This is a genomic window from Streptomyces sp. NPDC017056 (genome assembly GCF_044332485.1).
Classification (GTDB): domain Bacteria; phylum Actinomycetota; class Actinomycetes; order Streptomycetales; family Streptomycetaceae; genus Streptomyces.
Genome location: NZ_JBIRPD010000003.1, coordinates 227267 through 282835, shown reverse-complemented (window position 1 = coordinate 282835; position 55569 = coordinate 227267). Strand labels below are relative to the sequence as shown.

The following is a 55569-nucleotide window of genomic DNA, read 5'->3' as shown; positions in this document are numbered from 1 at the left end:
GTGGCTGCAGACGGGCGTCGTACTGGCTGCGTGCCTGGTGAGCGGCCTCGGCCACCTTGGGTGCCAGTCGTGTGCGGGCCTCGTGCGCGTAGTGCGCGGCGGTGTCCTTGGCCGTACCGGCATACGGAGCCACCACCTCCGCCGCGTGCCGCACGCTGTCCTTGGCCGAACTGGTCGCCGCGCGCACGCTGTCCTTGCGGGTCACGGGATCCTCCTCCTCGGTGGCGTGTCCGGGGGGCTCGGGGGTTGTCCCCCAATGTCTGCTGTGTCGCCTGTCCACCCGATGCAAGATCATGCCTGCACACGCGTCATACGGCATGTGCGAGCAGGCATCCGGGTCATTGAGGACCCTTACGGAGCCTTGTGATGACAATGCCACGCTTTGCCGGGTCGTGCGCCGGTTCGGCGGGTACCGGTCAGGGAAACGGCGGCCGGAACGTGGAGCGGTGTCCGGGTGCGACGCGGGCGTTCGTGCGAGGATCGGGACTCGTCAGTGCAGACTTATGGAAGGTAGATCGTGGCTGAGCAGCTCTACGCCACCCTGAAGACCAATCAGGGCGACATCGAGATTCGGCTCCTGCCGAACCACGCGCCGAAGACGGTGAAGAACTTCGTCGAGCTCGCCAAGGGCGAGCGCGAGTGGACCCACCCGGAGACCGGCCAGAAGTCCACGGAGAAGCTGTACGACGGCACGGTCTTCCACCGGGTGATCAGCGGCTTCATGATCCAGGGCGGCGACCCGCTGGGCAACGGTACCGGCGGCCCCGGGTACGAGTTCGCGGACGAGTTCCACCCCGACCTGTCGTTCAACAAGCCGTACCTGCTGGCCATGGCCAACGCCGGCCCGGGCACCAACGGCTCGCAGTTCTTCGTCACGGTCTCCCCGACCACGTGGCTGACCGGGAAGCACACCATCTTCGGCGAGGTCAGCAACGACGCGAGCAAGAAGGTCGTGGACGCCATCGCGGCGACCCAGACCAACCCGCGCACCGACCGCCCGGTCAACGACATCGTGATCGAGTCGGTCGTCATCGAGAGTCGCTGAGGCACGGACAACCGGCCCCGCGGCCCCGGCGCGCGGGCGAGCGGGAACCATTGCGCCCTGCCCGGTCGTAGATCGGGTGGGGCGCGCACCGTGTTCGCGCGGTGCTGCGCGCACGACGAGGACGAGGGACCGAGGGGACCATGGACCAGGCGCCAGGCAGCCCACAGGAGCCGCGGGACGCGCATACGGGCGATGCCGCGCCGCCCGGCTGCTACCGCCACCCGGACCGCGCCACCGGCATCAGCTGTACGCGCTGCGAGCGGCCCATCTGCCCCGAGTGCATGGTCAGCGCCTCGGTCGGTTTCCAGTGCCCGGAGTGCGTACGCGGCGGCAGCGGTACGGGCCGTACGGCGCAGGCCACCGCCCCCCGCACGGTCGCGGGCGGCTCGCTGACCGCGGACACCCGCCTGGTCACCAAGATCCTGCTCGGCGTCAACGTCGCGGTGTTCGTCGCGGTACTGGCGGTGGGCAGCGGTCTGGTCCAGGACCTGGAGATGATCGGCGGCGCCTTCGTCCCCGAAGAAGCGAAGTTCATCGGCGTCGCCGAGGGCGAGTGGTACCGCCTGCTGACGGCGACGTTCCTGCACCAGGAGCCGATGCACATCATCTTCAACATGCTCTCGCTGTGGTGGCTCGGGCCGCCGCTGGAAGCCGCTCTCGGCAGGGCCCGCTACCTCGCGCTCTACCTGCTCTCGGCGCTCGGCGGCAGCGCGCTGTCGTACCTCCTCGCCGCGCAGAACCAGCCCTCGCTGGGAGCGTCCGGTGCGGTCTTCGGGCTGCTCGGCGCGACGGCCATACTGATGCGCCGCCTGAACTACGACATGCGGCCGGTGCTGATCCTGCTGGCGCTGAACCTCGTCTTCACGTTCGCGTGGCACAACATCGCGTGGCAGGCGCACATCGGCGGCCTGGTCGTGGGCGCCGCGGTGGCGTACGGAATGGTGCACGCGCCGCGTGAACGGCGGGCGCTGGTGCAGGGCGCGACCTGCGCGGTGGCGGCCCTGGCGATCGTCGCGGTGGTGTGGGTGCGGACCGTTCAGCTCCTGGGCTGAGCGGAGCGGAGCGCTTCGCGCACGGCCGTTCGGGGCGAGTTGTCCACAGCGTGTGGCGGATCTTGTGCACCGGGTGGGCAATGCGTGGTAGGGGGTGCGCCGATCAGCATTTTCCCAGGAAGGACCAGGGGTCGGGACACGCGGGGCGGCGGGTCACCGGTCACACCGGCGTCAACGGCCGGGAAGTTATCCACAGATCTTCTTAAGTTTTCCCCGGCTGTGGATAACCGTGTGGATGGCCTTGGGCAGGGCTTGCGCGCCTGCCCGTCAGCCGTCGTACGAACCGGCTACTTCCACTGGGTGGACACGCCGAAGCCCACCGCGATGAAGCCGAAACCGCACACGATGTTCCAGTTGCCCATCGCCTTGACCGGCATGTCGCCCGAGGTCACGTAGAAGAGCACGATCCACACCAGGCCGATCAGGAACAGTGCCAGCATCACCGGGGCGACCCAGCCCCGGCCGGAATTCAGTCGCAGATTGGTCTTCTGCTTCGCCGGCGGCGGCGTGAAGTCGTCCTTCTTGCGGATCCGTGACTTCGGCACGAGGAACTCTCCTGTCGATGCTCTGCGTGACCGCACTGGGTGGCGGGTGATACGGAATGCGGGCCGGGCGGGGAGCGACGGGGAGCAGGTTGTTCCCCCCGGGCGTCCGTTAGCGTAGTGCTTCCGCGGCGTCGTAAGGAGCAAGGGTACGTTGAGCACTTCCGCTGACTCCCCCGGCCACCCGCCGCGTCGCCGCCTGCGTCCGGTGCGCCTGCTGACGCTGGCCGTCTTCGCGCTCGCCGGCCTGATCTTCTGGCTGAGCTTCGACACCGCCCGCGGCACGGACCTGCGCTCCGACGACTCGATGCTGCGCCTGTCCGACCTCATCCAGGAACGCAGCCACAAGAACGGCGCCCACGACGAGCGCAACGCCGCGCTGCGCGACGAGGTGGACGCCCTGGCGCAGGGCGACAGCGGCAACTCCGAGGCCGACGACGCCAAGCTGGCGGCGCTGGAGAAGAACGCCGGCACCAAGCCGGTGTCCGGCAAGGGGCTGACCGTCACCCTCACCGACGCGCCGCCGAACGCCACCGCCAAGATTCCCGGCGTGCCCGAGCCGCAGCCCAACGACCTGGTCATCCACCAGCAGGACCTGCAAGCCGTGGTCAACGCCCTGTGGCAGGGCGGCGCCAAGGGCATCCGCGTCATGGACCAGCGGCTGATCTCGACCAGCGCGGTGCGCTGCGTCGGCAACACCCTCATCCTCCAGGGCCGCGTCTACTCGCCTCCGTACAAGGTCACCGCCGTGGGTGACCGCGACGCGCTCAGCAAGGCGCTGACCGCCTCACCGGCCATCCAGAACTACATGCAGTACGTGAACGCCTACGGCCTCGGCTGGAAAGTCGACCAGCACGAGGCGGTGACTCTGCCCGGTTACTCCGGCACAGTGGATCTCCACTACGCACAGCCTGTGAAGCCGTGACCCGCCGGCCGCCCGCACCGGCGACGGCGGCCGGGGAGGGGGCGGTCCGGGATGACGCTACGGTCCGGTGCGCGGCGGCGGTCCGGCGTCCGGGGGCGGCCCGGTGTCCGGGGGCGCTCCGGTGGGCGGGCGCCGTCCGCCACGACGGCGCGGCTGGTCGTCCGGGCGTTCAGCGAGGTGTGCGTCACCGCCGGCACGTTGATCGTCCTGTTCGTGGTCTACGTCCTGTTCTGGACGGGCGTGCGGGCCGACAGCGCGATGGACGGTGAGATCGGCAGGCTCCAGGACCGGTGGTCCGCGGGGCCGGTCGCGACCGGCACGCCGGGAAGCCCGGAAGGGCGGCCGGGCCGGACCGCGCCGCAGCCGCCGTACGAGAACGGCAAGTCCTTCGCCGTGATGTACATCCCCCGCTTCGGCGCCGGCTGGAGCAAGCCCGTACTGGAGGGCACCGCGGCGGACATCCTGAAAAAGGGCCTGGGGCACTACGACCGGACCGCGCGCCTCGGCGAGACGGGCAACTTCGCGGTCGCCGGGCACCGCCGTACCTACGGCGACCCGTTCAAGGACTTCCCCGACCTGCGGCCGGGCGACGCGGTGGTCCTCACGGACGGCACGACGTGGTTCACGTACCGGATCGACAGCCGGCCCTACAAAACGCTGCCCACCGACGTCGGGGTCATCGACCCCGTACCGCGCAAATCCGGATACAACGGGCCGGGCCGTTACCTCACCCTTACGACCTGCGAGCCAGAGTGGGGCCACAGCCACCGGCTGATCGTCTGGGCCCACCTGGATTCCACCCAACCCGTGGAGCGCGGAAGGCCGTCGGCTTTGACCGGCTGACCCCCCGGCCCCCGGCCTTGCCCTTTAGTCTGGTGGGGCGATCGACATCGATCGACACGGTCACCGTCATCGGCAAGTAGGGGCAGCGACAGCATGTACGGCTGGATCTGGCGGCATCTGCCGGGCAACGCATGGGTGAAGGCGCTGCTTTCGCTCGTGCTCGTGCTGGCGATCGTCTACGTGCTCTTCCAGTACGTCTTCCCGTGGGCGGAGCCGCTGCTCCCCTTCAATGACGTCACCGTCGACCAGGGGATGGGCGCCGTCCGATGACCACACGGATTCTCGTTGTCGACAACTACGACAGCTTCGTCTTCAACCTCGTCCAGTACCTCTACCAACTGGGTGCCGAGTGTGAGGTGCTGCGCAACGACGAGGTCGAGCTGCGGCACGCGCAGGACTGCTTCGACGGCGTGCTGCTCTCGCCCGGCCCCGGCGCTCCCGAGCAGGCCGGCGTCTGCGTCGACATGGTCAGGCACTGCGCCGACACGGGCGTGCCGGTCTTCGGCGTCTGCCTCGGGCTCCAGTCGATGGCGGTCGCGTACGGCGGCGTCGTGGGCCGGGCCCCCGAGCTGCTGCACGGCAAGACCTCCCTGGTCTCCCACGAGGGCGCGGGCGTCTTCAAGGGCCTGCCCACCCCCTTCACCGCCACCCGCTACCACTCCCTGGCCGTGCAGCCCGGCACCGTCCCCGACGAGATGGTGGTCACCGCCTGGACGGGCGACGACGCCGAGACCGGCGTGGCGATGGGCCTGCGGCACCGCGAACTGCCCGTGGAAGGGGTGCAGTTCCACCCCGAGTCGGTCCTGACGGAGTGGGGCCATCGGATGCTCGCCAACTGGCTGGTGGAGTGCGGCGATTCCGGTGCGGTGGAGCGTTCGGCGGGGCTTGCCCCGGTGGTCGGCAAGGTCGGCGCGTGACGTCCCTCCGCCCCGAACGCGAAGGAAGGTCCCACGAGCCGCGGCGCGACACCGACGGTAGGTACGACCGCGAGGCGTTCGAGGCGGCCGTCGGGCAGCTGGACGACCCGCTGACGGACCCCCTCCCGGGCCGTCCGCCGGCGCGGGAACCACGGCCCGAGGCCGACCGGGCCGCACGACCGGCGCCGCGGCGGCCCGCAGCCACCGGCGGCGGGTCGCCCTGGTTCCGCCCCCACCAGGCCCCCCAGCAGACCCCGCAGCAGGCCCCGCACCGCCCGGTCGCCACCGAGCCGATACCGGACCCGGGGCCGGCGCCGGATCCGGTATCAGCGCCGGGCCCCGCCCCGATACCGGCACCCGTCCCGGAGACGGCTCCGCTCCCGGAACCCGCCCAAGAACCGGCGGCGGCCCAGGAGCCGATGACCGCCCAGGGACCGGTGAGCGTCCAGGAACCGGTGGCCGACGACGAGACCATGGCGCTCCGGCAGGCCGAGGAGACCGGCGCCGGCCGCTCCGGAGCGGACGCTGTTTCACGTGAAACCGAGGCGACCGACGCGCCGGCGACGGCATCGGTGGCGACGCCTCCGGCAACCGGCGGCCGCGCCGCACGCCGCAAGGCCGCCCAGGAGGCCGCCAAGCGCGGCAACAGGCGCAAGGGGCGCGGTTCCCGGGCGGACGCCGCCACGGCGTCCTCAGTGGCCGCTGAGGCGCCTTCGGCGCCCATGTCGCGGGTGGAGGCCCGCCGGGCCGAGCGGGCCCGCAAGGAGAGCCCCAGCGTCATCGCGAGCCGCGCGGTGGGCGAGGTGTTCATCACCCTCGGCGTCCTGATGCTGCTCTTCGTCACCTACCAGCTGTGGTGGACGAACGTCCTGGCGCACCAGCAGGCGGGCGGAACGGCCAGCAACCTGGAGCACGAGTGGGACGCGGGCGGCGATGACCGCAAGCCCGACGCCTTCTCGCCGGGACAGGGCTTCGCGATCATGTATATCCCCAAGCTGGACGTGAAGGTCCCGATCGCCGAGGGCATCAGCAAGCCCGCGGTGCTGGACCGCGGCATGGTCGGCCACTACGACAGGAACAGCGTGAAGACCGCGATGCCCTGGGACAAGCAGGGCAACTTCGCGGTGGCCGGGCACCGCAACACCCACGGCGAGCCGTTCCGCTACATCAACAAGCTCAGCAAGGGCGACAAGATCGTCGTCGAGACGGGCAGCACGTACTACACGTACGCGATGGAGAGCATCCTCCCGCAGACCTCGCCGCGGAACATCTCGGTGATCGGCCCGGTCCCGCAGGGCTCCGGCTTCAAGGGCCCCGGCCGCTACCTCACGCTCACGACCTGCACGCCGGAATTCACCAGTACCTACCGGATGATCGTCTGGGGCAAGATGGTCGAGGAGCGGCCGCGGAGCAAGGGCAAGCCGGATGCGCTCGTCAGCTGAGCGAACGTAAGAGGGGTACCGCGGTGACTGCCACCGGACACGACGAGGACACCGGACCGGCGGCGGACGAGCCGGCGACCGTACCGCCACGCCGCCTGCGCGGGCGTGTCGCAGCCGTCGTCAGCGTCATCGGCGAGCTGCTGATCACCGTGGGCCTGCTCCTGGCCCTGTTCGTCGTCTACTCGCTGTGGTGGACGAACGTCCTCGCCGACCGCGAAGCGCACAAGCAGGGGGACACGGTACGCCGCAACTGGGCGCAGCCCCCGAAGGGCCCCGGCGCGCTGGACACCAAGGACGGCATCGGCTTCCTGCACGTCCCGGCGATGAAGAACGGCGAGGTGCTCGTCAAGAAGGGCATCGACTCGGACGTCCTGAACGAGGGCGTCGCCGGCTACTACACCGAGCCGGTCAAGTCGGCCCTGCCGCAGGACAAGGAAGGCAACTTCACGCTCGCCGCGCACCGCGACGGCCACGGCGCGAAGTTCCACAACATCGACAAGCTCAAGAACGGCGACGCGATCGTCTTCGAGTCCAAGGACACCTGGTACGTCTACAAGGTCTACGCGTCACTGGAAGAGACCTCGAAGTACAACGTGGACGTGCTGGACGACATCCCCAAGGAGTCGGGGAAGCGCCAGGCGGGCCGCTACATCACCCTGACGACCTGCACGCCCGTCTACACCTCGACCTACCGCTACGTCGTCTGGGGCGAGCTGGAGCGCACCGAGAAGGTCGACGCCAAGCGCACCCCGCCGAAAGAACTGCGCTGAGGACGGCACCGGCCTGCACCGACCGAGCGAAAGCCCCGGCACCCTTCGAGGGTGCCGGGGCTTTCCCGTACGGCGGCTGCCGGTCAGTGCTTCTTGTGCCAGCCACCCCACCAGCCGCTCGGGCCGCCCCAGCTGTTGCCGTCGTCACCGCTGTCGTCGCCGGTGGGCGCGCCCACCGTGGTGAGCGTCACCGTCGTGGACTTGGGGTCGGACGGGGTGTTCGGCTGCGGGTCCTGGGTGACCACGCGCGCCTGGTCGTCCTGCGAGCTGCCGTTCGCGAACTGGATGTTCGTGAAGCCGGCGTCCTGCAGGGCCTTCTTGGCGTCCTTGACGGCCTGGCCGACGACGCTGGGGACCGGCTTCTGCTCGCCGGCCTTGCCGACGGTCAGCGTGATCGTCGAACCCTTCCTGGCCTGCGAGTTGCCCTCGGGGGACTGCTGGATGACCTTGCCGACCTGGTTCGGGTCTGAGGTCTCCTGCTCGGTCTTGGCGACCTGGAAGCCGAGGTCGGTCAGCTGCTTCTGCGCCGCGGCGAAGTCCTGGCCGGTCACCGGCGGCACCGTCGTCGTGGGCGACTTCTTGGCGACCACCAGCGTGATCTTGGACTTCTTGGTGCCCTCGCTCTGGCCCTTGGGGTCCTGGTCGACGACCGTGCCCTCCGGGCGCTCGGAGACCCGCTCGGTCTTCTGGACGTCCTCGAAGCCCTTGCTCTTCAGCTCGTCCTTCGCCTGGTCGAACGTCAGGCCGCGGACGTCGGGGATGGTGACCTTCTCCGGTCCGGTGCACATCGTCACCGTCACCGTCTCGTCCTTGCCGATGTCCTTGCCGGCGGCCGGGGACTGCTTGGTGATCTGGCCCTTCTCGACGTTCTCGCAGGCCGTGCTGCCGCCCTTGGCGACCTTGAAGCCGCCGTTGACGCCGGCCGCCTTGGCCTGCTCGAAGGTCTTCCCCGTCAGCTCCGGCACCTTGACGTCGTTGCTGGTGTTCTGGCCGTTGAACATCGCCTTGCCGATGAAGATCGCACCGGCCAGGACCAGGATGCCCGCGACGACCAGCATGATCGTCGAGGTGTGCTTCTTCTTCTGGCCGCCGGCACCGCCCCGGCGCCGGTCGGGCCGCTCGTCGTAGCCGTAGCCGCCGTCGTCCGGGTTCATCGGCGGCAGCATCGACGTCTGGCCCGCCGGGTCCTGCGGGCGCAGCATCGTCGTCGGCTGGTCCTGGTCGTAGCCGACCGCGCCGAGGGCCGCGGTCGCCGCGACGGGCTGGCCGTCGAGGGCCGCCTCGATGTCGGCGCGCATCTCGTCCGCCGACTGGTAGCGGTAGTCGGGGTCCTTGACCAGCGCCTTGAGGACGATGGCGTCCATCTCGGGGGTGATCTCGGGGTCGAAGTTGCTCGGCGGCTGCGGCTCTTCGCGTACGTGCTGGTAGGCGACGGCGACGGGCGAGTCGCCGACGAACGGCGGACGTACGGTCAGCAGTTCGTAGAGCAGGCAGCCGGTGGAGTACAGGTCGGAGCGGGCGTCGACCTGCTCGCCCTTGGCCTGCTCGGGCGAGAGGTACTGCGCCGTGCCGATGACCGCGGCGGTCTGCGTCATCGTCATGCCGGCGTCGCCCATCGCGCGGGCGATGCCGAAGTCCATGACCTTGACCTGGCCGGTGCGGGTGAGCATGACGTTGGCCGGCTTGATGTCGCGGTGGACGATGCCGGCCCGGTGCGAGTACTCCAGCGCCTGGAGCACGCCGATCGTCATCTCCAGCGACCGCTCGGGCAGCAGCTTGCGGCCGGAGTGCAGCAGTTCGCGCAGGGTGGAGCCGTCGACGTACTCCATGACGATGTACGGGATGGAGACGCCGTCGACGTAGTCCTCGCCGGTGTCGTACACGGCGACGATCGACGGGTGGTTCAGCGAGGCGGCCGACTGGGCCTCACGGCGGAACCGGGCCTGGAAGGACGGGTCGCGGGCGAGGTCTACCCGCAGCGTCTTCACAGCGACGGTGCGGCCCAGGCGGGTGTCATGGGCGAGGTAGACCTCGGCCATGCCACCGCGGCCGAGCACCGAGCCCAGCTCGTACCGGCCGCCGAGGCGACGCGGCTCTTCCATAAGCTTCTCCAGCCCTCTCCGTCAGTCCCGACCGCACCCGTGTGTGGTCCGGCGGTGTGCTGTTCGGGCATACCGTACCCGGCACGCCATGCGGGGCCCGGTCGCGACCGGCACCTGATATCCGACCGGTATTGGCGTGACCGGGGTCACTTCTTGCCGTCGAGTACCGCCTCCATGACCTTCTTGGCGATGGGGGCGGAGAGCTTGCCGCCTGCGATGTCGTCGCGGAGCGTGTCCGAACTCTCGATCACGACGGCGACGGCCACCGGCGTGCCCTTGGAGGTCTTGGCGTAGGAGATGAACCAGGCGTACGGGTTGTCCTTGTTGTTCTCGCCGTGCTGGGCGGTGCCGGTCTTGCCGCCGACGGTGACGCCGTCGATCTGGGCGTTGGTGCCGGTGCCGTTCTTGACGACACCCTCCATGATCTCCTGGAGCTTCTGGGCGTTCTCCGGCTTGACCGGCTGGCTCATCGCCTCCGGCGTGTGCTGCTGCACGACGTTGAGGTTGGGGGCCACGAGCTTGTCGACCATGTACGGCTTCATCAGCTTGCCGCCGTTGGCGATGGCCGCCGTGACCATGGCCATCTGCAGCGGGGTGGCGCGGTTGGAGGCCTGGCCGATGCCGGCCATCGCGTTCTGCGGCCGGTTGTCGGTCGGGTAGACGCTCTCGGCGGCCCGCACCGGGGTGTCGACCTCGGCGTTGTTGAAGCCGAACTTCTCCGCCTCGGCCTTCATCTTCTTGTTGCCGAGATCGGCGCTGATCTTGCCGAAGACGGTGTTGCAGGACCAGCGCAGCGCTTCCTTGAGGCTGGCGTTCTCGCAGGGGATGTTCCCCTCGTTGTTCAGCGGCTGGTGCGCGGTGTCCGGCAGGTAGTACGGCAGCGGCGACTCGGTCTTGGCGTTGACGTCGGTGTAGAGGCCGTTCTCCAGCGCCGCGGCGGCGGTGACGACCTTGAACGTCGAGCCCGGCGGGTAGGTCTGGCGCAGCGCCCGGTTGAGCATCGGGTCGTCGGGGTTGTTCTGCTTCAGCAGGCTGTTGTACGCCTTGGCGTCCTTGTCGGACATGCCGGCGAAGGTGGAGGGGTCGTACGACGGGGTGCTGGCCAGCGCCAGGATCGCGCCGGTCTCCGGGTTGATCGCGGCGACCGCGCCCTTGTTCTTGCCCAGCCCCTCGAACGCGGCCTGCTGCGCCTTGGCGTTCAGCGTGGTGACGACGTTGCCGCCCTTCTGCTTCTCGCCGGTGAACATGTCGACCGTACGGCTGAAGAAGAGCTTGTCGTCGGTGCCGGACAGGATGCTGTCGTTGAGCTTCTCCAGCTGGTTGGAGCCGAACGCCTGGGACGCGTAACCGGTGACCGGCGCCCACATCGGGCCGTTCTTGTACGTCCGCTTGTACTTGAAGTCGCCGCTGTCGTTGGTGGTCGAGCCGGTGACGGCCTTGCCGTCGACGATGATGTTGCCGCGCGGCTGGCTGTAGCGCTCGATGGCCACGCGCCGGTTGTGCGTGTCGTTCTTCAACTCGTCGGCCTGGACGAACTGCACCCAGTTGACGCGGATGAGCAGGGAGAGAACCAGCAGCCCGCAGAAGATCGCAACGCGGCGCAGAGGCTTGTTCACGGGCGGACCACCTGGGTCATCTCGGCGTCGGTGGAGGGGGCGGGGGCCGGGGCCGGCCGGCGCGCGGTGTCGCTGATGCGCAGCAGCAGCGCGACCAGGGCCCAGTTCGCGATGACGGAGGAGCCGCCCTGGGCGAGGAACGGCATCGTCATACCGGTCAGCGGGATCAGGCCGGTGACGCCGCCGGCGACGACGAAGACCTGGAGGGCGAAGGCGCCGGACAGGCCGACGGCGAGCAGCTTGCCGAACGGGTCGCGGGCGGCCAGCGCCGTACGGATGCCGCGCTCGATGAGCAGGCCGTACAGCAGCAGGATCGCCATCAGGCCGGCGAGGCCGGCTTCCTCGCCGACGGTGGCGAGGATGTAGTCGCTCTTGGGCGCGATGCCGCCGATGAGGCGGGAGTAGCCCTGGCCGAGGCCCGAGCCGAGGATGCCGCCGGAGCCGAAGGAGTACATGGCCTGGGCGGTTTCGGTGACGCCGCCGTTCAGCAGCTCCAGGGGGTTGAGCCAGTTGTGCACACGGGTCTGCACGTGCGACTCGAAGGTGGCCACCGCGACCGCGCCGCCGGCGCTGAGCAGCAGGCCGAAGACGATCCAGCTGGTGCGTTCGGTGGCCACGTACAGCATGACCACGAACAGGCCGAAGAAGAGCAGGGACGTACCGAGGTCGGTCTCGAAGACCAGGATCATCAGGCTGAGCGCCCAGATGACCAGGATCGGGCCGAGGTCGCGGCCGCGCGGCAGGTACAGGCCCATGAAGCGGCGGCTGGCCAGGGCGAGCGCGTCGCGTTTGACCATGAGGTAGCCCGCGAAGAAGATCGCGATGACGATCTTGGCGAACTCACCGGGCTGCAGCGAGCCGACACCGGGGATGGTGATCCAGATGCGGGCGCCGAACTTGGCCGGGAAGAAGATCGGCGCGATCAGCAGGACCAGCGCGACGACCATCGAGATGTAGGTGTAGCGCTGCAGGACGCGGTGGTCCTTGAGGAAGATCAGGACGCCGAGGAACAGGGCGACGCCGATCGTCGACCACATCATCTGCCCGGGAGCCATGGCTCCGCCGAGCTGCTTCGTGGTGATCTGCGGTTCCTGGTCGAGGCGCCAGATGAAGACCAGGCCCAGACCGTTGAGGAGGGTCGCGATGGGCAGCATCAGCGGGTCGGCGTACGGGGCCCACTTGCGTACGACGAGGTGGGTGACGCCGGCCAGCAGGCCGAGACCGAGGGAGTAGCCCAGGACGCCGGCCGGGACCGAGCCCTCCTTGGCCAGGCCCACGTTGATGTACGCGAACACCGGGATGAGCACCGCGAAGACGAGCATGGCCAGCTCGGTGTTGCGGCGGCTCGGGGCACCGATGGTGCCCACGGTGGTCGTGGTGGTGGTACTGCTGCTCATCAGATCTACGGCCCCCTACGCCCTCACTGCTGGGTGCTGCAATTTTTTTCCAGCTTCTGCTGCTCCTCGGAGGGGGGCGTCTGGCTGGGTGTGGGTGTCGGGGTCGCCTGCGGCGTGCCCGCCTGGCTGCCGGGCTTGCCGGCCTTCTTGTTCTTGCGGGCTTCTTCGTCGGCCTTCTTACGGGCCTCCGCATCGCGCTCCGCCGCCTCGCGCTGGTCCTTCGACCGGCAGGCGTTGGCCTGCTTGCCCAGCTCGGTGACCTTGTCGATGGCCTGGTTGCGGCTGTCGACGGCGATGGTCTCCTTGACCTGGTTGCGCTGGTAGGCGGGGAGGTACTTGAGTTCGATCTCGGGGTGGTCCTCGTCGACGTTGTTGAGCTTGATCCAGGCGAGGTCCTGGCTGATGCCCTGGTACAGCGCGACGTGGTCGTCCTTGGCGCCGACGAAGTACTGCGTCTGCGTCCAGCGGTAGCCCGCGTACAGGCCGCCGCCGACGACGGCCAGCGCCAGTACGGTGATCAGCGACCGCTTGATCCACTTGCCGCGGCGGCGCTCCGGCTTGAGGTAGTCCTCGTCCATGAACGCGCCGAACGAGCCCTGCGGGGGGCCCGTGAAGTCGTTGTCGCCGCTGCCCGGCGGGCCGAAGGCGCCGCCCGGCGCGGCCTGTGGCGCGTCCCGGTGGCGGCCCAGTTCGGCGGCGCGGGCGGCCGGGGTCTGCATCGTGCTGGGGTCGCTGAGCTGGCTCTGGTTCTCGGCGACCGCTCCGACGACGACCGGGGTGTCGTTGAGGTGGCCCGCGAGGGTGTCGCCGGCGTCGACGTCCAGGACGTCGGCGACGATGCACGTGATGTTGTCGGGGCCGCCGCCGCGCAGCGCCAGCTGGATCAGTTCCTGCACGGTCTCGTGCGGGCCCTGGTAGCTGGCGAGGGTGTCTTCGAGGGTCTGGTGGCTGACCACGCCGGACAGGCCGTCCGAGCAGATCAGGTAGCGGTCGCCCGCCCGTACCTCGCGGATCGACAGGTCGGGTTCTACGTGGTCGCCGCTGCCCAGCGCGCGCATCAGCAGGGAGCGCTGCGGGTGGGTGGTGGCTTCCTCCTCGGTGATCCGGCCCTCGTCGACGAGCCGCTGCACCCAGGTGTGGTCCTGCGTGATCTGCGTCAGGACGCCGTCGCGCAGCAGGTAGGCGCGGGAGTCGCCGACGTGTACGAGGCCGAGCCGCTGGCCGGTCCACAGCAGGGCGGTCAGGGTGGTGCCCATGCCCTCCAGCTGCGGGTCCTCCTCGACCATGACGCGCAGCTGGTCGTTGGCGCGCTGTACGGCCGTGCCGAGGGAGGTGAGGATGTCGGAGCCGGGGACGTCGTCGTCGAGCTGGACGAGGGTGGAGATCACCTCGGAGGAGGCGACCTCGCCGGCGGCCTGACCGCCCATGCCGTCGGCGATGGCGAGCAGGCGCGGGCCGGCGTAGCCGGAGTCCTCGTTGCCCTCCCGGATCATGCCCTTGTGCGATCCGGCGGCGAAGCGCAGTGACAGACTCATACGCACCTCGCCCGTCGGCTCGGGGTACATCCGCACGGTGCCCACCCTCCGGTCGGGAGCACGCTCGGGTCCGTCGAGTGGACCGCCGCGGCTCGCTCGCTCCGCTCGCTCATTGTCGTACTACTTCCGCAGCTCGATGACGGTCTTGCCGATGCGGATCGGGGCTCCCAGCGGAATCGGTGTCGGGGTCGTCAGTCGGGTCCGGTCGAGATACGTGCCGTTGGTGGACCCGAGATCCTCGACGATCCACTGGCCGTCACGGTCCGGGTAGATCCTGGCATGCCTGCTGGAGGCGTAGTCGTCGTCCAGCACGATCGTGGAGTCGTGCGCGCGTCCCAGGGAGATGGTCTGGCCCTGGAGGGCGACGGTCGTACCCGTCAACGTGCCCTCGGAGACCACCAGCTTTGTGGGGGCACCGCGGCGCTGACGGTTGTTGCCGCGGCCGCTCTCCTGGCGGCGCTGCTGCGGTGGTGCGGCCTGCTGGCGCTGCTGCGAACGCGCCTCCTGGCCGCCGCGGCGGGCGGCGCCGCGCTGCGTGACACGCGTGCCGAACAGATCGCTGCGGATGACCTGGACGGCCACGATGACGAACAGCCACAGTACGGCGAGGAAACCCAACCGCATGACCGTGAGGGTCAGCTCTGACATTGCCCCCGCTTCACCCTTCGGCTTGCCGGTAAACGATGGTGGTACTGCCCACGACGATCCGCGAGCCGTCGCGGAGCGTAGCGCGGGTGGTGTGCTGCCCGTCCACCACGATGCCGTTGGTGGAACCCAGATCCTGGATGGTCGGGGGTGTGCCGACGCGGATTTCGCAGTGCCGCCGGGAGACTCCCGGGTCGTCGATCCGTACGTCGGCGTCGGTGCTGCGGCCCAGGACGAGCGTGGACCGGGAGATCTGGTGGCGGTTGCCGTTGATCTCGATCCAGCGCCTGGTCTGCGTGCTCCGCTCCGCCCCGCCTCGGCTCTGGTACCAGTTGTCGGAAGCCGAGCCTGGCTGCGGCCCGGGGCCGGGCGGGGCCGACCGGGGGGCCGGCTGCGCGGCTCCGGGCGGCGAGGTGGGCATGGGGGGCGGGCCCACATGACCGCCGGGGCCGGACGGGCTGCTCCTGGGCGCGGTGGGCCGCTGGGCCGCGGCGGCTGCGCCCGGGTGTTCCTGGGAAGTGCTGGACGCCAGGGTGCGGCTGCGGACGCGGTACAGGCCGGTGTCGAGGTCGTCGGCCTTCTCCAGGTGCACCTTGATCGGGCCCATGAAGGTGTAGCGCTGCTGCTTGGCGTAGTCGCGGACCATGCCGGAGAGCTCGTCTCCGAGCTGCCCGCTGTACGGGCTGAGCCGCTCGTAGTCGGGGGTGCTCAGTTCGACGATGAAGTCGTTGGGGACGACCGTGCGGTCGCGGTTCCAGATGGTGGCGTTGTTGTCGCACTCGCGCTGGAGGGCGCCGGCGATCTCAACGGGCTGCACCTCGGACTTGAACACCTTGGCGAAGGTGCCGTTGACGAGACCTTCGAGACGCTGCTCGAAGCGCTTCAGTACTCCCACGGGGCACCTCCTTCCTCAGTCTTCGTCAGGTCGGTCTTCGACAGGGTCGTCCTGATACTGCTTACTGATCGTATCCACGCGCCGGGAAAACGGCTGGTTCCCCTTTCCCGCCTTGAGGACGAGTGTCGCCCCTCACAAGGTTGCTCACTCCTGCTTGCTGCTGCGTCACTCCGGTGCCACCGCGTTGATCTGCGGCGTCACCGTGGTGGTCCTGCCGTGCCGCCGGCCGCGTTCACCGGGCCGTGTCACCGCGATGGCTTCGCGATGCGACCGCGCCGGCGTTGCGATGGCACTGCGATCGTAGATGTGCCCCGCTCACAGTGTCCCGCAACCGCCGTGTTCGCCGACCGCCCGGGGCGCAGTCGCGGCGGCCCGGTCCGGTACGTGGCCGGATGTGTGTCCACGGGCTTCGGTGCGGCGGCAGTACGGGGGTGCGGCGGCGGCCGTGCGGCGTCGGGGCGGGCGCGGCCGGACCACCGGGCGCAGCCGACCGGACTGCCGGGGAGGCCGGCGCGGGTCCCCTGTACGAGGTCGTGAGCGGGCTGCGGGGAACGGATGTGATTGCACCCCTGCCAGCGTGCTAATGTTCTGGATGTCGGAAGGCGCTCGCACAAGACCCGGACGGAACAGCCCGGATCACGTGAGAGAATCGAACGACACACCCAATGCGCGGGTGGCGGAATAGGCAGACGCGCTGGATTCAGGTTCCAGTGCCCGAAAGGGCGTGGGGGTTCAACTCCCCCCTCGCGCACAGAGAAGACCCCCGGTCCGGATCTCCGGACCGGGGGTCTTTTGTCGTTCAGGCCGGGATACCTTCGTAGCCCTGCCCGTAAGGGCGGCCCGGCCCGGACGCCGTCGCGCCGGCCCGTACCGCGAAAAGAACGGGAAAAGAACGGTGAGTGCTACGTCACATCGGTGACGGCCGTGCTGAATGCGCGGGTGCGCGCGGTCTCGCGGTCCCGGTGCCAGACGAGGCCGAGGGCGGAGTCCGGCAGGCCGGTGACCGGTACGAAAGCGAGGTCGCGGCGGCCGTGGTAGTCCGCTGTGGGGCGGCACAGGAGCATCGCGCCCCGGCCGGCGGCGGCCAGGGTCAAGCCTTCTTGGAGCGTGCGGACGCCGGGGCCGGGCGGGATGCGACGGCCGCCGGGGGTGTCGGCGGGGGCCTGGGCGTAGCGCCAGTACTCGGGTGCGGGGGCGCTGACGGAGATGAGCGGGCCGTCCGCCAGGTCCTCGGCGTCGACGGTCGCGCGGGATGCGAAGGGGTGGCGTACGGATACCGCGAGCGTCTGCTGCTGCTTGGAGAAGACCGGACCGAGTACGAGACCAGGTTCCTCGACGGGGAGTAGGACGACGGCGGCGTCCACCTCGCCGCGGTGCACCGGCCCGAAAGGGTCCTGGAGCGGGATTTCCACGATGTCCGTGGCGCACCCGGGGTGGCGGCTGTGGAAGGTGTCCACGGCCTTCATGATGCGGTCGTCCGCGGTGCCTTGGAAGCCGATGCGCAGCAGTCCCTCGATGCCGCGGGCGGCGGCTACGGCGGTGTCGACCGTGCCGCGCAGGGCGTCGTAGGCGGGCCTGAGGGCGGCGAGGAAGTCCGTACCGAGAGGGGAGAGGCGTACGCGGCGGCTGGTGCGCTCGACGAGCCGGGCGCCGACGTGGCGCTCCAGGGAGCGGACGAGCTGGCTGACGCGGCTCTGGGACACGTACAGGCGTTCGCCGGTGCGGCCGAAGTGCAGTTCCTCGGCGAGAACGAGGAAGCACTCCAGCTCGCGGATCTCCAGGCCGCCGGTGCGCAGGGACATGGGGCCTTTCCGGGAGCTCGTGGCCCGTGGGGAGCGTGGGCCGTGCGGGGTCGGTAGTGTGTCTCGTACGGCCGGATCGCCATACGAGTGGGCCCTCGTAGGTCGATGAGCCACGCTCATTGAAGGGTGCGGGGTTCGCCGTTGTTCCCGAGGGCGGCCGCGCGTTGGCTGGGATGCATGACGACTATCGAGCAAGCGGCGGGCCGGGGCGGCGAGTTGGTGCGGGGGGCGGGGCGGGGCTGGCCCGCGGTGGTGGCGCTGGCCGCGGCCACGTTCACGGTGGTGACGTCGGAGATGCTGCCGGTGGGGCTGCTGACGCCCATCGGGAGCGCGCTCGGGGTCACGGACGGCACGGCGGGCCTGACGCTCACGGTGACCGGGGTGGTCGCGGCGCTCGCGGCCCCGGCGCTGACGCTGGCGGTGGGCAGGGCGGACCGGCGGGTCGTGCTGTGCGCGCTGATGGCGATGCTGGCGGCGGCCAACCTGCTGGCGGCGTACGCGCCGGTCTTCGGGGTGTTGCTGGCGGCGCGGGTCCTGGTGGGGCTGGGCATGGGCGGGGTGTGGGCGCTCGCGGCGGGGCTCGCGGTGCGGCTGGTGGCGCGGCGGTCGGTGGGTGCGGCGACGTCGCTGATCTTCAGTGGGGTGGCCGTGGCGTCGGTGCTCGGCGTGCCGGCGGGCACGCTGACCGGGGAACTCGGCGGCTGGCGTGCGGCGTTCGTCGTGGTGGGCGTGCTGTCTGCGCTGGTCGCGGTGGCGCTGGCGGTACTGCTGCCGCCGCTGCCCGCCGAGGGGGCGGTGCGGCTGGGCGGGGTGCTGCGGCTGTTCCGTGACGCGCGGGTGCGCACGGGGCTGGTCGTGGTGGCGTTGCTGGTGGCGGGGCATTTCGCCGCGTACACCTATGTCCGGCCGGTCCTGGAGGAGGTGTCCGGGGTCGGGCCCGAGCTGATCAGCACGTTGCTGCTGGTCTACGGAGTCGCCGGGGTGGCGGGCAATTTCCTGGGCGGCGCGGGGGCGGGGCGGTCGCCGCGCGGGACGTTGCTGGTGCTCAGCGGGGTGCTGGCGGGGGCGGTTTCGCTGGTGCCCGTGGTGGGAGCGGGGGTGCCGGGGGCGGCGGCGCTGCTGGTGGTGTGGGGGCTGGCCTACGGAGGGGTGTCGGTCAGTACGCAGTCGTGGCTGATGGTGGTGGCGCCCGAGGCCAGGGAAGCGGCGTCGGCGCTGTTCGTGGGGGTGTTCAACGCGGCGATCGCGCTGGGGGCGTTCGGCGGGGGGCGGGCCGTGGACGGCTGGGGGCTCGTGGGGGTGCTGTGGCTCGGGGGCGCGCTGGCCGCGGGCGCCTTGGTGGCCGTGGGCGCGGGGCGCGGGCCGGGGGCGACGAGCCGGGTACGCGGGCCGGGGGCGACGGGCCGGGTACGCGGGCCGGAGGCGACGGGCCGGGCACGGGATTAGCGACTTTCGTCGCGGCAGGGAGCGACTTACGGCGACTGCGCGGACGGGGCGGGGTTTCCTACGCTCGGCACGTGAACATGACGGGGAAAGCGCAGGTGGCGGGCCGGGGAGCGGCGGTCAGAGCCGCGGGCGGGCGGCTGTGGCGGCGGCTGGCCCGGCCGGAGCAGTGGCCGCCGTACCGCGTCGTCGGCGAGGTGCTGCTGGCGTTGCTGCTGGGACTGGTCGCGCTCGGTTCGGAGAAGCTCTTCGGCAGCAGCGAGGCGCACACGTGGACCGTGACGGTGGCGGTGATGGTGATCTCGCCGCTGCGCCGCGCCCTGCCCGGCACGGTCCTGATCGGCTCGGCCGCGCTGAGCTGGCTGTTCGTGGGCATATCGGCGCTGCTGATCGTGGCGGGCTGGTCGGCCGGGCGACGGATCGCGGGCAGCGCGCGGGCGCTGGTGGTGTTCGCGGTGGCGCTGGTGCTGAGCATGGCGGTGCCCACGGTCCAGGACCTCCCGCTGGTGTCGCCGGAGAAGCTGATGCTGTTGGCGGTGTCGTTCCTGGCGATAGTGGCCATGCCGGGCATAGCGAGCCGCTACTGGTCGCAGCACCGCACCCTGGTGGACACGCTCCACACACAGCGCACGCAGCTGCTGCGAGAGAACGCGATGATCGCCCACCAGACGCGGCTGCGGGAACGGCAGCGCATCGCGCAGGACATGCACGACAGCCTGGGCCACCAGCTGACGCTGATCGCCGTGCACACGGGCGCACTGGAGGTGGACTCCGAGCTGAACGGGCGGCAGCGGGAGGCGGTCGCCGTGCTGCGGGGCGCCTCGGTGGCGGCGATGCGCGAACTGCGAGAGGTGGTCGGCCTGCTGCGCGACGAGACCGAGGACGCGGCCGCCGGGCACACGGTGATCGGATCCGGTGCGGCGCCGGACGCGGGGCAGCGCGGGGTGGCCCAGGTGGACGGGCTGGCCGAGGCTTCGCGCGGCGCGGGGGCGCGAATATCCGTGGTCCGCTCCGGGGAGCCGCTCGCGCTCGCGCCGGCCGTCGACCGGGCCGCGTACCGCATCGTGCAGGAGGGCCTGACCAACGCGCACAAGCACGCGTCGGGGGCACCGGTGACGGTGTCGCTGCACTACGAACCCGACTCGCTGCTGGTCGAGGTCGTCAACGGGCCGGTGCCGCCGGACTCGGCCGGCGGGCCCGAGGTCAGCGGCGGCCAGGGGCTGACGGGGCTGCGGGAGCGGGCCCGGCTGGTCGGCGGCATGGTGCACAGCGGTCCGTTGCCGGACGGCGGGTTCCGGCTCGCCGGGGTGCTGCCGTACGGGCCGGTGACGCCGGCCGCCGCGAAGGCCGGGGCGCCGGAGCCGCCGCTGCCCCCGGCCGGCCCGGCCGCGCCGTACGCGCCCGGTGGGGTCGTGGACCCCTACCGCGGGCGTCCCGCGGTGCGAACCGGCAAGGACGGCCGGCCGGTCGTCGACTGGTCGCAGGTGTACGCACCGCCGGACGCGGGCGCGTTCCGCGGGGAGCACCGGCGGAACGGGTTCGCCGTGGGGTGCGGTCTGGCGGCGGGCGTGGTCGTGGTCATGGGCGTCGTGACCACGTGGGGGGTGGTGGAGCTGTTCAAGGCGGTCCAGGACGGCTCGGTGGCGCCGGGCACCTACGAGGAGGTGGAAGTCGGCAGTGCGGAGGCCGAGGTGCGCGAGCGGCTGCCTCCGGGGTCGTTCATGAACAGCGGTCTGAACGACCAGGGGCCTGCCAAGCCGAAGGGCGCGCGCTGTGAGACGTTCTCGTCCACGGACACGTCTGAGGACTGGGGAGAGGAGCGGGCGTTCCGGTTCTGTTTCAAGGGCGGGAAGCTGGTGGAGAAGCGGACCTTCGTGGGGAAGGTCTGAGGGCGGCCGGACGGACCGGCGCGTGAACGGGGGGATGATGGCGCAGTCCGTGGGAACAACCGACCGAGCCCGTGCGGGAGTCCGAGTGATCAGGGTGATCGTCGCCGACGACGAACCGCTCATCAGGGCCGGCATCCGCATGATCCTCACCTCCGCCGCCGACATCTCGGTGGTGGCCGAGGCGGGGAACGGCAAGGAGGCCGTCGAGGCGGCGCGTGGCCGCGGCGCCGACGTGGTGCTCCTGGACATCCAGATGCCGGTCATGGACGGGCTGACGGCGCTGGCGGAACTGCGCCGGGCGGCACCGTCCGTACCGGCCCTGATCCTGACGACGTTCGGGGAGCGGGAGAACGTCCTGCGTGCGATGGGCGAGGGAAGCGCGGGCTTCCTGCTGAAGGACTCCGCTCCCGACGAACTGATCCGTGCGGTGCGTGCCGCGGCCGACGGTCACGCCTACATGTCGCCGGTGGCGACCCGTCATGTGGCGGATTCCCTGGTGGCACGCGGCAGCGGCCCCGGCGGGGAGAGCGGTGCGGCGCGGCGCGGTGAGGAGGCCAGGCAGCGGCTGTCCGTCCTGACGGCGCGGGAGATGGAAGTGCTGTCGCTGCTCGGCGAGGGGCTCTCGAACGCCGACGCGGGTACGCGGATCCATATGAGCGAGGCGACGGTGAAGACGTACGTCAGCCGGATCCTGGCGAAGCTGGAGTGCGAGAACCGGGTGCAGGCGGCGCTGCTGGCCCGTGACGCGGGCCTGGGGACGTGAGACCGCGGGGCCGACCGTAGCGGGAGGGAGCTGTGGGGACGCCGGACCGGCCGTACGTCCCCAACCCGTCGCGCGGCCGGGTGCCCCGGGGCGGTGCGTCAGGCGGCGAGGCGTTCGGCGAGGGCCTTGGCCTTGGTGGCGGCCTCCTGAAGGGCCTTCTCGCGGGAGGCTTCGTACAGCGGCACCAGCTCCGCCATCGCCGGGTTGCTGGGGGCCATCGTCAGCTCCGGGACGATGAAGTCGACCTCCATGCCGAACATGGTGCCGAGCACGGCCTCCAGGTAGTTCTGGACGTAGTCGAAGCCTTCGCGGGGCGTGCCGGGGGCGTACGAGCCGCCGCGGCTGGTGACGATGGTCACCGGCTTGCCCTTGAGCGAGGACTCCTCCCCGGTGACCCGGCCCATGATGATCACGTGGTCCAGCCAGACCTTCAGCGTGGAGGGGATCGTGAAGTTGTACATGGGGGCGCCTATGACGACGGCGTCCGCGTTCTCCAGCTCCTCGACCAGTTCGATACGCCGCGCGAGGGCGGCCTGCTGCTCGGGGGAGAGGTCGGCGGGGTCGCCGAGGGCGGCGGTGAAGCCCGGGGCGTCCAGGTGCGGCAGGGGGGTGGCGGCGAGGTCGCGGTAGACGACGGTGCCGTCCGGGTGCTGCTCCTCCCATGCCTTGCGGAAGGTGGCGGTCACCGCGCGGGAGGCGGATCCGTCAGCGGCGAACAGGGAGGAGTCGAGGTGCAGAAGAGTGGCCATGATGCGGTCCTTCGTTCGCGGCCGGTGCACGGCCTGGCGAGTACTCCGTACGTTCCTATGTTTACCACAGTAGCTTACTTTTCCGCAGTACCCAACGAGAAGCCAGTACGCTGGTCACATGGCGGAGCGCGGCGAAGAGGTATGCAGGCAGGTGGACACGGGCATGGCCCGGGTCTTCGAGCTGTTCGGCAAGCGCTGGACCGGAATGATCGTGTCCGTCCTCCTCGCCGGGCCCGAGTACTTCGCCGGTCTGCGGCGGGCGATCCCCGGCATCAGCGAGCGCATGCTCTCGGACCGGCTCACGGAACTGTCCGCGGCCGGCCTGGTCGTACGCGAGGTGGACGGGGGTCCGCCGCTGCGCGTCTCGTACCGGCTGACCGAGGCGGGGCGGGCGCTGGATCCCGCGCTCAAGGAGCTGGGGCGGTGGGCGGAGACATACCTCCCCGACGGCGGGAACTGTCCGGAGCGCTTCCGCAAGTGAGGGGCGCGGAGCGCCCGAGGCGTGGTCGGGGCGCTCGCGGCGGTGGTCAGCCGAGCCGTTCCTGGGCCGCGTTGTAGCGCAGCAGGTACGAGGCGAAGCGCTCCAGGTCCTCCGCGTCCCAGTCGGCGAGCCGCTCGTGGAACGCCTGGCGGCGGCTGGCGGTGACGTTGGCCAGCACCTGCGCGCCCTTGGCCGTGGGGTGCAGCACCTGGACGCGGTGGTCGTCCGGGTCGACGCGGCGCTCCACGAAGCCGAGCTTCTCCAGTGCGGAGATCTGCCGGCTGACCGTGGACTTGTCCAGGAGGTAGTGCGCGGCGAGGTCGGTCGCCCGGCATCCCCGCTGGTCGTCGAGGTGCGCCAGCAGCGTGTAGGAGACGAGCGACAGCTCGGGGTGCATGCGGGCGGCGGTGGCGCGTGCCCGGCGGGCGAACGCGGTCATCTCCTGCTGGATGGTCTCGACGGATTCGTCTCTGCGGGGCACGGGAGTTGCCTTTCGTTGAAGTAGTTGTATAGTACAACGTGGAATGTGAGTTGTATAAGCCAACTACCCTGTACGGCTCCCCGACGCTGAGCGACTAGCTTGAGAAGGCACCACCCATGAGTTCGGTCCGACGTCCCGACCACCAACACCGCCCCGATCACCGCGCCGACCTGCGGCATGTCCTTACCCACCTGGTCACCCCGCTGCTGATGTGCATCGGTATGGGGCTGGCCTACCTGGGCGCGTTCGCCAACCCCTCGCCGCACCACCTGCCCGTCGCCGTGGTCGGCTCGGGCTCCGGTGCCCAGGTGCTTGCCCAGTCGATCAACGACAAGTCGGACGGCGCGCTGGACGTACGCACGGTCGGCAGCCGGGCCGAGGCCGTGGACCAGCTCAAGCACCAGGAGATCTTCGGCGCGTACGTCATGGACACGCACGCCTCCGGGAGCGGGGCCGCGCACGCCACCGCGGGTGGCACGGCGAAGGCCGCGCCGGAGCTCGTGGTCGCGACGGCGGGTTCCGACACCACCGCGACCGTGGTGCAGAAGATCTTCACGCCGATCGCGGCACAGCAGGGCGTGCCGCTCAAGGTCACCGACGTCGCCCCGCCGGCCGAGGACGACCCGACGGGCCAGGGCATCTTCTTCCTGATGGTCGCGGTCAGCATCGGCTCCTACGCCTCGGTCGCGGTGATCGGCGGCGCCGGTGGCGTACTGCCGATACGAATGCGGGCGATGCTGGCGGTCGGCACCTCCTTCGTGGTCGGCATTCTCGGCACGCTCTTCGCCGGACCGGTCTTCCACATCGTCGACCACGGCCTGTGGGGGCTGTGGGGCATGGCCTGGCTGTACTCGGCGGGCATTTTGCTCATCGGCACCGGGCTGCACACGTTCCTCAAGCGCTGGACCACGCTGGGCGTGATGGCGCTGTTCGTGATGCTCAACTTCACCTCGGCGGGCGGCGTCTTCCGCCCCGAGATGCAGAACGGTTTCTTCGCGTCTCTCCACGCGTTCTGGAACGGCGCGGGCTTCGTGGAGGGCACCCGTAGCCACGTCTACTTCGACGGCAACGGGCTGGCCGGGCACGTCTGGACGCTGGTGCTGTGGCTGGTCGTGGGCGTCGCGGTGGTCGCCGTGGCAGCGCTGGCCGAAGCGCGCCGGCGGCGTGCGGCCGCGAGCGCCGCGGCGAACGCGACGGCCGTGGCGGCAGCCGCGGTGGCGGCGACGGTGCCGGAACGCCGCCCGGCCCACGGTGCGGCGGACGGGCACGGCACGAGCGGGGAAGCGGCCGAAGAGGAGATGGAAGAGGCGGTCGGCGTCTGAGGCGAGGCCGTTCGAAACGGCCGCCATCAGCCCTCCAAGCTCAGTCACCCAGAGTTATCCACAGGCCCTGCCGCAAGGCCGGGCCTGTCTGTACCGTCGTGCACACGCGGCGGGAAGGGCGTGCGGCGACCGGCGGTCGGCCGGGCGCCGGCATCGGCCCGGCGCGAGCGGACGCCAACGCCGGCACGGGTCGGTGCAGGGACGAAGGGGGAGGTGGCGCGCGATGTCGCGATTGCCGTACGTACCGGGATTCGCGAAGCCGGATGCGCGGGGGCCCGCGCCGAAGGCGGTCGGCAAGGCGCTGCGGGAGCGGGCGCCGCGCTCCGGGCACGGCCGGTTCACGCCCGACGCCGGGCGGCCCGACGCGGTCACCATGGTCGAGGAGTCGAACGCCGGCCGGCTTCCCGAGCTGACCCGGATACGGGTCGGCCGCATGGCCGCGGACCCCTTCGCCTTTTTCCGCGGGTCGGCCGGCTTGATGGCGTACGACCTGACGTCCACCCCCGTGACCGGCATCGGGGCACAGATATGCGGTGACGCGCACGCCGCCAACTTCGGCCTCTACGGCGACGCCCGCGGCAAGCTCGTGATGGACCTCAACGACTTCGACGAGACGCTGTACGGGCCCTGGGAGTGGGACCTGAAACGGCTGGCGGCCTCACTGGTGCTGGCCGGCCGGGAGGCGGGTGCGAGCGAGGAACAGTGCCGGGAGGCGGCCCGGGACGCGGTCGGCGCGTACCGGCGCACGATGCGGCTGCTGGCGGGCATGCCGGCCGCCGACGCCTGGAACGCGATAGCCGACGAGCGGCTGGTCTCCCACACGGACGCCCGGGACCTGCTCGGCACGCTGGAGCGGGTGGTGGAGAAGGCGCGCAGGAACACGAGCGCGCGGTTCGCGGCGAAGTCGACGGAGGAGATACCCGGGGGCGGCAGGAAGTTCGTGGACGCTCCACCCGTACTGCGGCGCATACCGGACGCGGAAGCCGCCGCGGTGGCCGCCTCGCTCACCGACTACCTGGACACCCTGCCGGAGGACCGGCTGCCGCTGCTGGCCAGGTATGAGGTGCAGGACGTGGCGTTCCGGGTGGTGGGCACGGGGAGCGTCGGTTTGCGCTCGTACGTGGTGCTGCTGCTGGATCACCGCGGTGAGCCGCTGGTGCTCCAGGTGAAGGAGGCACGCAGCTCGGCACTGGCCCCGTACGCGGCGAAGGCGGGCTTCCCGACCCCCGCGGTGCCGCACGAGGGCCGGCGGATCGTGCTCGGACAGCGCCGCATGCAGGTCGTCAGCGACAGCCTGCTGGGCTGGACGACAGTGCACGAGCCGGGAGCCCGGTCAGCCGTGAGCACACCTCCGCGCGCCGACCACTCACGCGAACGGCCAGCCGCCGACGGTTCGCCGGGGGCGGGCGGGTTGACGGAAGCTGGGGGGCCGGTGGGCACCGGTGGTCCGACGAGGGGCGACGGGCCGACGGGCGCTGCGGGGGCGGCGGGGGCGGGGAGGCCCTTTCAGGTGCGGCAGTTTCGGAATCGTAAAGGCAGCGTCGATCCCACCGCCCTCGCCGGCGACCAGATCGACGATTACGCGCGTATGACGGGCGCGCTGTTGGCCAGGGCTCATGCGCACAGTGCCGATCCGCGGGTGGTCGCGGGGTACTGCGGGAAGGGGGAGGCGTTGGACGAGGCGCTGGCCGCATTCGCGGTGGCTTACGCGGATCGTACGGAGGCCGATCACGCGGAGCTGGTCGCGGCGATCAGGAGTGGGCGGATAGCCGGGGAGACGGGGGTCTGAGCCGAGGCGGGGGTCGGAGCGGGGCCGGGCCGGGCCGTAGGGTGGCCGGGTGACGAACTCGCAGGCGGAGAACGCGCAGGGCGGCCAGGACGCACATGCCGACCACGGGCCGGCGGGCTACACGGGCCCCGCCGACCACGGCGGGCAGGGCTATGGGCGGCAAAGTCGGGACGTCCGGGGTGGTGACTCCGGTGGCGGGCCCCAGAGCCCGGGGCCTGAAAGCCCGGGGCCCCGGGAGCCTCAGGAGCCGGCGAACCAGCGGTTGGCGCGGGCCGTGGAGGCGGCCGAGCAGGCGCTGATCGAGTTCGAGATCGCGGTGGAGACCTTCCGGGTCGAGGTGGAGAACTTCTCGCGGCTGCACCACCAGCGCCTCGGCCCCATGTACGCGAGGCTGGACGAGCTGGATGCCCGGATCGCCGAGGCGGTGGCGGCTCGTACGGGTGATCCCGAGGACGTGCGCAAGGCCGGCGAGGCGCGGGCGGCGGTGCTGCCGATGCCGGACGTGGAGGAGCTCTTCCACGGGTGGATGGGCTCGGAGGGCCTGTATCCGGAGGCCGAGGCGATGCTCACCGAGCAGCCGGTCCGGCCGCCGAAGAAGGTCCGCCCCAGTGAGGAGGCCCGCCGGGTCTACCGCGACCTGGTGCGCAAGGCCCACCCCGACCTGGCGCGGGACGAGGCCGAACGCGAGCGCAGGGACGCCTTCATCGTGCGGGTCAACGCCGCTTACGGCGCCGGGGACGAGGCCGCGCTGCGCGAACTGGCCCGCGAGTGGGAGTCCGGGCCCGTGCCGCAGGAGCGGCGGCTGAGCGAGAGCGAGGAGCTCTACGCCCGGCTGGAGTGGTTGGCCGCGCGCAAGGAAATGCTGGCGGCCGCTGCTGCCGAGCTGGAGGAGAGCGCGATCGGCGCGATGATCAAAATGGCGCCCCAGGACCCGGACGGGCTGCTGGACGAGATCGCCGAGAAGCTGCTCGCGGACGTCGCCGAACGCGAGGCGTACCTCGCCCAGCTGGTCGGGTAGCGTCGGGGCCATGCACTTTGGTTCTCTGCCCACGGTCGGTGTCGACGCTCTCTCGCCCGAGGACTTCCTCCTCGACGTACGGGAGAACGACGAGTGGGAGGCGGGGCACGCCGAAGGCGCGCTGCACATTCCGATGAGCGAGTTCGTCGCCCGGTACGGCGAGTTCACGGAGCAGGCGCCCGACGGCGGCAAGGTCTACGTGCTGTGCCGGGTCGGCGGCCGGTCCGCGCAGGTGGCCCAGTACCTGATCCAGCAGGGCATCGACGCGGTGAACGTCGCCGGCGGCATGCAGGCGTGGGAGGCCGCGGGCCGTCCCGTGTCGGACGGCAAGGGCGGCGCGGGCACGGTCGTCTGACCCGGTCGGTGCGGCCGCGGTTCACCTGAGGGTGTGTGTCGGCTGGTCAGCCCAAGGCGTGGGCCGCCAGTAGGTCGCCCAACGCTTCCTCGTGAGCGGCGGCCGGGCCCAGGGACAGTTCGAGTTGCTTCGCCCAGGCGTGGTAGCGGTGCAGCGGGTAGTTCGTGTCTGCGCCGAAGCCGCCGTGCAGGTGCTGGGCGGTCTGTACGACGCGGCGTACGCCCTCCGAAGCCCAGATCTTGGCCACGGCCACGTCTCCCGCGGGCGGCAGCGCGCCGTTCGCGCCGCTGCTGATGCGCCAGGCGGCCTGCCACAGGGTGGCCTCCATGGCGCGGAGGTCGATGTAGCGGTCGGCGGCCTGGACGGCCACTGCCTGGAATGTGGCGACGGGGAAGCCGAACTGTTCGCGTTTCGCGGTGTACGCGCTGGTCATGGCCAGTACGGCTTGGCCCAGGCCGAGGGCCAGTGCGCAGGTGCCGGTGGTGAGGAGGTTGCGCAGCCGATCCCAGGCGCCGGGGTCGGTGATCATCTCTTCGGGGGCCGTTCGGACGGAGGCCAGGCGGACTTCCGCGAGGCGTTCGCCGCTGGTGGAGACCTGGTCGTGGAGGCTGACGCCGTCCCGGTCGCGGGGTATGAGGGCGAGTACGGCGGTTCCGTCGCCGGTGTGGGCGGGGACGAGTATGCGGTCGGCGCTCTGCGCCCAGGGCACGGCGGTCTGTACGCCGTCGAGCACCCACCCGGAGCCCTCCTGCCGGGCGTTCACTGCGAGTTCCGCCGGGTCGTGTCCGGTGCGGCCACAGGCGGCGGCGGTCAGGACCAGTTCGCCGCGGCCTGCCCTGGGCAGTACGTCGGCGCGCAGCTCGGCATCGGCGTACGTCTGCACCGTGAGGGCCGCCGCGCTGTTCTCCAGCAGCGGTACGCGGGCGAGCACTTTGGCCGACTCGCGTAGTACGAGGCAGAGCGCGATCGCGTCCAGGCCCGCGCCGCCGTACTCGGGGGCGAGCAGCAGGCTCAGCAGGTCGGTGTCGGCCAGCTTGCGCCACAGGGGCCGGTCGAAGTCGTCGGCCACGGCTCCGGCGGTGAGCGCGGGGCTGGGTACGCCGTCCGGGGCCACGTCCGCGAAGACGGCCTGTGCCGCTTCGACGGCTGCCTGCTGCTCCTCGGTGAAGGTGAAGTCCACTGGCCTGTCCTCCCGCGCGCCGCACGCCCAAGACCTGACGATGCGTCAAGTTAGAACAGGTTGCAGGAATTGTGAATGGGGTCAGCGGTCGAAGTCCAGCTCCACCCTCTCCGTCACGGGGTGCGATTGGCAGGCCAGCACGTAACCCGACTCGACTTCCTCGTCCTCCAGCGCGTAGTTGCGGTCCATCCGTATCTCGCCCGACACGAGGAACGCGCGGCACGTGCCGCACACGCCTCCTTTGCAGGCGTACGGGGCGTCCGCGCGGTTGCGCAGCACCGTTTCCAGCAGCGACTCACCGTCCCGCACCGGCCAGCTGCCCGCGCGGCCGTCCAAGGTCGCGGTCACGGTGCTGTGCGCGGGCGTGCGGGGAGTTGTGGCGCCACCGAGGGAAGAGGCCGCGTTCCCGGCAGGGGCGGGCCCAGCGGCGGCGGGTTCCGCTACATCGTCCGCTACGTGGAATATCTCTTCGTGGATGCGGTTGCGGGGGACGTCGAGTCCGCGCAGGGCCCGTTCCGCTGCCTGTACGAGGCCGTAGGGGCCGCACAGGTACCAGCCGTCGACGGCTCCGACGGGGAGCAGGGCGGGCAGCAGCTCCCGCAGCCGCGCCTCGTCGAGGCGGCCTGACGGCAGGCCCGACTGCTGCTCCTCGCGGGAGAGGGCGGAGACGAGCTGGAAGCGGTCGGGGAAGCGGTCCTTGAGGTCGGCCACTTCTTCCAGGAACATCGTCGAAGCCGCCGTGCGGTCGCTGCGGATCAGGCAGAAGCGGGCGTCGGGCTGCCGGGCCAGCAGCGTCGAGACGATGGACAGCACCGGTGTGATGCCGCTGCCGCCGACGATCCCCACGAACCGGCCGGGCCGGGGCTCCAGCACGAACCGGCCGGCCGGCGCCATGACCTCTACCGTGTCGCCTGCGGACAGCTCCTTGAGCGCGTACGTCGAGAAGGCGCCGTCCTCGACCAGCCGGATGCCCACCCGCAGCGTGGGCTCGTCCGAAGCCGGGGTGCAGATCGAGTACGTACGGCGGATCTCCTTCCCGTCCACCGTCCGGCGCACCGCTATGTGCTGGCCGGGGACGTGCCGGAAGGTCTCGCGCAGCTCGGGCGGCACCTGGAAGGTGACGGCCACCGCGTCGTCCGTGAGCCGTTCGATCTCCGCGACCCGGAGCGGGTGGAACATCACAACTCCTTGAAGTGGTCGAACGGTTCGCGGCAGGTCTCGCAGCGGCGCAGCGCCTTGCAGGCGGTGGAGGAGAACCGGCTGAGCAGGGTGGTCTCGGTCGATCCGCAGTGCGGGCAGCGGATGGCCAGGTCGACCGGCACGGGGCCGCCGCCAGGGTCGGCGGGGCCGGTGGGGCGTGGCGGGGCGATGCCGAACTCGGCCAGTTTCCGGCGGCCCTCGGCCGTGATCGCGTCGGTCGTCCAGGGCGGGCTGAGGACCGTGCGGACCGCTACCCGCGGTATGCCGTTCTCGTGGAGGACGCGCTCTATGTCGGCGGTCATGGCCTCGACGGCGGGGCAGCCCGTGTAGGTCGGCGTGAGGTCGACCTCCACCTCCCCGGGGCCCGTCATCCGCAGTCCGCGCAGGACGCCCAGTTCGGCGAGGGTCACGACCGGCAGCTCCGGGTCGGGTACGGAGCCTGCCAGTTCGCGCAGCCGTTCTTCGAGGGTGGTGGTCACCATGTCGCCCCCGGGTGGCTTCGGTGCAGGTGCTGCATCTCGGCGAGCATGCGGCCGAAGGGCTCGGTGTGCAGCCCCTGGCGTCCGGCGCCCGCGGTCCACGCGCCACGCTGCGGACCTTGCGGAACGGAGAGGGTGGCGCGCGCCAGGATGCTCTCGACGCGCGTGGACCAGTCGTCATGCAGGGCGGTCAGGTCCAGGTCCAGCCCTGGCACGGGCTCGAACAGCTCGCCGGTGAAGCGCCACAGCGCGTCCAGGCCGCGCTGCATGCGCTCGTGGCTCTGCTCGGTGCCGTCTCCCAGGCGCAGGGTCCACTGCTCGGCGTGGTCCCGGTGGTAGGCGACCTCCTTGACGGCCTTGCCCGCCAGCGGAGCCAGGGGGCCGGAGGTCGCTGCCAGTTGTGCGTACAAGAGCTCTTGGTACGTGGAGAAGTACAGCTGACGGGCGATGGTGTGGGCGAAGTCGCCGTTGGGCTGCTCGACGAGCTGGAGGTTACGGAAGGAGCGCTCCTCGCGCAGGTACGCCAGGTCGTCCTCGTCGCCCGCGAGCGAGAGCAGGACGCGGGCCTGGCCGAGGAGGTCCAGCGCGATGTTGGCGAGCGCCACCTCCTCTTCCAGGACGGGCGCGTGTCCTGCCCACTCCCCCAGCCGGTGGGAGAGGACGAGGGCGTCGTCCCCGAGGGCCAGCGCCGGGGCCGTGTCCGAAGCGGTCCGTACGGGCTTCACAGGTGCTGCACCCCGTCCGGGATCTCGTAGAAGGTCGGGTGGCGGTAGGGCTTGTCGGCGGCCGGTTCGAAGAACGAGTCCTTCTCGTCGGGGGAGGAGGCGGAGATCGCGGCGGAGGGGACCACCCAGACCGAGATGCCCTCGGAGCGGCGGGTGTACAGGTCGCGGGCGTTGCGCAGGGCCATGGGGGCGTCCGGGGCGTGAAGGCTGCCGGCGTGGGTGTGCGACAGGCCGCGTCGGCTGCGCACGAAGACCTCCCACAGCGGCCAGTCGGTGGGGCCCGCCGAAGCCCCTGCCGCGGCGCCTGCCCGGCCGTCCTTGCCGGCTTCCGTGCCGGCCTGTCCCTCCGGACCGGTCGTGCTCATCGGTTTCCCTCCCCGTGCTTGGCCGCGTACGCGGCGGCGGCTTCCCGCACCCAGGCGCCGTTCTCGTGGGCCCGGCGGCGCTGGGTGATCCGCTGGTCGTTGCAGGGCCCGTTGCCCTCGAGCACCTCGCGGAACTCGTTCCAGTCGATGGGGCCGAAGTCCCAGTGGCCGCGCTGCTCGTTCCACGACAGGTCCGGGTCGGGGAGCGTGAGGCCGAGCGTCTCGGCCTGGGGCACGCAGATGTCCACGAAGCGCTGGCGCAGCTCGTCGTTGGAGTGCCGCTTGATCTTCCAGGCCATGGACTGCGCGGAGTGCGCCGATTCGTCGTCGGGCGGGCCGAACATCATCAGCGACGGCCACCACCACCGGTCGACCGCGTCCTGCGCCATGACGTGCTGCGCTTCGGTGCCGCGGCTCAGGGCCAGCAGGAGCTCGTACCCCTGGCGCTGGTGGAAGGACTCCTCCTTGCAGACCCGGACCATGGCGCGGGCGTAGGGCCCGTAGGAGCAGCGGCACAGGGGGACTTGGTTGGTGATCGCGGCGCCGTCCACCAGCCAGCCGATGGCTCCGACATCGGCCCAGGTCAGCGTCGGGTAATTGAAGATGGAGGAGTACTTCTGGCGGCCGGAGTGCAGTTTGTCCAGCAGCTCGTCGCGGCTCGCGCCGAGGGTCTCCGCCGCGCTGTACAGATACAGGCCGTGTCCGGCCTCGTCCTGCACCTTGGCCATCAGGATCGCCTTGCGGCGCAGCGACGGCGCGCGGGAGATCCAGTTCGCCTCCGGCTGCATGCCGATGATCTCGGAGTGGGCGTGCTGCGCTATCTGGCGCACGAGGGACGAGCGGTAGGCGTCCGGCATCCAGTCGCGCGGTTCGATGCGCTCGTCAGCGGCGACGGCCGCGTCGAAGTCCGCCTGCCAGTCCGCTTGGGACTCCCTGCCCGGCGCAATCGTCGTCATGTGATCCCCCAGCCTCCCGACCGACCGATCGTTCGGTTCAATGGTGTGGCCGGGCGTGCGGGGTGTCAAGCCTGTGGATAACTCGGGGGAGGGTGTGCCGGGTGGGGCTGCCTAGGTACGGTTCCCGGGCGGTGAAAAGCCGCACGGGATCTGGGAACGGGGCAGGAATGCAGGTAAACGGGGACGAATCGCGGCCACCAGCCGCGCTGTCGCTGCCGTCACGCATCGTGACGACCGTGGCGGCAGGCGCGGTGACGCTGGCCGTCGCGATTCACCTGGCGATGATGTTCCTGCACGTCGCGCCGCCGAACACGCTGAGCAAGCAGCACGGCCCGCTGGTCAACGACTACGTCTTCCCGGAGTACGAACAGAACTGGAAGCTGTTCGCGCCCAACCCGTTGCAGCAGAACATCGCGGTGCAGGTGCGCGCCCAGCTGCGTACCCGGTCCGGCGACCCGGTGACCACCGGCTGGAGTGACCTGTCCGCCGTAGACGGCCAGGCCCTGCTGCACAATCCCATGCCCAGCCACACACAGCAGAACGAACTCCGCCGCGCCTGGGAGTTCTTCCTCAGCACCCACGACGCGCAGAACCGCGGCGGCGGCATGCGTGGCGAGCTGTCCGAGCAGTACCTCCGGCGCATCATCATGCAGCGCATGAGCGCGCAGTGGGTGGCGCGCGGCACGGTCGAGCAGATGCAGGTCCGCTCGATGACGACGGCCGTCAGCCCGCCGCAGTGGGGGACGGAGAAGATCAGCGACAAGCCCAGGTACCGCGAGCTGCCCTGGTGGCCGGTCACCGCAGGCGACCTGCCCGAAGGAGCGACGATCCAGTGACAGCGCACAGGGTGCCTCCGCAGACGTCCGAGGCGGCGACCGAAGCGGCGGCCGGAGCGACGCCCGAATCGGCGGCAGAAGCAGCGTCGGCGACGGTGCCGGAACCGGCAGCGGAAACGACCTCGGGAACCGGAACGGCCGCGGCCGCGGAATCCGGCGCCCCCACCGCGTGGCCCACCGTGGCCGAGCCCGCCGGGCAGCTCCCGAAACAGCGGGCCGCCACCGGGGAGACCCGGGTAGAGCGGGCCTTCGCCCGCGCCTTCGCCCGTGTCACGGGCAGCGCCCTGGCTCCGTACCAGTCCGCCGTCGTCCGCATCGGGTTCGCCGCCACCTGGTTGTTCTTCCTGTTGCGGGAGTGGCCGCACCGGCAGGAGCTGTACGGGCCCGATGGCCCCTGGAGCGGGGACATGGCGCGCCGCCTGCTCGGCGACAACGGCGCCTTCTCGGTCCTGACCTGGTCCGACAGCCGCGGCTGGTTCGAACTCGTCTATGCCCTCGCCATCGTCGCGAGCGCGCTGCTGCTGGTCGGCTGGCGCACCCGCACCATGTCGGTGCTGTTCATGGTGGGCGTGCTCTCGCTCCAGAACCGCAGCATCTTCGTCGGGGACGGCGGCGACAACGTCATCCACCTGATGTCGATATACCTGGTGCTGACCCGCTGCGCGCAGGTGTGGTCGCTGGACGCCCGCCGTGCGGCGAAGCGCGCGCACACCGGTGCGACCGCCCTGCCCGAGCGCGACGTGACCGGCATCGTCCTCTGGGCGGCCCTCGGGCTCGCCCTCCTGGTCGCCCAGTCCCTGGGCCTGTCCAGCCTCTCCTGGTTCGGCCCCGGACCCGTCCCCCACGTGGGCTGGGGCCTGGCCCTGTGGGTCCTGTGGCTCGCCCACGGCCTGTGGTGGGCGGTGCGGCGGTACGCGCCGGGCGAGCCGCGCACCGTGCTCGACATGATCACCAAGCTGGTGCACAACGGCGCCCTGCTGGTCATCGTCGTCGAGGTCTGCCTCATCTACGCCACCGCCGGCTGGTACAAGATCCAGGGTTCGCGCTGGCAGGACGGCACCGCGGTCTACTACCCGATGCACCTGGACTACTTCTCGCCCTGGCCCGAGCTGTCCAGGGTGCTCGCAGACAACGGCCTGATGATCATGCTGATCACATACGGCACCGTGATCGTGCAGGTCGCCTTCCCCTTCACGCTCTTCAACCGCCGTCTGAAGAACGTCCTGCTGGTCGCGATGATCACTGAGCACCTGTCGATCGCGTTCCTGCTGGGCCTGCCGTTCTTCTCGCTCGCGATGATCACGGCGGACGCGGTCTTCCTGCCGACCGTCTTCCTGGTCTGGCTGGGCGCCCGGGTCTCCGCCGTACGCGACCGGGTGCTCCCCCGGCGTACGGGCGGCGCGGCAGCCGCACCCACGGTGCCGGCGCCCGCAGGGCCGGGCAGCGGCGGGCAGACGGCGGGTGCCCGCCCGTCGGACAGTTGAGATAGTGGGGAAATGATCGAGAACGGGACCGCGGACGATCCGGTACGGCGCTGGCGTGCGAGCGCCGGGGACCCGGCGGCGGTCCTCCTGGACGGCTTCCACACCCTCAAGCACGCGCTGCGCTTCGACGGCGCCGTACGGCACGTGCTGACCAGCGACAAGGCCGCCCTGCTGGCGCTCGCCGACGAACTGGCCGGTGATCTCACCGGAACGCTCGACGCGCTGGCCGAGCAGGTGCCCGCCGCGGCCCTGCGCACGCTCGTGCCGAAGATCCACCCCACGGGAGTCGCGGCCCTCGCCCTGCGCCCCGACGCCGCGGCGAACCTGGCCAGGCTCCGCGAGACGCCGCGCCCCTCCCCCGTCGTCCTCCTGGAGAACCCGCGCAACCTGGGCAACATCGGCGCGGTCGTACGCCTGGCGGCAGGTTTCGGCGCGACCGGCGTCGTCACCACGGGCTCACTCGACCCCTGGCACCCCAACGCGGTACGCGGCAGCGCCGGCCTGCACTTCGCGAGCGCGGTGGAGCGCCTGACGCTGCCCGAGCTGCCGCCGGGGCCGGTCTACGCGCTCGACCCGGAGGGCGCGGACATCCGCTCCGTGACCTTTCCCGACGACGCGGTGCTGGCCTTCGGGTCAGAGCGCCAAGGGATCTCCGACGAGCTGCGGGAACGGGCGTCCGCGCTGGTCGCGGTGCCGATGCAGGCGCGGGTGTCCAGCTTCAACCTGGCCACGAGCGTCGCCATGGGCCTCTTCCACTGGATGTCGCGCACCACGGCGGCCCCGGCCGCCCCGGGCGGAATCACCGGGGCGACCGGGCCTGCGCTCCTCTAGGAAGTGTCCGGTCAGACCTTCTCCTGGGCGGGCCTGCGCACCTCCACCGTCCGGAACCGGTTGGCCACGAACGCGCCGTCGCACAGCGCCGCGTTCGCCGCCGGGTTGCCACCCGAGCCGTGGAAGTCGGAGAAGGCGGCGGTCTGGTTCACGTACACCCCGCCGGTCAGGTTGAGGGAGAGCTGCGCGCACTCCTCAAGGCACGCCTCCTCCACCAGCTTCTCCACCTCCTCGGAGGTGGTGTACGCACCGACCGTCATCGCGCCCTTGCCGCGGACCGTGTGCCGCAGCAGGTCCACCGCGTCCGCCGCGGAGTCGACGGCCACCGCGAAGGAGACCGGGCCGAAGCACTCCGACAGGTAGGCGGCGTCGGCGCCCGCGCCCTCCCAGAGCTTGCGCGCGCCGTCCATCTTGACCATGACGGGCGTACGGACCGTGGCGTCGGGGAACTCGGGGTTGGCCACCTCGCGGGACGGCAGGGCCACCTCGCCCAGCCCCGACGCGGCCTCGATCCGCTCCTTGACCTGCGGGTTGACGATCGCGCCCAGCAGGGCGTTGGCTCGTGCGTCGTCGCCCAGCAGCTTGTTCACCGCGCCGGCGAGGTCGCCGACCACCTCGTCGTACGACTTCGGGCCCGCGTCCGTGGTGATGCCGTCGCGGGGGATGAGCAGGTTCTGCGGGGTGGTGCACATCTGGCCGCTGTACAGGGACAGCGAGAAGGCGAGGTTGCCGAGCATGCCCTTGTAGTCGTCCGTCGAGTCGATGACGACCGTGTTGACGCCGGCCTTCTCCGTGTAGACGGACGCCTGGGGCGCGTTGGCCTCCAGCCAGTCGCCGAACTCCGTGGAGCCCGTGTAGTCGATGATGCGGACCTCGGGGCGCACCGCGAGGGTCTTGGCCAGGCCCTCGCCCGGCCGGTCGACGGCCAGGGCCACCAGGTCGGGGGAGAACCCGGCCTCGGCCAGCACCTCGCGCGCCACCCGGACGGTGAGCGCGAGCGGCAGCACGGCCCGCGGGTGCGGCTTGACCAGGACGGGGTTACCGGTGGCCAGGGAGGCGAACAGGCCCGGGTAGCCGTTCCACGTCGGGAAGGTGTTGCAGCCGACCAGCAGGGCGATGCCACGGGGCACGGGAGTGAAGGTCTTGGCCAGCTCCAGCGGGTCGCGCTTGCCCTGCGGCTTGGACCACGCGGCCTGGTCCGGGGTGCGGACCTGCTCCGCGTAGGCGTACGCGACGGCCTCCAGGCCGCGGTCCTGCGCATGCGGCCCGCCCGCCTGGAACGCCATCATGAACGCCTGGCCGCTGGTGTGCATCACGGCCTGCGCGAATTCGTGGGTGCGCGCGCTGATGCGCGACAGGATCTCCAGACACACCAGCGCCCGGGTCTGCGGCCCGGCGTCGCGCCACGCGGGCATTGCCGCGCGCATCGCCGGCAGCAGCACGTCCGCGTCCGGGTGCGGGTAACTGATGTTCAACCCGATGCCGTACGGGGACACTTCACCGCCCGTCCAGTCGTCGGTGCCGGGCTGGTCCAGCTCGAACCGCTTGCCGCGCAGCGCCTCGAAGGCGGCCTGGCCGTCCGCCGCGGCGTTCTCCCCGTAAGCCTTCGGGTGCTCGGGGTGCGGGGACCAGTACGCGCGGGTACGGATCGCCTCCAGCGCCTGGTCGAGCGTCGGGCGGTGCTTTTCGAGCAACTGCGCTGAGGTCAGTTCGACGGCCATCGAAGACCAACTCCTCGTCGAGCGGGGCTGGGGCAGGGGCTGGGAACACTTTGGGCGACGGGGCTAGAGTAACCGAACGATCGGTCGGGGCAAGGGGGTCCGGCGAACCTGTGGACAACTCTGTCGGGGAGGATGAGCCGTCATGACAGCCATCGAAGCGGGCCGTGCCGTCGCCGTCGTCGGCACCGGCACCATGGGCCAGGGAATCGCGCAGGTCGCGCTGGTCGCGGGCCACCCGGTCCGGCTCTACGACGCCGTGCCGGGCCGCGCCGGGGAAGCCGCCTCGGCGGTCGGGCGGCGCCTGGACCGCCTGGTGGAGAAGGGGCGGATGGAGCCCGCCGTACGCGACGCGGCCCGTGCGCGCCTCACCCCCGCCACCGCGCTGGACGAACTCGCCGACGCCGCACTCGTCGTCGAGGCCATCGTGGAAGAACCCGGCGCCAAACAGAAGCTGTTCGCGGCCCTGGAGGACGTGGTCGGCGCGGACTGCCTGCTGGCCACCAACACCTCGTCCCTGTCCGTGACCGCCGTCGCGGGCGCGCTGCGCCTCCCGGGCCGCTTCGTCGGCCTGCACTTCTTCAACCCGGCGCCGCTTCTGCCCCTCGTCGAGGTCGTCAGCGGATTCAGGACGGACCCGGCGGCGGCCGCGACCGCGTACGAGACGGCCGCGGCCTGGGGCAAGTCCCCCGTACGCAGCGCCGACACACCGGGCTTCATCGTCAACCGCATCGCCCGCCCCTACTACGCGGAGGCCCTGCGCCTGTACGAGGAGCGGGCCGCCGACCCCGCCACCATCGACGCGGTGCTGCGCGAGTCCTGCGGCTTCCGTATGGGGCCGTTCGAGCTGATGGACCTCATCGGCCAGGACGTGAACGAGGCCGTCACCCGTTCGGTGTGGGAGGGCTTCTTCCAGGACCCGAAGTTCACCCCGTCGCTCGCCCAACGCCAACTCGTGGCGTCAGGACTGCTGGGCCGCAAGTCGGGGCGGGGCTGGTACGACTACGCCGAGGGCGCCGCCGAGCAGCTCCCGCACACCGCCGAACCGTGCCCGGCACCGGAGACGGTCGCGGTGCACGCCAAGCTCGCCGGGCCGTCCGCCGTCCTGCGGGAGCTGATCGACGAGGCCGGGATCAAGGTCACCCGGGACCGCACGCCGTCGGAGAGCACGGGGTACATCCGGCTGCCGGGCGGTGCGCGGCTGGCCCTGACCGACGGCTACCCCGCCACCGGCGACGTGAGCGGCCCGACGATCCGGTTCGACCTGGCGCTGGACTACCGGAGCGCCACCCGGATCGCCCTCGCACCCGGCGCCGAGGCGTCCCCCGAGGACGTACGGGAGGCGGTGGGCCTCTTCCAGGCGCTCGGCAAGAAGGTCAGCGTCATCGAGGACGTACCGGGCATGATCGTCGCCCGTACGGTAGCGATGATCGTGGACTTCGCCGCGGATGCCGAGGCCCGCGGCGTCGCGAGCCGCGAGGACATCGACACGGCCATGCGGCTGGGGGTGAACTACCCCGGCGGCCCCTCCGAGTGGGCGGAGAAGCTGGGGAACCACTGGGTGTGGGACCTGTTGGACACCATGCACGTGCAGTACGCGAACGGACGCTACGGACCCTCCTGGGCCCTGCGGCGCAGTTTGAAGACGCCTTACTAGATGCTCTAATCATGACCATGGCCAAGCGCGACACCTATACGCCCGATTCGCTGCTCGCGGTCGCCGTCGAGGTGTTCAACGAGCGCGGTTACGACGGCACCTCCATGGAGCACCTCTCCCGGGCGGCCGGCATCTCCAAGTCCTCGATCTACCACCACGTGCGCAGCAAGGAAGAGCTGCTGCGCCGTGCCATAAGCCGGGCGCTGGACGGCCTCTTCGGGGTGCTCCAGGAGCCCGCCGCGCTCACGGGCCGGGCCATCGACCGCCTGGAGTACGTGACCAGGCGCGAGACCGAAGTGCTCATGGACGAGCTGCCGTACGTGACGCTGCTGCTGCGGGTGCGCGGCAATACGGACACGGAGCGCTGGGCCATGGAGCGCCGGCGGGAGTTCGACGGCGAGGTCACCGAACTGCTCAAGCAGGCCGCTGCCGACGGCGACCTGCGCCCGGACGTGGACGTCCGGCTGGCGACCCGGCTGCTCTTCGGGATGATCAACTCGATCGTGGAGTGGTACCGGCCGGGCCGGGGCGGCTCGGCCAGCCGCGAAGAGGTCGCGGACGCCGTGGTGCGCACGGCTTTCGCGGGGCTGCGGACGTAAGGGCCCGGCCGGGCCCTAACCCTGTTCGGCCCCCAGGTCGGTTTCCTCGAAGACCAAAAGGGTGCGGGTGCTGAGCACCTCCGGGATCGACTGGATGCGGGTGAGGACCAGCTCCCGCAGCTCCTGGTTGTCCTTGGTGTGCACCAGCAGCAGTACGTCGAAATCGCCGCTGACCAGTGCGATGTGGGATGCCCCTGGAAGCGCGGTGAGCTGCGCGCGCACCGTCCGCCACGAGTTCTGCACGATCTTCAACGTGACGTAGGCGGACGCGCCCTGGCCGGCCCGCTCCTGGTCGATACGGGCGCTGAAACCCCGGATCACGCCGTCGTCGATCAAACGGTTGATGCGGGCGTAGGCGTTGGCGCGCGAGACGTGTACCCGCTCGGCGACGGAGCGTATCGAGGCCCGTCCGTCGGCCTGGAGCATGCTCAGGATCGCCCGGTCGATGGTGTCCAAGGGGCGAGCGGGACGGTGTCCTCCGCTCGTGGCCATCTGTTCGTCCGGCATACCGCCTCGCCTCCCCTTGGTGGACGCCCTGTTCTCATCTCAGGCTGTGGAGAACCGATTGTCCACAGGCTGAGCCCGCCTGTAGCCAAAATGTGCCGGCGACCGAACAATCGGTAGGGAAGGGCCACCCGCCCGTCCCACCCGCATCCCTACCCGCCCGTCGTCCATCACCGCTCTCAGCGAGGCGTTCGGCGCCTCCGATTCCGACTCCAAGGAGGTGCTCGTCATGACGGTTCTAGAGCAGCGCGGCAGCAGCAGGAGCGAGAGCCACCGGCCCGCACCGCCGCCCGCCTGGCGGCCCCGCGTCGACCCCGCGCCCCTCCTTCCCGACGCGGAGCCGTACCGCCTGCTGGGTACGGACGCCGCCGGCCGCACCGGGGCCGAGCTGCTGACCGGCCTGTACGAGCACCTGGTGCGCGGCCGCCGTTACAACGCGCAGGCGACGGCCCTGACGCGGCAGGGCAGGCTGGCGGTCTACCCGTCCTCCACAGGCCAGGAAGCGTGCCAGGTCGCCGCCGCGCTGGCGCTGAAAGAACAGGACTGGCTCTTCCCCAGCTACCGCGACACCCTCGCAGCGGTGGCCCGCGGCCTCGACCCGGTGCAGGCGCTGACCCTCCTCAGGGGCGACTGGCACACGGGATACGACCCGCGCGAGCACCGCATCGCGCCGCTGTGCACCCCGCTGGCCACCCAACTGCCGCACGCGGTGGGCCTCGCGCACGCCGCCCGGTTGAAGGGTGACGACGTGGTCGCGCTCGCCCTGGTCGGCGACGGCGGCACCAGCGAGGGCGACTTCCACGAGGCGCTGAACTTCGCCGCGGTGTGGCAGGCCCCGGTCGTCTTCCTCGTGCAGAACAACGGCTTCGCGATCTCGGTGCCGCTGGCCAAGCAGACGGCCGCGCCGTCCATCGCCCACAAGGCGGTCGGGTACGGCATGCCGGGCCGCCTCGTGGACGGCAACGACGCGCCCGCCCTGCACGAGGTGCTCACCGAGGCGGTGGAGCGCGCGCGAAGGCGCGGCGGGCCGACGCTCGTCGAGGCGATCACGTACCGCATCGAGGCGCACACCAACGCCGACGACGCCACCCGCTACCGCGCCGACTCCGAGGTCGAGCAGTGGCGCGGACACGACCCGATAGCCCTGGTGGAGCACGAGTTGGCGGAGCGCGGCCTGCTCTCCGACGACCTCGTACAGCGGGTGCGGGACGGCGCCGAGGAGCTGGCGGCCGACCTCAGGGAGCGGATGAACCAGGACCCCGCCCTGGACCCGATGGACCTGTTCGCGCATGTATACGCCGAGCCCACCAGCCAGTTGGCGGAGCAGGCGGCGCAGCTGCGGGCCGAGCTGGAAGCCGAGGCCGAGGGCGCCGACGGCGCAGGCGCCCGTGCGGCGCACGAGAACGTGGCAGGGGAGGAGCGACCATGACACCGACCGCGGTGGCGGCGGGGCGCAAGCCCGTCAGCATGGCGCAGGCGCTGAACCGGGCCCTGCGCGACGCAATGGCCGAGGACCCGGCCGTCCATGTGATGGGCGAGGACGTCGGGGAGCTGGGCGGCGTTTTCCGGGTCACCGACGGGCTGGTGAAGGAGTTCGGCGAGGAGCGCTGCGGTGACACGCCGCTCGCCGAGGCGGGCATTCTCGGCACCGCGGTCGGCATGGCCATGTACGGGCTGCGCCCCGTCGTGGAGATGCAGTTCGACGCCTTCGCCTACCCCGGCTTCGAGCAGCTGATCAGCCACGTGTCGCGGATGCGCAACCGCACCCGGGGCGCCATGCCGCTGCCCTTGACCATCCGCGTCCCCTACGGCGGCGGAATCGGCGGCGTGGAGCACCACAGCGACTCCTCCGAGGCGTACTACCTGGCCACTCCCGGCCTGAAGGTGGTCACCCCGGCGACGGTCGCCGACGCGTACGGGCTGCTGCGGGCCGCGATCGCCTCCGACGACCCGGTGGTCTTCCTGGAGCCGAAGCGGCTCTACTGGTCGCGCGCCGACTGGTCGCCGGACGAGCCGGAGCCCGTCGCCCCGTTGGGCCGGGCGGAGATCCGGCGGCCGGGCACCGACGCCACGCTCATCACGTACGGGCCGTCGCTGCCGGTCTGCATGGAGGCCGCCGAAGCGGCCACGGCGGAGGGCTGGGACCTGGAAGTTGTGGACCTGCGCTCGCTGCTGCCCTTCGACGACGCCACGGTCTGCGCTTCGGTACGGCGTACGGGGCGCGCGGTCGTCGTGCACGAGGCCGGCGGCTTCGGCGGCCCCGGCGGCGAGATAGCCGCCCGGGTCACGGAGCGCTGCTTCCACCACCTGGAGGCGCCGGTGCTGCGTGTCGTGGGCTTCGACATCCCGTACCCGCCGCCGATGCTGGAGCGCCACCACCTGCCGGGCGTGGACCGGATCCTGGACACCGTGGGCCGGCTCCAGTGGGAGTCGGACTGGACCGAGGGGATCGGTGACTGATGGCCGTGGTCCGTGAATTCACGCTGCCCGACCTCGGGGAGGGCCTCACCGAGGCGACGGTGGTGCGGTGGCTGGTCGAGGTCGGCGAGGTGGTCGCCGTCGACCAGCCGGTGGTCGAGGTGGAGACCGCGAAGGCGCTGGTGGACGTGCCGTGCCCGTACGGAGGCGTGGTCACCGCGCGGTTCGGCGACGAGGGCTCGGAGCTGCCGGTCGGCTCGCCCCTGCTGACGGTGGCGGTCGGAACCGGCGCCGAGGCGGCTTCGCCCGCCGGAGGCGGCGGGAAGGACGACGGGGAAGCGGCCGAGGAGTCGGGGAACGTCCTGGTCGGGTACGGGACGAGCGCGGCGGCGGCGCGCCGGCGGCGGGTGCGCCCGGGGGCCGGTGGTGACGTGGGGACGGCGGGCCCGGGGCGGGGGAAGGAGAAGCCGAGTGGGAAGGCGGTGCGGGAGGGGGAGCAGGAGCGGGAGAGGGAGCGGGAACAGGAAGAGGGGCGGGGGGTATGGCAGGACGGTCCCGTTCCGGTCATCTCGCCGCTGGTACGGCGGTTGGCGCGGGAACACGGCCTGGATCTGCGAGAGATACGGGGGACCGGCCCGGAGGGGCTGATCCTGCGGACCGATGTCGAACGGGCGGTGAGCCTGCGGGGTGCGGCAGCGGCGGACGAGGCCGCTGGGGTTGGCGGGGTTGGCGGGGCGGCCGGAACCGCTGGGGCCGGCGCCGGCGCCATCACCGAGACCGGGACCGGGATCGGGGCCGCTATGGGGCCCCGTACGGCTACAGGCAAACGAACCGCTGTAGGGGGCGGGTCCGGAGCATACGGGGGCCTGCCCGAGGAGGCCGAGCGGATACCGCTGCGGGGGATGCGGGGCGCCGCGGCCGAGAAGTTCCGGCGCAGCCGCCAGGAGATCCCCGACGCGACGTGCTGGGTGGACGCCGACGCCACCGAACTGCTCGCCGCGCGCCGGGAGATGAACGCGGCCGGTGGCGCCAAGGTGTCGCTGCTCGCGTTGCTGGCCCGAGTCTGCACGGCGGCGCTCGCGCGGTATCCCCAGCTCAACGCCACCGTCGACCTGGAGGCCAACGAGATCGTACGGCTGCCCGCCGTGCATCTGGGCTTTGCGGCGCAGACCGACCGGGGTCTGGTGGTCCCGGTCGTACGGGACGCGCACCGCCGTACGGCCGAGGGGCTGTCCGCAGAGATGGCGCGGCTGACCGAGGCCGCTCGGGACGGAGCGCTCAGCCTCGGCGAGCTGACGCACGGCACCTTCACGCTCAACAACTACGGCGTCTTCGGGGTCGACGGTTCCACGCCGATCATCAACCATCCCGAGGCCGCGATGCTCGGCGTGGGCCGAATAACGGCCAAGCCGTGGGTGCACGAGGGGGAGTTGGCCGTACGCCAGGTCGTGCAGCTGTCGCTCACCTTCGACCACCGGGTCTGCGACGGGGGCACGGCGGGCGGGTTCCTGCGGTACGTGGCGGACTGCGTGGAGCGGCCCGCGGTGTTGCTGCGCACGGTGTGAGCCGGGGGCGGGAGGGGCGTCGGGACGGTGACCGGCGGGCGGGCCCGTCCCGCCGGCCGGGGCGGTACCGGCGATACTCGACGGGTGACCGACCACCCGCCAGCTACCGACCACCCGCCAGCCACCGACCACGCGCCAGCCACCGGCCAGCCTTCGGTTGCCGACCCGTCGCCGCGCGACGGCTCCGGACCGGGTGCCTTCGCGTACGAGGCCGAGTACGACGTCATCGTGCCGGCCGGGGGCGCGGCCCGGCGGCTCGGCGGTGCGGACAAGCCGGCCCTGTCCGTGGGCGGCCGTTCGCTGCTGGACCGGGTGCTCGACGCATGCCCGGACGCAGCGAGGACCGTGGTCGTCGGCCCGCCGCGCCCTACCGCACGCCCGGTCGTCCACGTCCGCGAGGAACCCCCCGGCGGCGGGCCGCTCGCCGCGCTGGACGCCGGGCTGCGGCACACCAAGGCTCCGGTCGTGCTCGTCCTCTCCGCCGACCTGCCGTTTCTGACGGGGGCGACGGTACGGGCCCTGCTGGCGGCCGTCAGGGGCGGCGCCCCGCGAGGGGACTGCGACGCCACTCAGGTGGCCAGCGCCCAAGACAGCGCCCAGGTGGACGGCGCGCTCCTGCGGGACGCGGAGGGCCGCGACCAGCCGCTGGTCGCCGCCTACCGGGCGGAGCCGTTGCGGCGGGCGATGGCGGCGGTACGGGCCGAGCGCGGCGCGACGGCCGGGCTTCCGCTGCGCGCGCTGCTGGACCGGCTGACCCTCCGTCGGGTGGCCGACCCGACGGCTACGGCGTCCTTCGACTGCGACACCTGGGAGGACATCGAAGCGGCACGCGCCCGTATCAGGGAGCATGGGAACGTGTTGGACGAATGGATCACCGCAGCCAAGGCCGAACTGGGCATCGAACTCGATGTCAACACGGCGGCACTCCTCGACCTCGCGCGTGACGCGGCGCACGGCGTGACCCGGCCGGCGGCGCCGCTGACGACCTTCCTGGTCGGCTACGCCGCCGCCCAGCAGGGCCGGGACGTGTCCGTACTGGCGGGCAAGGTGGCCGCGCTGGCCAACCGCTGGGCCGCCGAGTCCGCCGAGAACGCCGACGCCACGCCGGAGGCGGCGCCCGAGGCCAAGCCGAAAGCGCGGCCGGCGGAATGACGGACGGGGAGTTCGACGACGCGCTGGCGCTGGCCAACGGCGGCCCCATCGAGCTGCCGGGGCACGATCAGGGCCGACGTCGCGATCAGGGCCGAGATTACGAGCAGGGCCGCGATCAGGGTCAGGGCCGCGATCACGGTCACGCGCCGCCTTCCGGCGACAGCCGTATCCCCGCTCCCGGTGAGAGCCGTATCGCCGCGCCCGACGACGGTCACGGCACGGCCTCCGACACGTACGCGCCCGTCTTCGAAGACAGCTACGCCTGGATCTTCGGCGACGACCGGCGACCGACCCGGGAAGCCGGCAGGGGCCGAAAGACCGCCGGGAGCCGAGAACCCGACCGGGACCGAGAGCCCAGCGCAGAGACCAGCACAGGGCCCAGCGCTGGGCCCAGCACGGAGGCTGGCGAGCAGTCCGGCCAAAAGCCCGCCCCGGAACCCAACGCAACGCCCGACACGAAGCCCGCCGACCCGAAACCCGGCGCAAAGCCCACGGCAAAGCCCAGCCCCAAAACCGGCGGCACAGGGCTGGACGACGACGCGCGCCTCGGCCCGTACACGCCCTGGGACACCGCCCCGGCACCGCCTCCCGAGTCACACGAGCCGTCACCCACCCCCAACGCCCGCACCAGCTCCCCCACCCCCACCCGCCGCACCCACCACGGGCGTCCCGCGCCGACCGCGTGGCGTACGGCCCGTGCCATCGCCGCCCGCGCGCCGGAAGGGCCGCTCGCCCCGGCCGTTTGTCCGCTCGGCAGTGCCGCTCTCGGGCGTACCCTCGCCGAGCCGCTGACCGCGTTGACCGACCTGCCGTCCTTCGACACCTCCGCGATGGACGGCTGGGCCGTCGCCGGGCCCGGCCCCTGGCACCTGCCCGCGCGCCCCGGCCCCGGCGAGCCCGAGCAGGACGCCGGTATCGGCATCCTCGCAGGTCACGAGAGGTCCGAGGCGCTCGCGGACGGCGACGCGGTGCCGATCGCCACCGGCGCCCGTATCCCGCCGGGCGCCACGGCGGTGCTACGGAGCGAGCACGGTGAGGTACGGGAGCGCCTCGACGGGGGCGCACAGTTGTACGCGCCCGCGCCCGCGCCCCCCGGCCAGGACATCCGGCCACGTGGCCAGGAGTGCCGGCGGGGCGAGCAACTCCTGCCTGCCGGCGCCCTGGTGACGCCCGCCGTGCTCGGCCTGGCCGCGGCCGCCGGGTACGACGAGTTGACCGCGTACGCCAGGCCGCGCGTCGAAGTGTTCGTGCTGGGTGACGAGTTGCTGCGGTCCGGGCTGCCCGCCGACGGGCTGATCCGGGACGCGCTCGGCCCGATGCTCGGCCCCTGGCTGCGTGCCCTGGGCGCGGAAGCCGGGCCGACGCGCCATCTCGCGGACGACGCCGACACGTTGTACGAGGCCATCGCGGACTCGACGGCGGATCTGGTGATCACCACCGGCGGTACGGCCGCCGGGCCCGTCGACCATGTGCATCCCACGTTGCGGCGGCTGGGCGCGGAGATTCTGGTGGACGGCGTGGCGGTACGCCCCGGTCACCCCATGCTCCTCGCGTGCCTCCCCCGTACCGACGAAACTCATTCCGACGCGCCTCCTTCCCGTACCGCGTCGCAGCTCTTCGTCGGACTTCCCGGCAACCCGCTCGCCGCCGTGTCGGGCCTGCTCACCCTCGCGGAGCCGGTGCTGCGCACGCTCGCCGCCCGGCGCAGGGCGGCCTCCTGCCGGGTGCCGGTGACCGCCACCGTGTCCGGGCACCCGCACGACACCCGGCTCATTCCGGTCGCCTACCGGGACGATGCGGACGGCGAGGGGGACAGCGTGGCGGTCGTACCGCTGCGCTTCAGCGGGCCCGCCATGCTGCGCGGCATCGCGGCCGCCGACGCGCTGGCCGTCGTTCCGCCGGGCGGCGCCGCGCGCGGCGAGTATGTCGAACTGCTCGATCTGCCCTGGTCAGCCGATTGGTCAGCTGGTTGGTCAGTCGATTGGTCAACCGGTTGGTCCGCTGATCGGTCAGCGGATTGGTCGGCGGGCTGGACGGCCGAGGCGCCCGACACCCGCTCGAACGTTTCGCCACCCCGACCCCCGGCCCCGCCCCCGGCCTCCGGCCCGCCCTCACCCCCAGGCCCGCACCCGACCGGCGGAGGCGCCGCGTGAAGCTCCCCACCCACGACGCCGCGGCCCGCGAACTCCCCGAGGACCGCAGCCACCGCGTCGTGCTGCCCCGCCGCACCCCCGTGGCGCCGCTGCGCCAGGTGGCGCGCCGCCTGCTGATGGCGCTGCTCGTGCTCGTCGCGACGGTGGCCATCGTCTGGGTCGACCGCGACGAGTACCACGACAACGCCAACGGCTCCGTCGACTTCCTCGACTGCGTCTACTACGCCACCGTCACGCTCTCCACCACCGGCTACGGCGACATCGTCCCGTACGGGGACGGCGCGCGGCTGCTGAACATCCTGCTCATCACGCCCCTCCGAGTCCTCTTCCTGATCATCCTGGTCGGGACCACTCTCGAAGTCCTCACCGAGCGCACCCGCGAGCAGTGGCAACTGAACCGCTGGAGAAACGCCTTGCGCGACCACACCGTCATCGTCGGCTTCGGCACCAAGGGTCGGTCCGCGGCCCAGACCCTGCGTGCGACCGGTCTGACCCGCGACCGCATCGTCATCGTCGACCCGAGCCCCAAGGTCATCGACGCCGCGGTCGCCGAGGGCTTCGCCGGCGTGGTCGGCGACGCCACCCGCAGCGACGTCCTGGTACGCGCCGAGATCCAGCGCGCCCGCCAGGTCGTCATCGCCACCCAGCGCGACGACACCGCCGTCCTCGTCTCGCTCACCGCCCGCCAGCTGAACAAGAAGGCGAACATCGTCGCGGCGGTGCGGGAGGAGGAGAACGCGCCGCTGCTGCGCCAGTCCGGCGCCGACATGGTCATCACCTCGGCCAGCGCCGCCGGCCGCCTGCTCGGCCTGTCGGTGCACAGCCCGAGTGCCGGTACGGTCCTGGAGGACCTCATCCAGCAGGGCAGCGGCCTGGACCTGATCGAGCGCCCGGTGGTGAAGGCCGAGGTCGGCAAGTCGGTGCGGGAGACCGACGACCTGATCGTCTCGGTGCTGCGCGGCCACCGGCTCCTCGGGTACGACGATCCGGCGGCCAGCCCGCTACAGGCCGCCGACCGGGTGATCACCATCGTCAGGGCGGCGCCCGTGGACGCGTCGGAAGGCCCCGCCAAGCCGGGCTCGAAGCCGATGATCCCCGGTACGGGGGTCTCTCCCATGGCACCCGTCCGGCGCGACGACTGACGACCGCTGACCGGAGGCGCGCCCTCCGGCCGAGCGCCTTCGTACGGTGGCGAGTAGCCTCGCGGCCATGCGTGCGATCACCATTCCCGAACCCGGTGGCCCCGACGCCCTCGTATGGGCCGAGGTGCCCGATCCGCAACCCGCCGAAGGGGAGGTCCTGGTCGAGGTGGCGGCCACCGCCGTCAACCGCGCCGACCTCCTCCAGCGCCAGGGCTTCTACGATCCGCCGCCCGGCGCGTCCCCGTACCCCGGCCTGGAGTGCGCCGGCCGGATCAGCGCCCTCGGCCCCGGGGTGAGCGGCTGGTCGGTCGGCGACGAGGTGTGCGCGCTGCTGTCCGGCGGCGGGTACGCGGAGCTGGTCGCCGTGCCCGCGGGCCAGCTGCTGCCCGTACCGAAGGGCCTCGACGCGGCGGCCGCCGCCGCGCTGCCCGAGGTGACGTGCACCGTCTGGTCGAACGTCTTCATGATCGCGCACCTGCGGCCCGGCGAGACGCTGCTCGTGCACGGCGGCTCCAGCGGCATCGGCACGATGGCGATCCAGCTCGCCAAGGCGGTCGGCGCCCGGGTCGCGGTCACCGCGGGCAGCGCCGACAAGCTGGCCCGCTGCGCCGAACTGGGCGCCGACATCCTCGTCAACTACCGGGACCAGGACTTCGTCGAGGAGGTGCGCAAGGCCACCGACGGCAAGGGCGCTGACGTCATCCTGGACATCATGGGCGCCAAGTACCTCGACCCGAACGTCAAGGCGCTGGCCACCAACGGCCGCCTCGCGATCATCGGCCTCCAGGGCGGCGCGAAGGGCGAGCTGAACCTCGGCGCGCTGCTCACCAAGCGCGGTGCGGTCACCGCCACTTCGCTGCGCGGCCGCCCGCTGGCCGAGAAGGCGGCGATCGTGGCCGCCGTACGGGAACACGTCTGGCCGCTGATCGAGAACGGCCAGGTCCGGCCGATCGTGGACCGCACCCTGCCGATGCAGGAGGCGCCCGAGGCGCACCGGGTCGTGGACGCGAGCAGCCACGTGGGCAAGGTCGTCCTGACGCTCTGACGCTCTGACGCTCTGACGCTCTGATACTCGTTCACACGCTGTGACGCTGTGACGCTCTGACGGGGGCCGGAGGCGAGCCCGAGACCGATACGAGCCCCCTCCGGCCCCGCCCCAGCCCTCCCGCCCCGCCCGAGATGCCGGACACCTCCCCCCATGTGACGCTGAGAAGATCAGTCGGCGGCTCCGCAGGTATGGGAGGCCATGAGGGTGACTCCGGAACTCGTGACCCCGGCGATGCTGCGCCGGTTGACTCTCGTGGCTCTCGCGGCAGGTCTGCTGTGCGCCGCCGTCCTGCTGCCCCTCCCGGGCCCGGCGGCCTCGGCGGCAACCAGCCACGGCCATACCCGCCCGGACGGCGCCGCCCACCCCGACGCCCCAAGCCGCAACCAGGCCCCCGACCGCAACCAAGGCCCGGACCGCAACCAGGGCCCCGACCGCAACCAGAGCCCGGGAAGCGGTGACCCGGACCGTCCGAGCCCCGGCCCCGCCGGTCCGCTCCTGCCCTCGCTCCTCGCGCCGACCGGCCTGCTGCCCCTTCTCCCGCCCGCCGACGCCCCGGCCACCGCCCGCCCGCCCCACCCGCCGGAACCGGGCCCGTCCGCGCCGCAGAGCCGTCCCACGGGCGGTGCCGGGGCCGTGCCCGCGCACCCCTCGCCCCGTACCCCGGCCCCCTCCGCCTCGTCCGGGCGCCTTGAGGCGGCCTCTCCGTCGCCCGGCAAGCCGCGCCGGGGCGATCTGGCCGGGCGCCTCGCCCACCGGCCCTACGTGCCGCTGCCGCCCCTCCAGGCCCCCGTACGCCCGGCTTCCCCGGCACGGTCGCACGGTCCGTCCCGTTACGCGCCCGGTGCCGTGCCCGGCGCCGCTTCCGCCACCGCCGAGACCCCGTACGAGGCGGTGGACCAGGGCAACGGTGTGCACCGCGTCCTCCCGCTGGGCGCGGGCATGGCGCTGACCGGCCTCGGCCTCGCTTTCATCGCCTTGCGGCTGCGCCGCTCCTGACGTGTTCCGTACCGAATCGGCATCCGGAGGTTGGATCATCTTTCTCCCAGGGCACAACCGTTCCTAGTCGTCTGTACGAGAGAATGGCGGCATGGATATGCCGATGAACGAACGGTCGCAGGAGAGTCCGCACGTCCTGGTTGTCGGCCCGGACGGAATGGCTCTCGGCAGCGCCGGCTCCGGTGGCGGGGACGGCGACGACGAGTCCCGCGAGGTTCCCGTGACGGACATGGTCGAACAGCCTGCGAAGGTCATGCGCATCGGCAGCATGATCAAGCAGCTTCTCGAAGAGGTGAAGGCCGCCCCGCTGGACGAGGCGAGCCGGGTCCGGCTCAAGGAGATCCACTCCAGCTCGGTCAAGGAGCTGGAGGACGGTCTGGCGCCCGAGCTGGTCGAGGAGCTGGAGCGGCTGTCGCTTCCGTTCACCGACGACTCGGTGCCCACGGACGCGGAACTGCGCATTGCCCAGGCCCAGTTGGTCGGCTGGCTGGAGGGGCTGTTCCACGGCATCCAGACCGCGCTGTTCGCCCAGCAGATGGCGGCGCGCGCCCAGTTGGAGCAGATGCGCCGGGCGCTGCCGCCCGGTGCCGTGCCGTCCGATGACCACGAGCAGCACCAGCCCGGACAGGGCGGCGCCCGCTCGGGCCCGTACCTCTGATCAGACCTTACGAACACCCGCCAACCGCCGCCGCACACCGAGAAGCACACGAGAAGGGGCCCGGCCGCGCATCCCGCGCGCCGGGCCCCTCTCGTGTCGTGCCGGAACCGGGTGACGTTACGAGCTGCGCCCGTTGGACACGGTCAGGTGAATCTTCCCGCCGGTCTTCGGGTCCCACAGGGAGGTCGGCGACTGGCTGATGACCGTGTCCTTGCCGTAGATGGCGCTGGTGCTCTCGGTCACCTCGTACTGCCAGCCCGCGGCGTCCATGCACCGCTTCACCGAGTCCAGGTTCTTGCCGTAGAAGTACGGCAGGTAGATCTTGCCCTTCTGGGCGTAGCTTTCGAGCGGGTCGGTGCAGCGGCTGGTGGGGATGGTGGCCGCCAGGTCCGGCGGCTTGACCGAGGGGGAAGGCGAGTAGGAGTACGGGCTGGTGGGGCGCGGGCGCGGGGTGTCGCTGCTGCCGCCGCTCAGGCCGATGCCGATGGCGACCGCGGTGACGACGACCACGCCGACGATGGCGGAGACGACGACCACCGGGGTGTTGCCCCGGCCGCCGGAGCGGTTGCCGCCGGGGTTCGGGCCGACCGGCGCCGGTGTGGCGGGGCCCGCGTACGGCGGCGGGGTCTGGAAGCCGTTGTTGAACGGGGCCTGGCCCTGCGCGGGGATCGGCGTGGGCGGCTGGTAGGCGTTGACCGGCGGGGGCGTGGCCGGGGCCGAGGGTCCGTAGGCCGAGGGGCCGGGCCCCATCTGCGGGTTTGCCTGGGGTGCGGCCTGTGTCGGCTGGTACGGCGTCTGCACGCTCGGCGGCGCCGGGGTGTGCGGCCCGGCGGCGTTGGCGGAGGCGGCGGGGAAGACCGCGGAGGACACCGACGAGCCGCTGGTGCGTGCCCGCGGGCCCTCGCTGATGATCAGCGGGGTGGCGCCGGGCTGGCCCGTGCCGGCGACGCGCAGGCACTCGTCCCGCATGGCCTCGGCGGTCGGGAAGCGCTCATTGGGGTTCTTCTTCAGCGCGCGGGCGATCAGCGCGTCCACGGCGGGCGGCAGCGAGCGGTTGATGCCGGAGGGGACCGGCGGCTCTTCCTGGACGTGCGCGTAGGCGATGGCCAGCGGGGAGTCCGCGTCGAAGGGCAGCTGGCCGGTCAGCAGCTCGAAGAGCATGATGCCGACCGAGTACAGGTCGGAGCGGGCGTCCACGCCGCGGCCGAGCGCCTGCTCGGGGGAAAGGTACTGCGGGGTGCCGACGACCATGCCGGTCTGCGTCATGGAGGTGACGCCGGACTGCATGGCGCGGGCGATGCCGAAGTCCATGACCTTGACGACGTTGCGCTTGTTCAGCATGACGTTGCCGGGCTTGATGTCGCGGTGGACCAGGCCCATTTCGTGGCTGACCTCAAGGGCGGCCAGCACATCGGCCGTGATCTTGAGCGCTTTCTCGGTGGGCATCGCGCCGTGCCGGGCGATGTCGCTGTCCAGGTCGGAGCGGAGCGGCTGGCCCGCCACGTACTCCATGACGATGTACGGCACCATGCCGCCGTCGAGCTCGTCCTCGCCGGAGTCGAACACCGAGACGATGTTGGTGTGGGTGAGCTTGGCCACGGACTGGGCCTCGCGCCGGAAGCGCTCGCGGAACGCCGGTTCGCGCCCCAGCTCGGTGTGGAGCGTCTTGATCGCGACCTCGCGGTCCAGGACACTGTCGTAGGCGAGGTGCACGGACGCCATGCCGCCGGCGCCCAGCAGGTCACGGAGCTGGTAGCGGCCCCCGCCGACCGAACGGCCCTCGTACTGGCCCTGAGCGCCGTCCTGGCTCATGGTTCCGCTTCCCCCTTGGCGCGCTGTTCCCGCGCACGTGTTGCGGCGCGCCGCGCCCCGTGGCTTGTCGTGCCCGTCCGTGTAGAGACGTGTGACGTATTGACGTGTACAGACGTTACTCAACGTCGTCCGCCTGCGGCACGTGCGGCTGCGGACGTGCCGAGATCAGTATGGGTTGTGTCGAGATCAGTATCCGCGATGGCGGAGCCCAGTCTGCCCCAGGGCCGGGACACGTCAAGCTGTGTGCCCGTTCCGTGACCAGATGCGCAAGATCCCATTACGGTCCCGGGCTGTTTCGGTCGCCGGTCGGCCCGTGAATCCCGCTGGTGAACTTGCGACAATGGGGCCGCAGAAGGTGTGATGACCGGTCCATCACGGGACCGGCGCATGTCGCGGAGCCTGTAGCGTGCTCTAGCGAAGACCGAGACCTTACCGCTGTGATGCGGATCGATTCGACGGCGAGGACCGATGGCACCGACGCAGAGCCCCCAGGGCCCGTCCGATCCTGATGCCACCGGCTCCAACTCTTCCGATGCAAATCTTTCCGATGCACCGGAGATGTGGGGCAATGGCGGTTTGGTGGGCGACGGACGCTACCGGCTCACGCGCCGGCTCGGCCGTGGCGGCATGGCGGAGGTGTTCGCCGCCGAGGACGTGCGCCTCGGCCGCACCGTCGCCGTCAAGCTGCTGCGTGCCGACCTCGCGGAGGACCCGGTCTCCAAGGCCCGCTTCACCCGCGAGGCACAGTCCGTCGCGGGGCTGAACCACCACGCGGTGGTCGCGGTGTACGACTCCGGCGAGGACTACGCCGGCGGCTCCACCGTGCCGTACATCGTCATGGAGCTGGTCGAGGGCAGCACCATCCGCGACCTGCTGATGAACGCGGACGCCCCGCCGCCGGACCAAGCGCTGATCATCGTCTCCGGGGTGCTGGAGGCGCTGGCCTACAGCCACCAGCACGGCATCGTGCACCGTGACATCAAGCCCGCGAACGTGATCATCACGCACGGCGGCGCGGTCAAGGTGATGGACTTCGGCATCGCCCGTGCGCTGCACGGCGCGCAGTCGACGATGACGCAGACCGGCATGGTCATGGGCACGCCCCAGTACCTGTCGCCCGAGCAGGCCCTCGGCAAGACCGTCGACACCCGCTCCGACCTGTACGCGACCGGCTGTCTGCTGTACGAACTGCTCGCGCTGCGCCCGCCGTTCACCGGTGAGACGCCGCTGTCGGTCGTCTACCAGCACGTCCAGGACATGCCGGTGCCGCCTTCGGAGGTCTCCTCCTCGGTGCCGCCGGAGCTGGACGGCCTGGTGATGCGTTCGCTCGCCAAGGACCCGGACGACCGCTTCCAGACCGCCGAGGAGATGCGCGGGCTGGTCCAGTACGCGCTCCAGATGCTCCACGAGCAGGGCGGTCACTCCGGTACGTGGAACACCGGGCCGGTCGCCTTGCACGACAGCGGGCACACCCCGGCCATGGGTTCGGTCGCCGCCACCACCGCGCTGCCGCACCCGGACCACGGGCAGACCACGGCGCAGCCGATACTGCCCCCGGGTATGCGGGACGGGGACGGCGGCTACGAGGGCGGGCACCGGCCCGCCAAGGGCGGCAGCGGCAAGATCTGGCTGATCGCGGCGCTCGCGGTGATCGCCATCGCGGTCGGTGTGGCCTTCGCGCTGCAGAACGCGGGCGGTGACGAGAAGAAGAACCCGACGCCGACCAAGAGCCCGTCGGCCTCGCAGAGCTCCGAGGAGCAGACCTCCGACTCGCCCTCCGCCGAGCCGTCCACGCCGTACACCCAGCCCGGCAGCACGGGCGGCGACTCCGGCTCGTACACCCGTACGCCGTCGCACCGTCCGAGCACGCCGCGTACCTCCGAGCCGCCCACCAACAAGCCCACGCAGTCCAAGCCCCCGACGTCCCCGACGCCCCCCAAGCCGACCAACGGTGGTACGACCAGCGGCAACACGACCACCGGGTCCGACGGCGGCAACGGCGACACCAACGGCAACACCAGCAACGGCAGCTCGACCAACGGCAACACCAGCACCGGGGCCAACGGCGGCAGCGGCAGCCCCGGCGGGGCCGGCGCGATCGGCGGCACCACCGACTGACCGCCGTGGGGGGGGGGGGCCCGCCCCGGCCGGCCCCCCCCCCCCCCCCGCCCCCCCCCGCCCCCCCCCCCCCCCCCCCGCCCCCCCCCCCCCCCCGCCCGCCCCCCGCGCCCGGGCGCCCGGGCCCGCGGGCCCCCGCCGGCGCCGCGGCCAGG

The 55569-nt window shown here is 71.6% G+C and carries 51 protein-coding genes and 1 tRNA gene (1 of these 52 running past the window's edge); 32 read left to right on the top strand and 20 right to left on the bottom strand.

Annotated features, from left to right (window positions below; genetic code table 11):
• Positions 1 to 205: the beginning of a DUF5324 family protein gene (locus tag ACH4OW_RS06990; RefSeq protein ID WP_360125405.1), read on the bottom strand. Its footprint begins 518 nt before the window's first position; only the first 205 of its 723 coding nucleotides appear in the window; it begins with the start codon at positions 203 to 205; the stop codon falls past the left edge of the window.
• Positions 206 to 517: 312 nt separating this feature from the next.
• Here ACH4OW_RS06990 and ACH4OW_RS06985 point away from each other — a divergent pair, with 312 nt between their 5' ends.
• Positions 518 to 1045, top strand: coding sequence for a peptidylprolyl isomerase (locus tag ACH4OW_RS06985; RefSeq protein WP_398025579.1), 528 nt, complete (start codon positions 518 to 520; stop codon positions 1043 to 1045).
• A 140-nt stretch (positions 1046 to 1185) separates the two neighbouring features.
• Complete coding sequence (locus ACH4OW_RS06980; protein WP_398025576.1) at positions 1186 to 2097, top strand: rhomboid family intramembrane serine protease; 912 nt, start codon at positions 1186 to 1188, stop codon at positions 2095 to 2097.
• Between the two features lie 287 nt (positions 2098 to 2384).
• Here the strand turns inward: ACH4OW_RS06980 and crgA are convergent, their stop codons facing one another.
• Positions 2385 to 2642, bottom strand: a complete 258-nt coding sequence (gene crgA, locus ACH4OW_RS06975) for a cell division protein CrgA (protein WP_360125411.1) — start codon at positions 2640 to 2642, stop codon at positions 2385 to 2387.
• Between the two features lie 151 nt (positions 2643 to 2793).
• Between crgA and ACH4OW_RS06970 the strand changes: the two genes are divergently transcribed.
• From ACH4OW_RS06970 to ACH4OW_RS06945, 6 genes are all read left to right on the top strand, one after another.
• Entirely contained in the window at positions 2794 to 3564 is a 771-nt protein-coding gene (locus ACH4OW_RS06970) for a DUF881 domain-containing protein (protein WP_360125413.1), read from the top strand.
• Between the two features lie 51 nt (positions 3565 to 3615).
• A complete protein-coding gene (locus ACH4OW_RS06965; protein ID WP_398025573.1) occupies positions 3616 to 4407 on the top strand; it encodes a class E sortase in 792 nt (263 codons plus the stop codon).
• A gap of 93 nt (positions 4408 to 4500) precedes the next feature.
• Positions 4501 to 4677, top strand: coding sequence for a hypothetical protein (locus ACH4OW_RS06960; protein ID WP_360125417.1), 177 nt, complete (start codon positions 4501 to 4503; stop codon positions 4675 to 4677).
• The gene (locus ACH4OW_RS06955) at positions 4674 to 5324 is read left to right on the top strand and encodes an aminodeoxychorismate/anthranilate synthase component II (protein ID WP_360125419.1); all 651 of its coding nucleotides are present in this window, start codon (positions 4674 to 4676) and stop codon (positions 5322 to 5324) included. Before ACH4OW_RS06960 ends, ACH4OW_RS06955 begins: the two co-directional genes overlap by 4 nt.
• On the top strand, positions 5321 to 6766 hold the full coding sequence (locus tag ACH4OW_RS06950) for a class E sortase (RefSeq protein WP_398025571.1): 1446 nt from the start codon (positions 5321 to 5323) through the stop codon (positions 6764 to 6766). The genes ACH4OW_RS06955 and ACH4OW_RS06950 overlap by 4 nt, the downstream gene beginning before the upstream one ends.
• Positions 6767 to 6789: 23 nt before the next feature.
• On the top strand, positions 6790 to 7536 hold the full coding sequence (locus tag ACH4OW_RS06945) for a class E sortase (protein ID WP_360125421.1): 747 nt from the start codon (positions 6790 to 6792) through the stop codon (positions 7534 to 7536).
• A gap of 83 nt (positions 7537 to 7619) precedes the next feature.
• Here the strand turns inward: ACH4OW_RS06945 and pknB are convergent, their stop codons facing one another.
• From pknB to ACH4OW_RS06915, 6 genes are all read right to left on the bottom strand, one after another.
• Positions 7620 to 9638 carry a Stk1 family PASTA domain-containing Ser/Thr kinase gene (pknB, locus tag ACH4OW_RS06940; RefSeq protein WP_360125423.1) on the bottom strand — a complete coding sequence of 673 codons (2019 nt, stop codon included), beginning with the start codon at positions 9636 to 9638 and terminating at the stop codon, positions 7620 to 7622.
• 146 nt (positions 9639 to 9784) lie between these two features.
• Entirely contained in the window at positions 9785 to 11254 is a 1470-nt protein-coding gene (locus ACH4OW_RS06935) for a penicillin-binding transpeptidase domain-containing protein (protein WP_360125424.1), read from the bottom strand.
• Positions 11251 to 12651 carry an FtsW/RodA/SpoVE family cell cycle protein gene (locus tag ACH4OW_RS06930; RefSeq protein ID WP_360125426.1) on the bottom strand — a complete coding sequence of 467 codons (1401 nt, stop codon included), beginning with the start codon at positions 12649 to 12651 and terminating at the stop codon, positions 11251 to 11253. The genes ACH4OW_RS06935 and ACH4OW_RS06930 overlap by 4 nt, the downstream gene beginning before the upstream one ends.
• A 23-nt stretch (positions 12652 to 12674) precedes the next feature.
• Positions 12675 to 14186: a PP2C family serine/threonine-protein phosphatase gene (locus tag ACH4OW_RS06925; RefSeq protein ID WP_360125428.1), complete on the bottom strand. Its 1512-nt coding sequence runs from the start codon at positions 14184 to 14186 to the stop codon at positions 12675 to 12677.
• A gap of 120 nt (positions 14187 to 14306) precedes the next feature.
• A complete protein-coding gene (locus tag ACH4OW_RS06920; protein ID WP_360125429.1) occupies positions 14307 to 14834 on the bottom strand; it encodes an FHA domain-containing protein in 528 nt (175 codons plus the stop codon).
• A 10-nt stretch (positions 14835 to 14844) separates the two neighbouring features.
• Entirely contained in the window at positions 14845 to 15726 is an 882-nt protein-coding gene (locus ACH4OW_RS06915; protein WP_360125431.1) for a DUF3662 and FHA domain-containing protein, read from the bottom strand.
• Positions 15727 to 16393: 667 nt separating this feature from the next.
• Between ACH4OW_RS06915 and ACH4OW_RS06910 the strand changes: the two genes are divergently transcribed.
• Positions 16394 to 16477, top strand: a tRNA-Leu gene (locus ACH4OW_RS06910).
• 151 nt (positions 16478 to 16628) lie between these two features.
• Here ACH4OW_RS06910 and ACH4OW_RS06905 read toward each other — a convergent pair.
• Positions 16629 to 17528, bottom strand: coding sequence for a LysR family transcriptional regulator (locus ACH4OW_RS06905; protein WP_398025565.1), 900 nt, complete (start codon positions 17526 to 17528; stop codon positions 16629 to 16631).
• 177 nt (positions 17529 to 17705) lie between these two features.
• Between ACH4OW_RS06905 and ACH4OW_RS06900 the strand changes: the two genes are divergently transcribed.
• The 3 genes from ACH4OW_RS06900 to ACH4OW_RS06890 all read left to right on the top strand — a co-directional run bounded on the left by ACH4OW_RS06900 (position 17706) and on the right by ACH4OW_RS06890 (position 21623).
• Positions 17706 to 18974, top strand: a complete 1269-nt coding sequence (locus ACH4OW_RS06900; RefSeq protein WP_398025563.1) for an MFS transporter — start codon at positions 17706 to 17708, stop codon at positions 18972 to 18974.
• A 77-nt stretch (positions 18975 to 19051) separates the two neighbouring features.
• Positions 19052 to 20860 (top strand): sensor histidine kinase, encoded by a 1809-nt coding sequence (locus ACH4OW_RS06895; protein ID WP_398025993.1) that lies wholly within the window; start codon positions 19052 to 19054, stop codon positions 20858 to 20860.
• An 85-nt stretch (positions 20861 to 20945) separates the two neighbouring features.
• Entirely contained in the window at positions 20946 to 21623 is a 678-nt protein-coding gene (locus tag ACH4OW_RS06890; RefSeq protein ID WP_360125437.1) for a response regulator transcription factor, read from the top strand.
• A gap of 98 nt (positions 21624 to 21721) precedes the next feature.
• Here ACH4OW_RS06890 and ACH4OW_RS06885 read toward each other — a convergent pair whose 3' ends face one another.
• The gene (locus tag ACH4OW_RS06885) at positions 21722 to 22372 is read right to left on the bottom strand and encodes an NAD(P)H-dependent oxidoreductase (RefSeq protein ID WP_360125439.1); all 651 of its coding nucleotides are present in this window, start codon (positions 22370 to 22372) and stop codon (positions 21722 to 21724) included.
• A gap of 118 nt (positions 22373 to 22490) precedes the next feature.
• Between ACH4OW_RS06885 and ACH4OW_RS06880 the strand changes: the two genes are divergently transcribed.
• Complete coding sequence (locus tag ACH4OW_RS06880; protein WP_398025560.1) at positions 22491 to 22853, top strand: winged helix-turn-helix transcriptional regulator; 363 nt, start codon at positions 22491 to 22493, stop codon at positions 22851 to 22853.
• Positions 22854 to 22899: 46 nt separating this feature from the next.
• Here the strand turns inward: ACH4OW_RS06880 and ACH4OW_RS06875 are convergent, their stop codons facing one another.
• On the bottom strand, positions 22900 to 23334 hold the full coding sequence (locus ACH4OW_RS06875; protein WP_360125442.1) for a MarR family winged helix-turn-helix transcriptional regulator: 435 nt from the start codon (positions 23332 to 23334) through the stop codon (positions 22900 to 22902).
• Between the two features lie 116 nt (positions 23335 to 23450).
• Here ACH4OW_RS06875 and ACH4OW_RS06870 point away from each other — a divergent pair, with 116 nt between their 5' ends.
• From ACH4OW_RS06870 to ACH4OW_RS06855, 4 genes are all read left to right on the top strand, one after another.
• Complete coding sequence (locus ACH4OW_RS06870) at positions 23451 to 24656, top strand: ABC transporter permease (protein ID WP_398025558.1); 1206 nt, start codon at positions 23451 to 23453, stop codon at positions 24654 to 24656.
• A 223-nt stretch (positions 24657 to 24879) separates the two neighbouring features.
• Complete coding sequence (locus ACH4OW_RS06865) at positions 24880 to 26445, top strand: DUF2252 domain-containing protein (protein WP_360125446.1); 1566 nt, start codon at positions 24880 to 24882, stop codon at positions 26443 to 26445.
• A 49-nt stretch (positions 26446 to 26494) separates the two neighbouring features.
• Positions 26495 to 27463 carry a hypothetical protein gene (locus ACH4OW_RS06860; RefSeq protein WP_360125448.1) on the top strand — a complete coding sequence of 323 codons (969 nt, stop codon included), beginning with the start codon at positions 26495 to 26497 and terminating at the stop codon, positions 27461 to 27463.
• A gap of 10 nt (positions 27464 to 27473) precedes the next feature.
• A complete protein-coding gene (locus ACH4OW_RS06855; RefSeq protein WP_360125450.1) occupies positions 27474 to 27818 on the top strand; it encodes a rhodanese-like domain-containing protein in 345 nt (114 codons plus the stop codon).
• Between the two features lie 46 nt (positions 27819 to 27864).
• Here the strand turns inward: ACH4OW_RS06855 and ACH4OW_RS06850 are convergent, their stop codons facing one another.
• The 6 genes from ACH4OW_RS06850 to paaA all read right to left on the bottom strand — a co-directional run bounded on the left by ACH4OW_RS06850 (position 27865) and on the right by paaA (position 32723).
• Positions 27865 to 28998 carry an acyl-CoA dehydrogenase family protein gene (locus ACH4OW_RS06850; protein ID WP_398025555.1) on the bottom strand — a complete coding sequence of 378 codons (1134 nt, stop codon included), beginning with the start codon at positions 28996 to 28998 and terminating at the stop codon, positions 27865 to 27867.
• 81 nt (positions 28999 to 29079) lie between these two features.
• Entirely contained in the window at positions 29080 to 30177 is a 1098-nt protein-coding gene (locus ACH4OW_RS06845) for a 2Fe-2S iron-sulfur cluster-binding protein (protein WP_398025552.1), read from the bottom strand.
• Positions 30177 to 30680: a 1,2-phenylacetyl-CoA epoxidase subunit PaaD gene (gene paaD, locus ACH4OW_RS06840; protein WP_398025549.1), complete on the bottom strand. Its 504-nt coding sequence runs from the start codon at positions 30678 to 30680 to the stop codon at positions 30177 to 30179. The genes ACH4OW_RS06845 and paaD overlap by 1 nt, the downstream gene beginning before the upstream one ends.
• Positions 30674 to 31402 (bottom strand): 1,2-phenylacetyl-CoA epoxidase subunit PaaC, encoded by a 729-nt coding sequence (paaC, locus tag ACH4OW_RS06835; RefSeq protein WP_360125458.1) that lies wholly within the window; start codon positions 31400 to 31402, stop codon positions 30674 to 30676. The genes paaD and paaC overlap by 7 nt, the downstream gene beginning before the upstream one ends.
• Complete coding sequence (paaB, locus tag ACH4OW_RS06830; RefSeq protein WP_398025547.1) at positions 31399 to 31767, bottom strand: 1,2-phenylacetyl-CoA epoxidase subunit PaaB; 369 nt, start codon at positions 31765 to 31767, stop codon at positions 31399 to 31401. Before paaB ends, paaC begins: the two co-directional genes overlap by 4 nt.
• The gene (paaA, locus tag ACH4OW_RS06825; protein ID WP_398025545.1) at positions 31764 to 32723 is read right to left on the bottom strand and encodes a 1,2-phenylacetyl-CoA epoxidase subunit PaaA; all 960 of its coding nucleotides are present in this window, start codon (positions 32721 to 32723) and stop codon (positions 31764 to 31766) included. Before paaA ends, paaB begins: the two co-directional genes overlap by 4 nt.
• A gap of 167 nt (positions 32724 to 32890) precedes the next feature.
• Between paaA and ACH4OW_RS06820 the strand changes: the two genes are divergently transcribed.
• The 3 genes from ACH4OW_RS06820 to ACH4OW_RS06810 all read left to right on the top strand — a co-directional run bounded on the left by ACH4OW_RS06820 (position 32891) and on the right by ACH4OW_RS06810 (position 35874).
• Positions 32891 to 33559, top strand: a complete 669-nt coding sequence (locus tag ACH4OW_RS06820) for a DUF5819 family protein (protein WP_398025543.1) — start codon at positions 32891 to 32893, stop codon at positions 33557 to 33559.
• Between the two features lie 179 nt (positions 33560 to 33738).
• Entirely contained in the window at positions 33739 to 35043 is a 1305-nt protein-coding gene (locus ACH4OW_RS06815) for an HTTM domain-containing protein (RefSeq protein WP_398025991.1), read from the top strand.
• 12 nt (positions 35044 to 35055) lie between these two features.
• Positions 35056 to 35874 carry a TrmH family RNA methyltransferase gene (locus ACH4OW_RS06810; protein ID WP_398025540.1) on the top strand — a complete coding sequence of 273 codons (819 nt, stop codon included), beginning with the start codon at positions 35056 to 35058 and terminating at the stop codon, positions 35872 to 35874.
• A gap of 11 nt (positions 35875 to 35885) precedes the next feature.
• Here the strand turns inward: ACH4OW_RS06810 and paaN are convergent, their stop codons facing one another.
• Positions 35886 to 37595 (bottom strand): phenylacetic acid degradation protein PaaN, encoded by a 1710-nt coding sequence (gene paaN, locus ACH4OW_RS06805; protein WP_398025537.1) that lies wholly within the window; start codon positions 37593 to 37595, stop codon positions 35886 to 35888.
• A 142-nt stretch (positions 37596 to 37737) separates the two neighbouring features.
• Between paaN and ACH4OW_RS06800 the strand changes: the two genes are divergently transcribed.
• Both ACH4OW_RS06800 and ACH4OW_RS06795 read left to right on the top strand, forming a co-directional pair.
• Positions 37738 to 39249, top strand: coding sequence for a 3-hydroxyacyl-CoA dehydrogenase (locus ACH4OW_RS06800; protein ID WP_398025535.1), 1512 nt, complete (start codon positions 37738 to 37740; stop codon positions 39247 to 39249).
• A gap of 11 nt (positions 39250 to 39260) precedes the next feature.
• Positions 39261 to 39848, top strand: coding sequence for a TetR/AcrR family transcriptional regulator (locus tag ACH4OW_RS06795; protein WP_360125472.1), 588 nt, complete (start codon positions 39261 to 39263; stop codon positions 39846 to 39848).
• 15 nt (positions 39849 to 39863) lie between these two features.
• On the opposite strand, the gene ACH4OW_RS06790 is transcribed toward ACH4OW_RS06795, so the two are convergent.
• Entirely contained in the window at positions 39864 to 40355 is a 492-nt protein-coding gene (locus ACH4OW_RS06790; RefSeq protein ID WP_360125473.1) for an Lrp/AsnC family transcriptional regulator, read from the bottom strand.
• A gap of 226 nt (positions 40356 to 40581) precedes the next feature.
• On the opposite strand from ACH4OW_RS06790, the gene pdhA reads away from it, so the two are divergent.
• The 9 genes from pdhA (at position 40582) to ACH4OW_RS06745 (ending at position 51484) form a co-directional block, all read left to right on the top strand.
• Positions 40582 to 41781, top strand: coding sequence for a pyruvate dehydrogenase (acetyl-transferring) E1 component subunit alpha (pdhA, locus tag ACH4OW_RS06785; RefSeq protein ID WP_398025532.1), 1200 nt, complete (start codon positions 40582 to 40584; stop codon positions 41779 to 41781).
• Positions 41778 to 42812, top strand: coding sequence for an alpha-ketoacid dehydrogenase subunit beta (locus ACH4OW_RS06780; protein ID WP_398025530.1), 1035 nt, complete (start codon positions 41778 to 41780; stop codon positions 42810 to 42812). Before pdhA ends, ACH4OW_RS06780 begins: the two co-directional genes overlap by 4 nt.
• Positions 42812 to 44335, top strand: coding sequence for a dihydrolipoamide acetyltransferase family protein (locus ACH4OW_RS06775; RefSeq protein WP_398025527.1), 1524 nt, complete (start codon positions 42812 to 42814; stop codon positions 44333 to 44335). The genes ACH4OW_RS06780 and ACH4OW_RS06775 overlap by 1 nt, the downstream gene beginning before the upstream one ends.
• A 225-nt stretch (positions 44336 to 44560) precedes the next feature.
• Positions 44561 to 45487, top strand: coding sequence for an NTP transferase domain-containing protein (locus ACH4OW_RS06770; protein WP_398025989.1), 927 nt, complete (start codon positions 44561 to 44563; stop codon positions 45485 to 45487).
• Complete coding sequence (locus tag ACH4OW_RS06765) at positions 45484 to 47640, top strand: molybdopterin-binding protein (RefSeq protein ID WP_398025525.1); 2157 nt, start codon at positions 45484 to 45486, stop codon at positions 47638 to 47640. The genes ACH4OW_RS06770 and ACH4OW_RS06765 overlap by 4 nt, the downstream gene beginning before the upstream one ends.
• Positions 47637 to 48782, top strand: a complete 1146-nt coding sequence (locus ACH4OW_RS06760) for a potassium channel family protein (RefSeq protein WP_360125483.1) — start codon at positions 47637 to 47639, stop codon at positions 48780 to 48782. The genes ACH4OW_RS06765 and ACH4OW_RS06760 overlap by 4 nt, the downstream gene beginning before the upstream one ends.
• Positions 48783 to 48849: 67 nt before the next feature.
• On the top strand, positions 48850 to 49827 hold the full coding sequence (locus tag ACH4OW_RS06755; RefSeq protein WP_398025523.1) for an NAD(P)H-quinone oxidoreductase: 978 nt from the start codon (positions 48850 to 48852) through the stop codon (positions 49825 to 49827).
• 201 nt (positions 49828 to 50028) lie between these two features.
• On the top strand, positions 50029 to 50826 hold the full coding sequence (locus ACH4OW_RS06750) for a hypothetical protein (protein WP_398025521.1): 798 nt from the start codon (positions 50029 to 50031) through the stop codon (positions 50824 to 50826).
• Positions 50827 to 50917: 91 nt separating this feature from the next.
• A complete protein-coding gene (locus tag ACH4OW_RS06745) occupies positions 50918 to 51484 on the top strand; it encodes a bacterial proteasome activator family protein (protein ID WP_360125489.1) in 567 nt (188 codons plus the stop codon).
• 117 nt (positions 51485 to 51601) lie between these two features.
• On the opposite strand, the gene ACH4OW_RS06740 is transcribed toward ACH4OW_RS06745, so the two are convergent.
• The gene (locus tag ACH4OW_RS06740) at positions 51602 to 53296 is read right to left on the bottom strand and encodes a protein kinase (RefSeq protein ID WP_360125491.1); all 1695 of its coding nucleotides are present in this window, start codon (positions 53294 to 53296) and stop codon (positions 51602 to 51604) included.
• Between the two features lie 468 nt (positions 53297 to 53764).
• Between ACH4OW_RS06740 and ACH4OW_RS06735 the strand changes: the two genes are divergently transcribed.
• Positions 53765 to 55414 (top strand): protein kinase, encoded by a 1650-nt coding sequence (locus ACH4OW_RS06735; protein ID WP_398025517.1) that lies wholly within the window; start codon positions 53765 to 53767, stop codon positions 55412 to 55414.
• Positions 55415 to 55569: the final 155 nt, after the last annotated feature.

Excerpts from the sequence above, each read along its gene's own strand:
- ACH4OW_RS06980 (WP_398025576.1), top strand. The coding sequence starts at position 1,186 with ATGGACCAGGCGCCAGGCAGCCCACAGGAGCCGCGGGACGCGCATACG.
- ACH4OW_RS06965 (WP_398025573.1), top strand. The coding sequence starts at position 3,616 with ATGACGCTACGGTCCGGTGCGCGGCGGCGGTCCGGCGTCCGGGGGCGG.
- ACH4OW_RS06960 (WP_360125417.1), top strand. The coding sequence starts at position 4,501 with ATGTACGGCTGGATCTGGCGGCATCTGCCGGGCAACGCATGGGTGAAG.
- ACH4OW_RS06955 (WP_360125419.1), top strand. The coding sequence starts at position 4,674 with ATGACCACACGGATTCTCGTTGTCGACAACTACGACAGCTTCGTCTTC.
- pknB (WP_360125423.1), bottom strand. The coding sequence starts at position 9,638 with ATGGAAGAGCCGCGTCGCCTCGGCGGCCGGTACGAGCTGGGCTCGGTG.
- ACH4OW_RS06930 (WP_360125426.1), bottom strand. The coding sequence starts at position 12,651 with ATGAGCAGCAGTACCACCACCACGACCACCGTGGGCACCATCGGTGCC.
- ACH4OW_RS06925 (WP_360125428.1), bottom strand. The coding sequence starts at position 14,186 with ATGAGTCTGTCACTGCGCTTCGCCGCCGGATCGCACAAGGGCATGATC.
- ACH4OW_RS06920 (WP_360125429.1), bottom strand. The coding sequence starts at position 14,834 with ATGTCAGAGCTGACCCTCACGGTCATGCGGTTGGGTTTCCTCGCCGTA.
- ACH4OW_RS06905 (WP_398025565.1), bottom strand. The coding sequence starts at position 17,528 with ATGTCCCTGCGCACCGGCGGCCTGGAGATCCGCGAGCTGGAGTGCTTC.
- ACH4OW_RS06900 (WP_398025563.1), top strand. The coding sequence starts at position 17,706 with ATGACGACTATCGAGCAAGCGGCGGGCCGGGGCGGCGAGTTGGTGCGG.
- ACH4OW_RS06895 (WP_398025993.1), top strand. The coding sequence starts at position 19,052 with ATGACGGGGAAAGCGCAGGTGGCGGGCCGGGGAGCGGCGGTCAGAGCC.
- ACH4OW_RS06885 (WP_360125439.1), bottom strand. The coding sequence starts at position 22,372 with ATGGCCACTCTTCTGCACCTCGACTCCTCCCTGTTCGCCGCTGACGGA.
- ACH4OW_RS06880 (WP_398025560.1), top strand. The coding sequence starts at position 22,491 with ATGGCGGAGCGCGGCGAAGAGGTATGCAGGCAGGTGGACACGGGCATG.
- ACH4OW_RS06870 (WP_398025558.1), top strand. The coding sequence starts at position 23,451 with ATGAGTTCGGTCCGACGTCCCGACCACCAACACCGCCCCGATCACCGC.
- ACH4OW_RS06865 (WP_360125446.1), top strand. The coding sequence starts at position 24,880 with ATGTCGCGATTGCCGTACGTACCGGGATTCGCGAAGCCGGATGCGCGG.
- ACH4OW_RS06855 (WP_360125450.1), top strand. The coding sequence starts at position 27,474 with ATGCACTTTGGTTCTCTGCCCACGGTCGGTGTCGACGCTCTCTCGCCC.
- ACH4OW_RS06845 (WP_398025552.1), bottom strand. The coding sequence starts at position 30,177 with ATGTTCCACCCGCTCCGGGTCGCGGAGATCGAACGGCTCACGGACGAC.
- paaD (WP_398025549.1), bottom strand. The coding sequence starts at position 30,680 with ATGGTGACCACCACCCTCGAAGAACGGCTGCGCGAACTGGCAGGCTCC.
- paaB (WP_398025547.1), bottom strand. The coding sequence starts at position 31,767 with ATGAGCACGACCGGTCCGGAGGGACAGGCCGGCACGGAAGCCGGCAAG.
- paaA (WP_398025545.1), bottom strand. The coding sequence starts at position 32,723 with ATGACGACGATTGCGCCGGGCAGGGAGTCCCAAGCGGACTGGCAGGCG.
- ACH4OW_RS06820 (WP_398025543.1), top strand. The coding sequence starts at position 32,891 with ATGCAGGTAAACGGGGACGAATCGCGGCCACCAGCCGCGCTGTCGCTG.
- ACH4OW_RS06810 (WP_398025540.1), top strand. The coding sequence starts at position 35,056 with ATGATCGAGAACGGGACCGCGGACGATCCGGTACGGCGCTGGCGTGCG.
- paaN (WP_398025537.1), bottom strand. The coding sequence starts at position 37,595 with ATGGCCGTCGAACTGACCTCAGCGCAGTTGCTCGAAAAGCACCGCCCG.
- ACH4OW_RS06800 (WP_398025535.1), top strand. The coding sequence starts at position 37,738 with ATGACAGCCATCGAAGCGGGCCGTGCCGTCGCCGTCGTCGGCACCGGC.
- ACH4OW_RS06795 (WP_360125472.1), top strand. The coding sequence starts at position 39,261 with ATGACCATGGCCAAGCGCGACACCTATACGCCCGATTCGCTGCTCGCG.
- ACH4OW_RS06790 (WP_360125473.1), bottom strand. The coding sequence starts at position 40,355 with ATGCCGGACGAACAGATGGCCACGAGCGGAGGACACCGTCCCGCTCGC.
- pdhA (WP_398025532.1), top strand. The coding sequence starts at position 40,582 with ATGACGGTTCTAGAGCAGCGCGGCAGCAGCAGGAGCGAGAGCCACCGG.
- ACH4OW_RS06780 (WP_398025530.1), top strand. The coding sequence starts at position 41,778 with ATGACACCGACCGCGGTGGCGGCGGGGCGCAAGCCCGTCAGCATGGCG.
- ACH4OW_RS06775 (WP_398025527.1), top strand. The coding sequence starts at position 42,812 with ATGGCCGTGGTCCGTGAATTCACGCTGCCCGACCTCGGGGAGGGCCTC.
- ACH4OW_RS06765 (WP_398025525.1), top strand. The coding sequence starts at position 45,484 with ATGACGGACGGGGAGTTCGACGACGCGCTGGCGCTGGCCAACGGCGGC.
- ACH4OW_RS06755 (WP_398025523.1), top strand. The coding sequence starts at position 48,850 with ATGCGTGCGATCACCATTCCCGAACCCGGTGGCCCCGACGCCCTCGTA.
- ACH4OW_RS06750 (WP_398025521.1), top strand. The coding sequence starts at position 50,029 with ATGAGGGTGACTCCGGAACTCGTGACCCCGGCGATGCTGCGCCGGTTG.
- ACH4OW_RS06745 (WP_360125489.1), top strand. The coding sequence starts at position 50,918 with ATGGATATGCCGATGAACGAACGGTCGCAGGAGAGTCCGCACGTCCTG.
- ACH4OW_RS06740 (WP_360125491.1), bottom strand. The coding sequence starts at position 53,296 with ATGAGCCAGGACGGCGCTCAGGGCCAGTACGAGGGCCGTTCGGTCGGC.
- ACH4OW_RS06735 (WP_398025517.1), top strand. The coding sequence starts at position 53,765 with ATGGCACCGACGCAGAGCCCCCAGGGCCCGTCCGATCCTGATGCCACC.